Here is a 56,431-nt window from a genome sequence, read left to right on the forward strand (position 1 = left end):
CCGCCAGCATCCAACTCACCCTGCCGCCCCTGGCGACGGTGTGGCTGCGACCCGCCTGACAACGGCTAGGACAGAGCTTGTTCAGCGCCACCTTCGAGCATCTGGGCCATTTCGGCCGAGCGCTGGAGCATCGACTTCTCGTAGGTGTGTACAGCTTCGTCGATGGTGGCGGAGTGGACGAGTGCGAGCGCGAGTTCGACGGCATCAAGCATGGCGAGGTTGACACCGACGCCGAGCGGCGGCATGAGGTGGGCGGCGTCTCCCAGGAGTGTCACGCAGGGCGAGTGCTCCCATGCGTGCGGCACCGGCCAGAGCCGCCGGACGACGAGCGGCAGCGCGGTGCTCAACGCCAGCAGCCAGACGGTGGTGTTGTTCACCTCGCCGCTGATGTACGGCCGTAGCGGCGCCAACTGCGGGAGCAGTGCGAGTCCGAGTGCGGCCGGCACATCGAGCATGATCAAACGCCGACGTGGGATATCGACCATGCCTGGAAAGTATTCGTTCCCTTCGCCGTACGTCCAACGTGTTCGTGGGTCGGCGGTGGCTGGGCGGGCGGCCACGGCGGCGGTACGAGCACGCGACGCCGGTTTTGGCGGCCAGAACGACAGTTCTGGAGTCGGAGTACACGTGAACGCGACGGCGAAGCACCGGCGGCCCCGGAATTCGGTCGGCAAAGGGACCGCGTCCTCGTACTTGTACGCACCCTCGTATTTGTAGAGGAAGCGCGCGGAGTTTCGGTGAAACGCCGGGCGTCCGGCTCCTTGCCGGGCCACGGGCCGGCCGCGGTCCACCCACCGACACCCTCCTGGTCGAAGCCGCAGCCAACGTGATGAAGTTGGTGCGCCCACACCGCAAAGGAGACTTCTCGTGACCGGCGCCTCGCTTCCCTGGACTCATCCACCCGTCAAGGTCGGGCTCGTCGGCGCCGGGCCGTGGGCGCGTGCCGTGCATGCACGGGTGCTTGCCGCCGGGCCCGAGACACAGCTGACCGCGGTGTGGGCTCGCCGCAGCGAGGCGGCCCGTGAGACCGCCGCACCCTACGGAGCCGAGGTCGCCGAGCGCTTCGAGGATCTGCTCGACACCTGTGAGGCGGTCGCCTTCGCGGTTCCGCCCTCCGTTCAGGCGGAGCTCGCCTGCCGTGCCGCGGAGGCGGGCAAGGCGCTGCTTCTGGAGAAGCCGCTCGCGCTGGACCTTCCGTCGGCGCAGCGACTCGTCGATGCCGTCGACGCGGCAGGTGTCGTCTCCCAGCTCGTCCTGACGAGCCGTTACAACCCGGCCACCCGGCGGTTCCTGGCTGCCGCCCAGAGCGTCGACGCCGTGGGAGCCCGCGCCTGCATGGTGACCGGCGCCTTCCTGGGCGGCGAGTTCGCCACCCCTTGGCGTCTGGAACACGGCGCGCTGCTGGACCTCGGACCACACGTTCTCGATCTGCTGGACGCGGCCATGGGGCCCATCGTGCGGGTGCGCGGCACCGGAGACCCACGCCGTTGGATCGAGCTCACCTGCGAGCACGCGAGCGGAGCGGTGAGCCAGGCGTCGCTGTCGGGGTCGGTCAACGTCGAGCAGGGCATCACACGGATCGAGTTGTTCGGGCCACAGCCGGAGCTCGTGTACGACGGCGCCACGCTCGACCACGAGGAGAGCTGGCCCGTGCTGCGCCGGGAGTTCGCCACCAACGTGCGTACGGGAAAGCCCGGTGAGCTCGATGTCCACCGCGGGCTGCATCTCCAGACCCTGATGGCCCGGGCGCTGGGCACATGAGTTCCAACCGGTGGTGAAACTCGTCGTGCAGTATCTCGTCCGGAAGATCGTCACCAACTGAATCGCGAGGTCCCAGATGATCTCTGGTCGTGCGCGGCGTGTGCTGAGGTTCGGCGAGCCGAAGGAAGCGGGCGAGCTCCAAGAGATGACCTGGGGTGAGCCGGCGTCCGGGCAGGTACTGATCCGGGTACGGACCGCGGGTGCCGGGTTCCCCGACGTGTTGATGACGGCAGGCCATTTCCCGCTGCTCGGCGCCTCCCTTCGGCCTGGGGGGAGGAAGCGGCGGGGGAGGTCGTCGCTGTGCCGCCGGGCGCTCGGTTCGCCGTCGGCGACCAGGTGGCGGCCATCACCCCATTCCTGAAGGGGTGGGGCGGGTACGCGGACTACGCGTATGTACGTGAGGGGTCGGCCACCCGCATTCCGGCCGACATGACGGATGAAGAGGCCGGCGGCTTTCCCATCGGGTTCCGCACGGCGTACGCGGGGCTCGTTGAGCGCGCCCCGCTGGAGGCCGGACAGACCCTGCTTGTTCTGGGCGCCGCGGGCAGCAGCGGTGCCACCGCCCTGCAGCTCGGCAGGGCGGACGGAGCCACGGTGATCGCGTTCGCGGGAAGTCAGGAGAAGCTGGAGTTCCCGCACTCGGTACGGGGCGGATCACGTCGTGCACTACCGCACGGACGATTTGACGACGCGGATCGATGAGATCACGGGCGGGCGTGGCGTGGACCTGATCTACGAACCGGTGGGCGGAGACACAGCGGCCACGGCGTTGAAAAGCATCGCGCGCAACGGTCGTATCGCCATGATCGGCATTGCGAGCGGCGCGTACGTTCCTCTCGACTCGATGGGCATACTGCTGCGGAACTACACGGCGGTCGCTGTGCTCGCCACGCCCCATGCCGACCCGGCCACGGAGATCGCCGTGTGGGACCGCCTGGCGAACCTCGCGAAACAGGGTGCGATCACCACGCCGGTGGGCACGGGGTACGGATTCAACGAAGTACCCCGGATGATCACCGAGCTGGCGGCCCCGGGAGCGGGCACGTCAGTCGTCCGGGTGGCGCCCGAGTAGCAGGGCGAGCGGGGCCTGTTCGTTCCTCCTCCGCCCAGGCCACAACCTCCCTTGCGCGGCGGCGGCTGTGGGGCCGAGGACGGTCAGGTGTCCGTGTCCCGGGTTCAAGGGGGCGACGCCGTTCAGGCGAAAGGGCGGGCCAGGGTGCGTGGGCGACGGGGAGCCTGTCGACAACACACCTGTGAGACTGCCGCGAATCGCTCCCATGCTCGCCACACCCGGCGGCCTGCCGCCCGCCGGGCAGGACGCCCGATGGGCGTACGAGACCAAGCACGACGGCCAGCGTGCGGTGATCTACCTGCCCGGGGACGGCGGCGTGATCCTGCGCGCGCGGTCGGGGGAGGACATCACGGCCGCGTACCCGGAATTCGGTGCGCTGGGCGGCGTCCTCGGCCCTGTCCCCGCGATTCTGGACGGTGAGGTCCTGGTCCTGGACGAGCAGGGGCGTGGTGACTTCCAGCTCCTGCAGTCCCGCATGGGGCTGGCCCGGTCGCCGGCCAAGGCCGCCCGTCGTGCGGCGCGGACGCCCGCGCAGCTCGTCCTGTTCGACGTCATGTATCTACGGGGCGACGTGACCTCACTCCCCTACGTCCGGCGGCGGCAGGAACTGGAGGGGCTCGCCCTCGGCGGGCCGTTCTGGTCGACGCCTTCCGCGCTCGTCGGCCATGGGGAGCTGGCGTTGCGGGCGACGCGCGAGGGTGGCCTGGAGGGGCTGGTGTGCAAGCGGTTGGACTCCGTGTACGAGCCCGGGGTGCGCTCGCGCGCCTGGATCAAGATCCGCAACGCACGGGCCGTGGACGTCATCGTCGGCGGCTGGATCCCGGGGAGGGGACGGCTCTCGGGGCTGCCGGGCGCCGTGCTCGTGGGCCAGCGTGATGCGGGGCGGCTGCGCTACGCCGGGAGTGTGGGCACCGGCTGGAGCGAGGCCGAGCGGTCGGAACTCGCCGAGCTGTTCCGGGCCGCCGAGACCGACAGCTGCCCCTTCGACGAAGTCCCGCCGGTGGCCGCGGCGCACTGGGTCACGCCGCGGCTCGTCGGCGAGGTCCGCTACAGCACTCGTACGAGAGCCGGGCTGTTGCGGCAGCCGTCGTGGCTCCGGCTTCGCCCCGACCTGACTCCCGAGGACTCAGCAGCCGACTTCCTCTAGGACACGCGAAAAGCGGCGCCGAGGCGATCTCGCGCCGCGTGGGGGAATGCGCCGGGCGCCGGTTACGTCGTACCCGAGCCGCTCCCGCCACTGTCGCTGCCGGAGCCGCTGCCCCAGCGCCGTCGGCTCTGGTCGTCGGCGTGCCTGCTTCCCGAAGCGTGCATCTGGGTCGGCTTCAGCCGCTCGCTCTCGTCCGCGGCGCGCGGTACCTCGTCCGGTTCCCGCCTCTCCCGGAGTTCGTGGATCGCCCCGGAAGCGGGAAGGGTGGGCTGTTCTTCAGCGGTGGGCGGCCGCGACTCCTGGCCCCGCACCCTGATGCCCATCCGGACAGCCCAGATGAGGCCGGCCACGATGATGAGACCCCCGATGAACGCAGCGCCCGCTTTCAGTGCCCCGCTCGCTGCGATTACTTCATAGCTCGCCGTGTTCATTTTGCTCGAGTACCCGCAATACCGGGGAAAAACCCGCTGAGTACTCCGTTCGGCGACGGCCGAATAGTTATATTCCGTCGAACGCTCTTATTCGCCCAATGCACTGTCTCGTCCGCGGGTTCTCCTACGGGCGGTGCGCGACCGCTCCGAACATCGTCACCGACATGTGCAGCGCCCCCTGCTCGGCGGCCTCGGTGATGTCGGCGTACAGGCGGTCGCGCTGTTCCTCTGTGATCAGTTCACGGCGTACGGCGGACTCGCCCAGCATGCGGATCAGCGGCCAGGCCACCGTGGTGTGGTCCTGGAGAAGCGCCTGCGATCCGCGGTCGTCGATCACCAGACCGGCGGCCGTCAGCCGGCCCACCACTTTGCGCCCGGAGTAGGGGTCGGCCGCCGCGGACAGCGCGCCGGAGGTGATCGCCGCCACGGTCTCGGGGTCGCCGGGGTGCAGGATCGTGGTCGCCCAGTCGGTGTCGAGGAGGGCGACGCGGCCGCCGGGGCGCAGCACCCGGGCGATCTCGGCGACGGCCTTCTCCGGCTCCAGGAGGTGCTGGAGCACCCGCTCGCACCACACGATGTCGACCGAGGCGTCGGGCAGGTGCAGAACGAGCGCGTCGCCGTCCACGAAGCGGGCCTGGCTGCCGGCGGCCACCGCGCGCTGCTCGGCCACCATGCGCAGACCGTTGTTCGGCTCGATGCCGAGGACCTCACCGTGCGGCGCGACGGCGGCCGCCAGCGCCTGGGTCTGTGATCCGGTGCCCGAGCCGATGTCGATCGCCCGTTCTCCGGGGCGAGCGGCGACCGCCGTGTGCGCCCATGCGCGCAGCCGTCGTACGCCGTCGTTGGTGTCCTGGGCGTCCAGAGCAGCCACCAGCCGGGCAACGCTCTCGGCGGTGATGTTCCCCGCGTGGAATTCCGAGGTAGGTCGTGTTTCCCCCATGCGGGTCACTCTATGACCGACAGGGGCGGCTCCGCCCGTCAGATCGTGTAACGCCTCAGAGCCGGTGTGGCGGTGGCCAGGACCAGCGTGGCGGCAATCACCAGCACGCCGCCGCCCACGACCGCGCCGCGGGCCCCGAAAACCGAGCCGGCGGTTCCGTGCAGGACGTCCGCGAGACGCGGGCCGCCCGCGACCACGACCGTGAACACGCCCTGCATGCGGCCGCGCATCTCGTCCGTGGCGGCGGAGAGCAGGATCGCGCCGCGGAAGACCATGGAGACCATGTCGGCGACTCCGGCCGCGGCGAGGAAGGCCACCGCCACCCACAGGCTGGTGCTCAGCCCGAATCCGGTGATGGCGGCTCCCCAGGCCACCACCGCGACGATGACCATGAGGCCGTGCCTGCGGAGCCGGGAGAACGTGCCCGACGCCAGGCCGCCGAGTACCGCGCCGATGGGGATCGCCGCGAAGAGGAGACCGAGCGCGAGCCCTTCGCCGTAGGGCGCGTACGTCTGGGCGGCCAGTTGCGGGAACAGGGCGCGGGGCATGCCGAAGACCATGGCGATGATGTCGGCGAGGAAGGACAGCAGCAGCACCTTGTGCAGGGCGATGTAGCGGAATCCGGCGGCGACCTCGTGCCATCCGGCCCGCTTGGACGCCGCCTCCGTCAGCGGCGGCAGCGCGGGAAGCCGCAGGACCGCCCACACGGTGACGCACAGGGCCACGGCGTCGATCAGATAGAGCTCCCCCAGGCCGATGACGGGGATGAGTGCGCCGGCGAGCAGCGGTCCGGCGACCAGGCCGGTCTGCATGACGGTCGAGCCGAGCGCGTTCGCCGCGGGCAGTTCGTCCTTGGGGACAAGGCGGGCGATGGAGGCTTGGCGGGCCGGGGAGTTCAGGCCGAAGAACGCCTGCTGGAGGGCGAGCAGCACCATCAGGACGAGAACCGAGTCGAGTCCGGCGGCGGCCTGTATCCAGAAGAGCACCGCCGTGACGGCCATGCCGGTGTTGGTGATCAGGAGCAGCTTGCGCCGGTCCATGCTGTCGGCGATCGCGCCGCCCCACAGGGCGAAGACCACGAGGGGCAGCAGGCCGGCGATGCTGGCGTAGCCGACCCATGCCGAGGAGCCGGTGATGTCGTAGATCTGCTTGGGCACGGCGACCGCGGTGAGCTGACTGCCGACGGACGTGACGATGGTCGAGGACCACAGCCGGCGGAACGCCGGGCGCCGCAACGGCGTCGTGTCCATCGCCCAGCGACGCCATCCGGGCCTGCTCGCCGGCACCGGTACCAGTGGCTCGTCGTCCGTCGCGGGATCGCTGTCCGTGCCGCTCTTGCTCGTGTCCACACTCGTCCTGGTTGCTCGCTACATCTTTTGTCTTCAGGGATCACTATGACCGAGTGGGATCCATGTGCGTCGGCGGGGTTCATACACGTGTGCCCCTTCCAGGCGTACGACGGTCAGGCTCCCGCGATCAGCAGCGCGCCGGACCGGGGTCGACGTTCCGCTGTTCCGGCAGCAGTGGGAAGTTCGGCTTTCCCACGCTCGCCGCAGTGGCCGAGGCCGTGGCGGCCGTCACCGCCGAGACACTCACCCCGAGACGCTCTCCGCCGGGCCGGATTCATGAATCACTCACTGCCGAGCAGCTCCTCAATTCCTGTGAACCGGGTATCTTCGCGCTGGGCACAGCAGATCGCGACGGCCGGAGGCGACCGGCGCGACCGTGCTCCGGTGGGCGTCGAGGTGCGGTCAGGGGCCTGGCAGGCGCATTCTTGCTGTGATACTCCCTGGCGGCGGGCGGACGAGGGCAGACCGATGACTGGGAGCGCCGAGCAAGAGGTCCGGGCGCTGGAAAGCCTGCCCACCTTGCTCACCGGTGCCGTGGCGGACGCCGTCCGGGCGGCCCGCGGCTTCGCGGGCGGCATCTACCTGCGCTCGAGCACCCCGGGACTGCTGCGGATGGCCGTCCTCGCGGGTCTGCCGGGTCAGCTGTTCCGCCCCTGGTGGCGGATGCACGTGGATCTGCCGTTCCCGGTCGCCGACGTCCATCGGCTCGGTGAGGAGGTACTGCTCAACGATGCCACGGAGACCATGCGGCGCTACCCCCAGCTGGCGGCCGGGCTGCCGTTCTCGTTCGGTTCCCTGTACGTCCCCGTCGTGGGCGCGTCGACGTCCTTCGGGGTTCTGACGGTCCTGCGTCCGTCGGCCTCGGACGCCACCGAGGTGCTGCCCGACCGTGACCGGATGACGGCGGTGGCGGAGGAGCTGGGTGCCGCTCTGGCTGCACTGGACAAGGACGGCCCCGAGCTCGTCCTCTGGGACGACGAGCCGCTGTGTGTGCAGGCGCCCTCCGACGGTCCTTCCGCACGCTGTGTCGGAGGGTTCACCTGGGATCCGCAGGACGGCACGGTCACCGCGGACGACGCACTGCTCGGCACCACACCCGACGGCTTCGACGGCACGACGGAGTCGCTGGCCGACGCCCTGTCCCACGAGGATCCGCGCCTGCTGCTGACCGCCCTGCGGGAGACGGCCGCCGGCCGCCCGCCCGCTCAGCCGGTGCCGGTGCGCACCGCGGACGCCGAACTGCGTCTGCTGGCTCTGGGCACCTCGGCCACGGCGCCCGGACCGCCGTACCGGGTGAGCGGCGCGGTCATCGATCCGGGCCCGGGCCTGGCCGCGGACGGGGCGGCGGATCTCCTGCCGGAGGGCGTCTTCGCACTCGACCGGCTCGGGCTGATCACCTACAGCAACCCGCGCGCCGCCGAACTGCTCGGCCGGCCTCGCACGGAGCTGCTGGGGAGGCCGCTCTGGGAGGCCGTGCCCTGGCTGAACCGGCCCTCGTACGAGGATCATGTGCGCGGCGCCCTGCTGTCACCGGATCCCGTGCACTTCCAGGTCAGACGCCCGCACGGAAACGGTCATGGGCAGACACCCGGACGGCACGGCGGTGAGTGGCTCACGATGTCCATCTACGCCGGGCCGGACAGCCTGACGTGCAAGCTCGTGCCCATGGGGCGGGTGGCGGACGCCGCCGGGGGCGACCCGTTCGAGGCGACGGGCCGATGGGGGGCCGAGGTCGACGAACCGACGGACGGCGCCGCCACGACTGCGTCGCTGTACCGGCCCATCGTCCTCGCCATCGCGCTGACCGAGGCGGTGACGGCACGCCAGGTGTCCGAGGTGGTGATGCGGGAGCTGCTGCCCGCGTTCGGCGGCCGCCGGCTCGCCATCTATCTGCTCCAGGACCGGCGCCTGTACCTGGCCTGGGAGACCGGCTTCCCCGAGGGGTTCCTCGCCCCCTTCGACGGCGTGGGTCTGGACACCCGGCTGCCGGGGGTCGAAACGCTCACCAGTGGTCGGCCACTCTTCTACGAGTCGATGCACCAGCTCGCCGCGGCCTATCCCGGCATCGCGCTGGACGCCGAGGAGGGATCCCGGGCCTTCCTGCCGCTGATCGCCTCAGGGCGGCCGGTCGGCTCCTGCATCCTCGGCTTCGACCGTTCCCGCGCCTTCAGCACCGAGGAGCGTACGGTTCTGACGGCGCTCGCCGGGCTGATCGCCCAGGCCATGGAGCGAGCCCGGCGCTACGACAACGAGGCCGCTCTCGCCCGCGGTCTCCAGGAGGCCCTGCTCCCGCACCGCCTCTCCGCGCACCCCCTGGTGACCACCGCCGGGCGGTATCTGCCCGGCACCCTGGGCATGGACGTGGGCGGCGACTGGTATGACGTCGTGGAGGCGGGCGACGGGCTGGCCCTGGTCATCGGCGACGTCCAGGGGCACGGTGTCCAGGCCGCGGCCACCATGGGCCAACTGCGCAGTGCGGTGAGGGCGTTCGCGCTCAGCGACCGCTCTCCGGACGAGGTGATGAGCGGCACCAACCGGCTGCTCATCGACCTCGACCCCGGCCAGTTCGCCAGCTGCTGCTACGTACGCCTGGATCCGGTCACCGGTATCGCGCGGGCCGCCCGGGCCGGGCATCCGCAGCCCCTGCTGCGCCACCCCGACGGCCGTACGGAGATCCTCGACCTGCCCGGCGGGGTGGTGCTCGGGGTGGACCCGCAGGCCCAGTACCCGGTGACCGAGCTGCTGCTGGAGCCCGGTGCCATCCTGGCCCTCTACACGGACGGTCTGGTCGAGCGGCCCGGCACCGACATAGACGAGGGCGTCGAGACCCTCCGCGCGAACCTGGCCCGAGCGGCCGTGCGGCGCGGACGGGCGGGCGGCCCCTCCGTTTCCGCCGCGGCCGACCTGCTCACCGCGGAGGCCCGGCAGGCCACCGAGCGCCCCGACGACATCGCCCTTCTCCTCACCACACGCCGGTCCCCGAGCGAAGAGGGCACATAGGCCAGGTACCGCCGGTCAGTGGCGAGTCGAGTCCCGCCCGTCAGTGGGCGGCGTCCAACCCCTCCCGTTCGGGCCCGAAGTACGCGGGCCCGAACGGGAGTCCGGGACTTGAAGGTCACTTCACGTCAAGGCATCCAACATCCGGAATCCCAGGTCGGGTCGGGTCGGGGAGCACCTGTCACCGCGCGGAACCCTTGAACGGGCCCTCCAGGGCCGCCCACTGCAACAGCATGATCGTCTTCGCGTCGGCGATCTCGCCGGTGCGGATCATCTCCAGGGCCCGACGGAAGGTCAGTTCGACGATCTCGATGTCCTCGCCCTCCTCGTCCAGCCCGCCGCCTTCGTGGGTACGGGTCGAGGGGCCGTAGGAGGCGGCGTAGAAACTGACCCGTTCGGTGACCGACCCCGGGCTCATATAGACGTCGAAGACGTGGTGGACGTCGCCGACGGTGTGCCCGGTCTCCTCGATGACCTCGCGGCGTACGGCGACCTCGGGGTGCTCGTCGTCCTCGTCGAGCAGGCCGCCCGGTGTCTCGACCAGCATCCCGTCGGGGTGTCCGTTGACGTACACGGGGTAGCGGAACTGCCTTGTCAGCAGCACGGTTTCGCGCTCGGTGTCGTACAGCAGGAGGGTGGCTCCGTTGCCGCGGTCGTGCGTCTCGCGCTCCTGGGTGCTCCAGGTGCCGTCCGCGTGCTGGAAGTCGAAGGTCGTGGTGCGCTGCACGTACCAGTGGCTGGACAGGAGTGTCACCTCCCGGATCTTGATCCGGGGGTTGCCGGTGAGGTCGCGGCCGACCTGGTCGAGCCCGGTGCGGCCTCGGCGGTCCGGGGTGTCGATGCCGGCGGTCATCGGGCGGAGGCCTGGCGGGAGCGCGAAAGGTTGTTCACTCCCACTGTCTACCATCACGACCCGAACACCGAACCCACAGCCGGGTATCGCCCGTCTAGGCTCACCGCATGGAACAGACGGAGATCATCCTGCGAGCCATCGGCGTCCTCACCGAGACCAACGCCATGGTCCGCAGGATTGCCCAGTCCGATGACGACGACGCCGACGACACCGAGGTCGAGTCGGCCGAGACGCAGCTCGGCGCGCTCGTGACGGAGGTTTTCCCCCGGGTCGAAGTGCCCTCCGACGCCGGACCCGCCGAGGCGGGCCAGGCCGTCGCGGACGCCTACCTGCCCGCCACCATCTCTCTGGTGGGCGCCTTCGCCTTCCTCTTCTCCGAACTCGCCGACCTCCATGACTCCGGACGTACCGACGTCAAGACGGCCGACCTGCTCCAGGATCTCGCCCTGCGTATGTCGAGGGCCGACAGCGCGTAGGAGTCACTCGCCGGTGGTCAGGTGGATCACGTTCGACACTTCGCCGTAGATGAAGGCCCGGACTCGGTAGGAAGCCTGCTTCTCCGTGGGCAGGGTGATCAGTCCGGTGGAGTTGATGTCGGGATCGAGGACCACGAGAGGCTCGTACTCGGTGCTTTCCGGCGTACGAGCCTCCAGGAGGAAGCCTGCTTCGTCGGATGCGTGGTCCGTCCACGTGAACTGGATGCCGTTCGCATGCTTGACCACGGCCTTGAATCCGGTGGGTGCGCCCGCACCGGAGACCTTGAGGGGCAGCCCCGGGACGACGCGTGCCGGGTCCTTGCGGGCGGGGAGCCAGTCGTGGCCCGAGTCCTCGTCCGCTTGTGTCAGTTCCCCGGGCGGGAGGGAGACGCTCAGCGGGGCCGAGGCCGGGCCGTGAAAGGCGCGAAGCCGGTAGAAGAAGGTCGTGTTCGGCATCAGATCGGGATGCCGGTAGGCCGTCACGCCCGGCGGGAGGTACTGGAGGACGGTGTAGGGGCCCGACTCCTCGGTCGCAAACTCCAGTGCGTGGCCGGATGCTCCTGAGCTGTCCTTCTGCCAGCTCAGATCGATGTCCGTGGGAGAGGTGAGGGAGGCGCGCAGCGCGGAGCCCGCTGCGGCGGCGACGGCGGCGTCGCGACCGGCCTCGTCGGTCGTCTGCGGCGCGGAGCAGGCCGACAGTGCCAGCAGGAGCACTGTCGGCGCTGCGATGCGCAGGGATGTCCGCATGCGGTGCTTGCTACTTCTGCCAGAACTTGATGTTGCTCCAGACGACGGTCGCCGGTCCGGTGCCGCTGTCGGTGCGGTAGGCACCGAACTTGTCGTAGAAGCTTCCGGACGGACTGGCGTAGGTGTGCTGGAGCGAGCCGTTGATGTAGGTGCGGTGCGAAGTGCCCACCTGGTGGACCGTGTTGACACGGACCGTGGCGCCGACGGTGCCCGCGTTGGAGAGCGTGGCGCCGCCGTGGACCGCGTAGAGCCTTCCACCGCGTTCGACCGCGAGCATGAAGTAAGGGCCCGCCGCCGACTCGTTGAACGTCTGCTTGAGGCTGATCCGGGTACCGCTGAGGCTGGAGATCCTGAAATAGCCCTCGAATTGCCGCGTACCGCCGGTGTACGTGGCGTACCGCCGCTCGGCCCGCTGGTCCCCGCTCGCGGTGGAGCAGGTGAGCGTGAACGTCAGGCCGGAGACCGTTCCGCAGCCCCGCTCCTGCACCGTGTACGTGGGCGAGACAGATGTCCAGCCGCCGGGTTCCACTTCGGCGAAGGCCGACGGCGCGGCCAGTAACGACGAGGCGCACACCGCGCCGGCCACACCGAGTGTTCGAAGACGTGTGAGCATCCGAGCTCCCTTGAGTGGGGGGTACTGACGTTCACGTGGGTGAACTTCAGCCCAGTCTTTGAACGGTTGACTGGAAGGTAGGACTGGACCAAGTTTTCGTCAAGAGCCCCTGCGCACACCCGTCTTCAGGGCCTCGCGGCGGTCCGGTCACCTCTTCTGCTCGACGCGCACCCAGTCGATCTCGGCCTGCACTCCCCCGGCCGCGACCTTGTCCACGCTCGACTGCGGCAGACCCCAGTAGGGCGTGGTGACCTGGTTCCAGCCCGCCGGGTAGGCGCCGCCCAGGGCGAGGTTGAGGATGACGTACTGGTTGTGGTTGAAGACCCACTGGCCTCGCGTCGACTCCAGCTTGTTGCGCGTCGTCTCCTGGACGAGCACGTCGTCGACGTAGAAGCGCATGCCCGTCGGTGTCCACTCCACCGCGTAGTTGTGCCACGCGTCGACGCGGCCTGCGGCCGGGAAGATCTGGCGGGCGCCGATGTTCCCGTCGGCCGAGTAGCCCGGGCCGTGCAGGGCGGTGCTGGTCCAGTCCGCGTAGCCGACGTTCTCCATGATGTCGGTCTCGCCGGACGCGGGCCACGAGACGTTCGGATCGTCGACGTTGCTGCCGAGCAGCCAGAAGGCGGGCCAGAAGCCGTCGCCCACCGGCAGTTTGATACGGGCGCTGACCTTCCCGTAGGTGAAGTCGAACTTGGTGTTGGTGTCGATGCGGCCTGAGGTGAAGTCGTAGGTTCCGGCCGGTGTCGAGGTGCAGTCGTTGCAGTACCTGGACTTCAGCAGGAGGCTGCCGTTCTGGGTGACGATGTTGTTGGTGGAGTCGACGTACGCCTGGGACTCCCCGTTGACCGGTCCCATCTCGTAACCGGTGCGCACGACCCGCCACTTGGAGCGATCCAGGCTCGCCCCCGTGAAGTCGTCGAAGAACGTCGTCTGGTACGTCCCCGACTGCTCACCGGGCAGGGCGGGGTACGCGGCCGCGGCGCTGCCACCGGTGCCCCAGACCTGGAACTCGTAGAGCGAGTAGCCGAACTGGGCGGTCGCGGGCGCCGGGTTGTAGAAGGAGCGGCGCTCCTTGCCGAGCATCCGCACATACCGTCCCGTCGTGGGCGTCGCCAGCGTGACCGTGTCGCGGCGGCCCACCGCGTCCGCCGGGGCCTTCACGTCGGCGCGGCGGGCGGCGACCTCCGCGGCGGACGGCTGGTAGACGGTGCGCCAGTTCAGGTTGTCGTCGGAGACCTGGAGTTGGTAGTCGACCGCGAAGGCCGCCTCCCAGTACAGGTCGACGGAGTTGATGGTCGAGGTGGCGCCCAGGTCGACGGAGACCCAGCGGTTGGCGTTCCAGTCGCTGGACCAGCGGGTCTGGTCGGCCTTGAGGTCGGCGGGCCAGCCGCCGTCGGTGACGAAGGCGGGTGAATTGCCCGCGTGCTGGTAGAGGTTGGAGTAGGCGGGGTGGTTGAGGGCGAGGTTCGTACGGGTCGTCGAGGCAGGGGCCGGTTCGCCACCGTAGATCTTGAACGCGAACAGTGAGTAGCCGTACGGCGTGGCGCGTTCGACTCCGCGCAGCCGCACATAGCGGCCCGTGACCTCCTGCGGGTACGTGTGCGCGGTGACCGATCCTCCGGTGCCGGCGGTCTCGGTGTAGAAGGGCGTCCAGTCGGTGCCGTTCTTGGACACCTCCAGGACGTATCTCTTGCCGTAGGCCGCCTCCCAGTCCAGGACGACCCGGTCGATGCGGAGGCTGGAGCCGAGGTCGACGCGGATCCACGCGTCGTTCGCGAACTGGCTGGACCAGCGGGTGGCGGCGTTGTTGTCGAAGGCAAGGCCCGGGGCGGTGCCGGCGTTCTCGCTTCCCGAGGCGGTGACCGCGGCGGGGTTCACGGCGTAGGCGGCAGCGGCCTGGTCGGCGTCCCAGGCCGCGACGGATTCGGCCGCCGGGCCGGCGAAGGCCTGTCCTGCCGCCAGCAGCGACAGGGCGGAGAGGGTGGCCAGCGCGGTCATGAACGTGCGTGGAGGTGGAGTACGGGATGGCATGCGGCTCTCCTAAGGAGTTGGGGGTGCCAGTGCTCCGTGCGGGTGTGCGGCGGTTCGCTCCGAGGCCGACGTCCTGCGGGCCGGGGAGCTCGGATGTCGGCGTGCTCTGGTACTGCCAGGTCGTCGTCACCGCCCGGCAGTGTGTGGGGTATGTGGAGTGTTCGGCGGCACTCAGGCCGTCGGCGCCGACCGGCGCGTGATCATTTCCGTCGGCAGGACGACGGGATCGGTCGGCAGTTCCGCACCCGCCAGGCGGGTGAGGAGCATGCGTGCGGCCGTCTCCCCCATCTCCCGCATGGGCTGGCGGACCGTGCTCAGTGAGGGCTCGGTGTGCGGGGCCATCGGGATGTCGTCGAAGCCGATCACCGAGACGTCGTCCGGCACCCTCATCCCGGCGTCCCGCAGGGCGCCCAGGACGCCCACCGCCGCGAGGTCGTTGTGTGCGAAGACGGCGTCGAACTCCCGTCCCTCGGCGAGCAGTCGGCGCACGACCTCGCGGCCGTCGGTCTCGGTGAAGTCGCCCTCGACGACCAGATCGAGCCCGACGCCGTGCTCGGCGAAGGTGGCACGGAACCCGGCGAGCCGGTCTCGTACGCAACCGAACCGTGCGGGCCCGGTGAGCACCAGTGGCTTGCGCCGGCCACCGGCCAGGAGGTGGCGGGCCGCCGAGGCCCCGCCCTCGAAGTTGGTGGCCGTGACGGACGGGAACTCGGGGTGGTGTCCGCGGTCGTCGATGAGGACAACAGGCAGGCCCTCGCGGTGCAGTGCCGTCAGCATGTCGAGGGTGTTCTCCGGCTCCACCACGAGCAGCCCGTCGAAGGCCCGCGCCGACACCTGACTGGTGAAGCGACGGACGGATTCCGTGCCCCGGTTGCAGGTGAACAGCAGCAGACCGAAGTCGGCGGCTTCCACGGTGTCGACGACGCCCTGCAGCACCTCGCCCATCCACGGCCAGGTCAGCGAGGGCACCAGCATGCCCACGGTCCGGCTGCTGCCCCGGGCCAGGCCGACCGCACCCGAACTGGGCACATAGCCCATGCGGTTGATGACCTCACGGACCCGGGCGGCCGTCGACGCGTCGACCTCGCCCCGGGTGTTGAGCACCCGGGAAACGGTCGTCTTGCTCACGCCCGCCGCGTGGGCCACGTCGGCGATGGTCACAGCCATGACTGCCTCCCGGAACACGGGGGTCGCGTCTTCGCGCCCAGGGCCGGTACCGGTACCGGAACCGGTTCCGGCGCTGGGCGGGGAGTCAACCGGACTGTCATGTTGTCGTCAATAGTTCACGCCAAAACTGCTTTTCCCCGGCCCCCACATGTCTGCCGTGTACGGGACTTGAACACTGTCGGACAGAGTGGTGCCCAGCGCCGAATAGTCATGTGTATGAGCAGCCCGCAGCGAAGAGCCGACTTGTTCACCGCGCCGGACCAGGGGCGCCGCCGTCTCAACGCCCGTACGACCGGGGACGAGCGCGGCATGCTGGTCTCCGTGCCGGCGGCCCAGCGCGCGACGCTGGAGCTCAAGTGCGCGAGCCTGGGTACGGAGTTGTCCCGGCAGTCCGTGGAACCCTCGACGCTTTCGCTCCTCGGACTGGTCAGGCACCTCGCCGATGTAGAGCGCCGCTGGTTCCGGAGCGTGCTGGCCGGGCAGGACGCGCCGTCTCGGTTCGCCACCGAAGCCGCTCCCGACGAGGACTCGACGGAGCGGTGGCCGACCCCGCGGTCGCCGCCACGGCCTGGGAGGCCTGGCGCGCCGAGGTGGCGTTCGCCGAACGCTTCGTCACCGAGGCGCCCGATCTGGACGTCGAGGGCCAGGACTCCTGGCTCGGGGCGGTGTCGGTGCGCTGGGTGCTGATCCATATGATCGAGGAGTACGCCCGCCACAACGGCCACGCCGACCTGCTCCGCGAACGCATCGACGGAGCGGTCGGGCTGTGAGCGGGCCTCGGCGTATGACACACCCTCGGCGCGTGAGCCGGCCTCGACGCGTGAGCGGCCTTCAACGTGCGAGGCACCCTCGGCGCATGAGGCACCCCAAGGCCGGCGGCCTGTGAGCCACCCCCCGAATCCGGCTCCGCGCCGGTCCTCAGGCGTGCGGGACGACCGCCACGGGGCACGGCGCGTGGTGCATCACCGCGTGCGCCACCGACCCGATCCGTGATCCCACCGCCGAGCGTTCGGCGCGGCGCTGGACGACCATCAGCTGGGCCCGCGCGGCCAACGAGAGCAACACCTGCCCGGCGCTGCCCATCTCGACGTACTCGGTGACAGGCACCTCGGGAAACCGTTCGCTCCACGGCTTCACCGCCTCGGCGAGAGCCTTCTTCTCGAACGGCTCCAGGCCGCCGGCCTCGTCGAGTAGCTTCAGGGAGCCGGGGCTGTAGGCGAACAGGAGCGGCAGGCTCCACGCACGGACCACGCGCACGGCGGCGCGGCGGGCCGCCGCCGTCTCGAACGCGAATTGGAGGCCGGCGGCGCTGTCGTCCGGGCCGCCCTGCTGTCCCACGACGATCTCGCGGCCGGCCGCCTCGGACGTGGCACGGTCATCAGCACGCACCAGCACGACGGGACGGGCGGCCTCGGCGATCACCTGCTGTCCGACGGAGCCGATCAGGAAGCCGACGATCGCTCCGTGCCCGCGCGAACCCAGGACCAGCGTCTCGGCGCCCGAGGCCGCGGAGACCAATGAGTCGACCACGTTGCCGACCAGGACCTCGGCCGAAACGGCGAGGTCGGCATGGCGTTCGGCTACCGTGCGCGCGGCCTCCTCCGCCAGTTCCTGCGCCCACTGCGCCTGTTCCTCAGGGTCAGGTCCGCCGACCAGTTCGTGCGGTTGCCCGTGCCAGGCATACACCACCCGCAGGGGTAGTCGGCGCCGGACGGCTTCCCTGGCGGCCCACGTCACGGCGGCCCGGCTCTCGTCCGATCCGTCCACGCCCACGGTGATCGGGTGCGTCATACATCCGCCTCTCTTTCGGCTACGAACATCGCCTGCCGGCCCCTCCACAGCCGCCGACAGCCGGGCGGCGAACTCCAGCGTGGGAGTTTGTCCGCCCGTCCCCGCACCTTAGGGGCCCGCTTGTCGTGGCTGTCGTAGAGCGCTCTCAGGGAAGGGGGTCCAGGATGCAGGCAGGCGAGCACTCCACGCGGCAGAGGCCGCCGTTCGCGCACCTCTTGAACGCGATCGACGCTCCTGCGCGAGAGACCGTTCGGCCGCATAAGTGCACGAACTCCAGCATAACGCCGACCACTTGACCGTTCACTCGGCAACAACCTTCGGGATCCCGGTCACAACACTTGACGCCTGGTTCACACGGATGAAGCATGCATCCGCAAGAGAGCGCTCCCCGCACCTTCCCCCGTTCACTTCCTGAACCAGGAGAGTCGCCCCCCATGCCCTCTGACTTCACAGATTCCTCGGACTCCGTCCCCGCCACGCCTGCTCGCCGGTCCGTTCTCGGAGCGATGGCCGCCGCGGCGGCCGCGCCCGCACTTCTCGGCCTGTCCACGCCGGCATCCGCCGCGCCCGTCAAGCCGCTGGCCCTGCCAGGCGGCGGCGACCTCGGCCCCAACGTCATCGTCTTCGACCCCTCCACCTCGGGTATCCAGGCCAGACTGGACCAGGTGTTCGCGCAGCAGGAGACGGCCCAGTTCGGCACGGGTCGCTACCAGTTCCTGTTCAAGCCGGGCACCTACAACGGGCTCAACGCCCAACTCGGCTTCTACACCTCGATCTCAGGCCTCGGCCTGTCCCCGGACGACACCTCGATCAACGGCGACATCACCGTCGACGCGGGCTGGTTCGGCGGCAACGCCACGCAGAACTTCTGGCGTTCGGCGGAGAACCTCGCGATCACGCCCGTCAACGGCACCAACCGGTGGGCCGTCGCGCAGGCCGCGCCCTTCCGGCGGATGCACGTCAGGGGCGGCCTCAACCTCTCCCCCAACGGCTACGGCTGGGCCAGCGGCGGCTACATCGCCGACAGCCGCATCGACGGCACGGTCGGGCCGTACTCGCAGCAGCAGTGGTACACCCGCGACAGCTTTGTGGGCGGCTGGCTCAACGCCGTCTGGAACATGGTGTTCTCGGGCGTCGACGGAGCCCCGGCGCAGACCTTCCCGAACCCGCCGTACACCACACTCACCTACACGCCGATCTCCCGCGAGAAGCCGTTCCTCTACCTCAACGGCGCCGAGTACCGCGTCTTCCTGCCGGAGAAGCGCGTCAACGCGCGCGGCACCACCTGGGGGGCCGGCACGCCTCGCGGTACGTCACTGGCGCTGACGCAGTTCTACGTGGCCAAGCCCGGTGTCACCGCCGCCACCCTCAACCAGGCACTCACGCAAGGCCTCCACCTGCTGCTGACGCCGGGTATCTACCACCTCGACCAGCCGATCCAGGTCAACAACGCCAACACCGTGGTCCTCGGCCTCGGTTACGCCACCCTGATCCCGGACAACGGCGTCACGGCGCTCAAGGTGGCCGACGTCGACGGCGTCCGCCTGGCGGGCTTCCTCATCGACGCGGGCACCGTCAACTCCGCCACTCTGCTGGAGGTCGGGCCCACCGGGGCTTCGGCGGACCACTCCGTCAACCCGACCACCGTGCAGGACGTCTTCGTCCGCATCGGCGGCGCGGGCGCCGGCAAGGCCACCACCAGCATCGTCGTCAACAGCCGCAACACGATCATCGACCACACCTGGATCTGGCGCGCCGACCATGGCACGGGAGTCGGCTGGGAGACCAACCGGGCCGACTACGGCCTCCGCGTCAACGGCAACAACGTGCTGGCCACCGGGCTGTTCGTCGAGCACTTCAACAAGTACGACGTCCAGTGGTACGGCCAGGGCGGTCGCACGATCTTCTTCCAGAACGAGAAGGCGTACGACGCGCCGAACCAGGCCGCCATCCAGAACGGCTCCATCAAGGGGTACGCGGCCTACAAGGTCGGCGACTCCGTGACCACGCACGAGGCATGGGGCCTGGGCAGCTACTGCTACTACAACGTCAATCCGGCGATCCTCCAGCACCACGGATTCGCGACGCCGGTCAATGCGAACGTGAAGTTCCACAACATCATGGTCGTCTCGCTGGGCGGTCAGGGTCAGTACGAGCGCGTCATCAACGACACGGGCTCGCCGACCTCGGGCACCACCACCGTTCCCTCGGTGGTGGTCAACTTCCCCTGACCGCACCCCTGTCGGGAGCCTGGCCTCAGCAGGAGGTCAGGCTCCCGATGTCGACCGCGTCGGCCATCGCGCCCATCCCCACGTCATTGGGGTGCAGGTGATCGCCGTTGTCGAAGAACGGCGAGATCCTTTCGTGGTCGTAAGGGCTGCGCAGGATCTGGTCGAAGTCGGTGACAGCGTCCAACTCGCCGCTGTTCCTCACGAATTCGTTGATCTCCAGGCGTACGGACTCCGCCGCCGCGTCCCACTCGGACCAGCCCTTGAAGGGAGCGATGGTGGAGCCGACGACGCACTTGCCGGCCGCGTGGGCCTGCTCGATGATCTTCCGGTAGCCCTCGATCATGTCCTGGGCCGTGACTCCCGAGTGCGCCTTGATGTCATTGACGCCCTCGAACAGGAAGACCGTGCGCACGCCGGGCTGGGAGAGCACATCGCGCTGCAGACGGTTCAGCGCGCTCTGCCCGGCCCCGTCCGCCAGCACCTTGTTCCCGGAGATCCCTTCGTTGGCGACGCCCTTGACAGGGGTGTTCGCCTCCTGGAGACGACGGGAGAGGTAGTCAGGCCAGCGCCGGTTCAGGTCGGTGCTGGACTGCCAGCCGTCGGTGATGGAGTCACCGAGGGCCACCAGGGAGCCGATGGACGTGGAGGTCTCCACGTTGACGGCGTCCAGCCAGTACCAGGACCCCATCGGATCGGTCCAACTGGCAGCGCCCTCCTCCGCGGCGTGGTTGCCCGCGGTCGCGTAGTTGGTCTGCATGGCCATGCCGTGGCCGGTCGTCGGTCCCTTGGCGCCCGTCACGTACAGGCTGATGACCAGATTGCTCTGGGCGGCCAGTTTCCCGGGCAGCGGATCGCTGAGCACGGTCTCACCGGCCGGGACGGTGACGGACGCGGCCCCGCCGAAGGAGAGCTTCCGGTTGGAGCCGCTGACCAGCTCCGCGCCCTGCTTCTGCAGTCCCGCGTAAGCGGTCGTGAAGGTCACCGGGTTCTCGCCGAAGGCGTTGGACAGCCGGATCCGCATGTTCGAGCCGCCGACGCTGGTGCGCACGATCAGCCGGTAGCTGCGGTCGGCGGGTCCCTCGCTCTGCCGGTCGGCGCTGGCGCCCCAGGTGACGACGGAGTGCTTGCCCTTCGCGGCGACCGGGGCCGCCGTGGCGACCGTCGGGGCCTGCGGCGAAGACTGCTGCTGTGTCGCCGATGAGGACGTCAGGGGTCCGCAGACCGCTATGACCAGGGCTGATACGGCGCCCGCCACCAGGCGCCGGTAGGAGGCGGGCCTCATCCCAGGTTCCGCAGTGTGACGGACTCACCGGGCTTCAGGCTGATCTTCCGCGAGGCGCCGCCCGCGACGAGCGTCGTGGCACGGCCGCCCACGCTCTTCAGCTTCACCTGCGTGACCTTGCCCTTCTTCCAGCTCAGGTCGGCCACGAAGCCGCCGCGGACGCCCACGCCGGACACCGAGCCCGCTTCCGCCCAGGCGGCGGGCAGCGCGGGCAGCAGCTCGACGTGTCCCGGGCGCGAGTAGAGCAGCATCTCGATGATCGCGGCTCCGGTACCGAAGTTCGACTCGATCTGGAAGATGCCACGACCCTGCTCGACCTCGTAGATGTCGAAGAGGTTCATGGCGCTGCCGTTGCTGCCGTTGACCGACGGCTTCAGGTTGTTGCCGACGAGCTGGTACGCCTTGTCGGCGTCCTTCAGCCTCGCCCAGCACAGGGCACGCCAGGCCTGGGCCCAGCCGAAGCTGACCATGCCGCGCGCGGTGAGGAGCGCCGTCGCGCCGTCCAGGATGTCCTTGGGCGTCGACTCGTCGGGGCGGATCCGGTCGCCGGGGAACAGGTTGATGAGCGGGGACAGGTGCCGGTGCGTGGTCTCGCCGAGGTTGTCGGGCGACATCCACTCCTCCAGCCAGCCGCTCGTGGGGCTGACCACGGGCAGGTACAGGCGCTCACGCAGACCGTCGATGGTCTTCCGGTAGGAGGCGTCCTTGCCGAGCAGTTCGGAAGCGGTGTGGAAGTTCCCGAAGAGGCCCCACACCAGTTCCTGGGCGTAGGTGAGGCCCTTGGCGTCCTGCGGGCCGTGCTCGGGCGACCAGTCGCTGTCGTCGATCAGGACCTCGCGCTTGGCCCCCGACGCGTCGGTGACGGTCGTGGTGATGAGGCGGGCCTCCCAGAACTCCACCGCTCCCTTGATCAGGGGGTAGATCTTCTTGAGGTAGGCGCTGTCCTGGGTGTACTCGTAGTGCTCGAACAGGCTCTGGACGAGCCAGGCGTTGCCTGCCGGGTGCCACCACCAGCCGCTTCCGCCGTAGGGGTTCGTGGAAAACGCCACGGCCCAGCCGGCGACCTTGCCACTGGAGTTGCGGAACCTGTTGGTCGAGACGTTGAACAGCCGCTGCGTGACCTCTGTCCAGTCGGGCAGCTGCGCGAGGCAGTAGTCCGTGTAGGCGTCGAAACAGTCGGAGAGGCCCGCCCGGTCGGCCATCCAGTAGTTCATCTGGATGTTGATGTCGGTGTGGTAGTCGCCCATCCAGTCCGGGTCGTTGCCGTCCAGCCACGGGCCCTGGAGGCCCATCGGCAGGCTGCCCCGTGATCCGGAGATCATCAGATAGCGGCTGAACTGCAGGTAGGCGGCCTCCAGTTCCGGGTCGGGAACACCGTCGCGGTGGCGCGCCTGCACCCGCTCCCAGGTGTCGAGCTCGCGCTGTGCGGCGGACGAGGTGCCCAGGCTGATGTCAAGCTGGGCGAACAGGGGGCGGAAGTCGGCGACATGGGTGTGCAGCAGGCTGCTCACCGAGTGGCCGGCCGCGTTCAGGACCTTGGTCCTGGCCAGACTCTGAGGATTCACGGACGGGTCGCGGTACTTCGCGGCGGCGTCGGGCGCGTAGTTGGTGCCGCCGCTGAACACGACGGTGAGGTCCTTGCAGCCGCTGAAGGTGAGCGACGTACCGTCGACGCGGACCCGGCCGGTGCCGCTGTAGGCGGTGACGGCGGCGCCGTACTTCAGGCCGTTGGCGAAGGTGGCGCCGAACGAGGCGTACCGTCCCGCACTGTTGGCGGTGGTGGACTCGCCGTGGGTGCCGGCGAGGTCGACGGTACCGGTGTAGGAGCCGCCGCCCTTCTGGGAGAAGTAGAGGACGATGACATCGTCCGGGCGGCTGGCGAAGACCTGCCGCTCGTAGGTCACGCCGGAGATCTCGTACGAGGTGCTGAGCAGGCCCTGCGCCAGGTCGAGGGTGCGCCGGTAGTTGTTGACGTTGCCCAGGTCGTGGTCCGGGATGGCGACGGTGAGCTCGGCCAGCAGGGTCAGGGAGCCGAAGTCGGCGCGGCCGTAGGGGAACTGGCCGTCGCTCTCCAGCTTGTCGTTGAGACCACCGGTCCACAGGGTGGCGTCACTGATCATCAGAAGTTCGCTGGAGGGATCGTTGCTCGCGAGCGCCCCAAGGCGCCCGTTTCCGACCGGCAGCCCCTGCTCGATCATCGAGTTGGAGGAGCCGGGAGCCTGCCACCAGAGCTGGTTCTTCGCGGCGTCGGCCGCGGAGAGCATGGGCGACTCGGTGGGGCGCAGGGGGGCCGCCGAAGCGGTGAAGGTGGGCAGAATCCCGAGTGCGGTACCCGCGCCGGCAGCGGCGGCGAGAGCGAGGAAGCCTCTGCGGCTGGGCGTGTTGTCACTGGGTTTCGTGTGCTGGATGTCCACGGTTGTGCACTCCATATCCGGGGGAACGGCTCGTGCGGGAACGGCTCATACGGGCATGGCCGGTGGGGGAACGACCGCTGCGGAAAAGGGAGATGGGGGGCACCGCAGGCGACGTCGGCGTTGGGACGGTTCCCCGCGGGGCCCGGGTTCAGGTCACCGGGCCCCGCGGGGAAGCAGATCGGACAGCTGAACTCAGACCGACTGCGGAACGACGATCCTGTCGATGTCCGGCGCGTATCCGCTGCCGCTGTCGAGGGTGATCGTGTTGGTGCCAGCCTTCAGCGCCAGCTGGACGCTGATGGTCTCGGCCGTGCTCCAGTCGCCCGTGGAGGGGAACTTCTGGCTGGTGCCGTTGCCGCTGTTGGAGAAGACGTTCACCGAGCGGGCGTCGCCGCTGACGTAGGCGATCTTGACGGTGTAGATCCCGTCCTTCTTCACCGTGACGTCGTTGAACTGCAGCTTGCCACCGCTGTAGAGGTTCCCGACCTTCTTGCCGCCGGAGCAGGCGTCGCAGCCGCCGACGGAGGCGTTGCCCGAGAGGGTGTTGGCCGGAGCCTCGGCCTCGTAGCTCGTCGTCGCCAGCGTGGTGCCGCCGGGCTTGACGGTGAACAGCCGCGAACCGTGCGCGGGCAGCGTCGCGGTGATCTTGTTCTGGTAGGTACCGAGGTTCGACTTGTTCCACAGGTCGCGCACGGAGGCGTTGCCGGTGAACCCGAAGGACGCCCAGTTGGCGGTGACGGCGGCCGGCGATTCGCCGAGGTTGAAGAGGGCGACGGTGTAGCTGCCGTCGGCGTTCTTGCTGCCCCAGACCTGCTGGTCGTTGACCGAGGTGACCGGACGCGCGACGGGCGAGGCGCTCTGGTCGACGGCGATGACTTCCTTGTTGGTCAGCAGGGAGACGCCGTAGCTGTCCAGCTTGGTGAGGTCGTCACCGGTGTAGAGGGGCGACTTGTTGATGGCCCACAGGGTCATGTAGCTCTGCCGCTCGGCCTTGGTGAGGCCGTCCATCTCGCCGTTGCCGACGTCGATGGCGTCGAGGTCGTTCCAGCCGCCGGGGCCTGCCTTGTTGCTCCACGCGGGGGAGTCGTCCCACCGGTCCTCGACCGAGTTCTCCCAGGTGACCAGCGTGTTGCAGTAGCACTCGACGTCGGTGTCGATGCGCCAGCCGTTGGAGTACTGCTTCCAGTCGGCGGCGTGCGCGATGTCGAGCGACCAGGAGACCTCGAAATGGATCGGTCGCCCGGCGGTGGCTATGGCCTTCTGCCACGCGGCCACGTCGGCGACGTTGTTGTACTGGTCACCGCTCTTGAAGGAGCCGGGGCCCACGCCGTCCAGCTTCAGGAAGTCGTAACCCCAATCGGCGAACTGCTGCGCCTGGGAGTCGACGTACTTCTGCGCGCACGGGTTGGAGAAGTCGATCTTGTACGCGCTGTCCCAGCCGTTGGTGGTGCGCAGGTCGCTGTAGACGATGTCGGCCGTGGTGCAGCCCTCGGCGTTCCAGATCGGCGTCTTGCCGTCGTTGTACGCCCCCTTCTCCAGGCCGACCGGCAGGTAGATGCCGGCCTTGAGGCCCTTGGAGTGGATGTGGTCGGCGACCGACTTCATGCCACTGGGGAAACGGACCGGGTCGGGCGTCTGGCGGCCGTACTGGTCGAACCCGGACTTCCAGGTCTTGTCCATCCACCAGCCGGCGTCGATGTTGACGTACTCGTAGCCGTAGGGCTTCAGCTTGGCCGCGAGGGCGTCCGCCTGCTTGAGGATGTTCGCCTCGGTGAGGTAGCTGTAGTCGCCGTCCGGGTTGAGACCCGGGTACTTGGACGACTGCATGCTCCAGCTCGACCAGCCCATGAACGGCTTGGCGGCCAGCGCGGTGGTGGCCGGCGCGGCGGCGGGCGTGGGTGTTTCCGCCTGAGCCGCCGGGACGGCGGTCGCCACGCCCGCGGTGAGGGCGATGACGAGCACGGCTCTTATGGCACGACGGCCGGAGCGTGGCGTGGCTCCGGGCATGGTGAAGAACGAGGATGACCGCATGGGTCCGACCTCCAGGACGACGTTGTCAACGGGACGGTTGGGGCACAGGGCGGCTCAAGCCCCTGCGTTCCGGCGGCTCAGCCCTTGCCGGAGCCGATCGTGAGCCCGCTGATGAACTGGCGCTGAAGCGCGAAGTACACCAGCAGCGTGGGGATCGCGGTCATGAGCGCACCGGCCGCGATCAGGTTGGGGTTGGTGAAGTATGCACCCTGGAGGTTGGCCAGGGCGGAGGTGACGGGGCGCTTGTCGCCGGTCTCGATGAGGGCGAGCGGCCAGAAGAAGTCGTTGTAGATCCAGATCGACTCGAGGGTCGCGAGAGCGGCGAAGGCCGGCCGGCACAGCGGCAGGATGATCTGGAAGAACTGCCGCCAGATGGGAGCGCCGTCGACGAGTGCCGCCTCGGAGATCTCCTTGGGGATCGTCTTCATGTAGTTACTGAGGACAAAGGTGCAGAACCCGCACTGGTAGGCGATGTGGATGAAGATGATGCCCCAGATCGAGTTGTACAGAAGCAGCGAATCAGTCATCCAGTACGGCAGCGGGATGAGGAGATACAGCTTGTACAGCGGGGTGATGAGGACCTGGGCCGGCAGCAGGTTACCCGCGGTGAACAGCATCAGCAGGACGATGTTCCAGCGGAAGTCGAAGCGGGAGACGAAGAAGGCGACCGCCGCCGAGAACAGCAGGGTGCCCAGGACCGCCGGAACCGTGATGAGGACCGAGTTCCAGAAGAAGTGCGGCATCCCGGACTGTTCCCAGGCGTCCGTGAAGTTGCCGAAGCTCAGGCTGTGCGGCCAGGAGAGGTAGCCGTTCTTCGCGGTGTCCGAGTAGGGGCGCAGCGAAGTGTAGATGGCCCACAGCAGCGGGATCAGCCAGAGCAGGGCGATGCTGGCCAGCATCACATGACGGCCGACCTGGCTACGGGGCTTGGACGGGCCGTCATGGGACTGGGGATCGCGCCTGGCCCGCAGACGGGAGGCCGGACGCGGCACGGTCGTGGTCACTGGTCCTCCTTGCGGACGGTCTGGAAGAGGAAGGTGCCGATGGCGGCAAGGGAGACCAGGAGCAGGATGACCGCGAGGGCGGACCCGTAACCGATGTGGCTGGACTCGCCGATGATGTTGTCGGTGATGAGGAGGGAGAGCAGTTCCATGCCGGGTTTGCTGCCGACGCCGCCGCCGAGGACGTACACGATGTCGAAGGCCCGCAGGGACTCCATGACCGTGACGACCAGGATGATGATGTTGACCGGCTTGAGGGCCGGGAAGACCACGCGCAGGAAGGTCTGGCGGCCGTTGGCGCCGTCGAGCGCGGCGGCCTCCTTGAGCGCCGGGTCGAAGCCCTTCAGACCGGCCAAGTAAAGGATCATGATGTAGCCGGTGTGCCGCCAGGCCGAAGCGACAAGCACGGCCCACAGGTTGAGGTCGGGGTTGCCGAGCCAGTCGATGTGCTGGCTGGAACCGAGGGAACTCAGAAGGCCGTTGAGGAGCCCCGTGTCCGGGTTGTAGATGATCTCCCAGATGAAGCCCACGACGGCCAGGGAGAGCACCATCGGCAGGAAGATCGCGGTCTGGTAGATCCTCGTGAAGCGGATCTTCCGGTCGAGCTGGTAGGCGAGGAAGATGCCGAACGGCGTGGGCAGCAGGGCCGTGAACAGCAACCAGATCACGTTGTGCTGCACCGCAGGCCAGAACGGCGGGTAGTTGGTGAAGATCTCCTTGTAGTTCTCCAGGCCGATCCACTGGATGTCGGTCAGTTCAATGCCGTCCCAGGTGGTGAAGGACAGCGCGACCGAGGCCAGTGCGGGGAGCCACACGAAGAAGAGAAGCGCGGCAAGCGGGATGCCGATGATGACGGTCAGGAAGATCCGGTCGCCGCGACCGAGACTGCGGGCGCGTTTACGGACGGTGCGGAGTGAGGGTACGGAGGACACGGTGCGTGCGACCTTTCCGGTCCTGATCAGGCCGTGAAGTAGCGCGAGCGCTGGGACTCGATCTTCTTCAGCGTCTCGGTGCCGTCGTCGGGGTGGCTGAGCCACTCGGTCAGACCGGGGAGTACGACGGTGGAGATGAAGCCCGGGTCACTGTCGCGGTCCGCGAACTGGCTGATGTTCTTGGCGGCGCCGATGAGATCGGCCGACTTCTTCTGCAGGGCGTTGTACGAGGCGGTGGAGGTCGTGTCGTTGACACCGAGGTTGCTCGGGTCGACGCCCGCGTACAGTTCCTCGGCCTTCGCGCCGCCGAGGAACTCCAGGAACTTCGTGGCGCCGTCCTCGTTCTTGGGGCTGCGGCTGAGCATGAACCCGTCGGTGGGGGCCTCGACGGCGTCCTGCCCGTACGCGGAGTCGATCTCGGGGAAGGGGAAGAAGTCGAGGTCGCCGCGGACCGCCTCGTCGGTGATCTGCTGCCCGATGAAGAGGCCGGTGACCGACATGCCGGACTTCTTGTCGATCAGGCTCTGCGCGGCGTCCTGCCAGGAACGGCCGCCGCCGCTCGCCTGGTAGTAGGGAGTCAGTTCACGCCAGGTGTCGAGGATCGCGACGGCGCGCTTGTCGGTCCAGGAGGTCTCGCCGCGCAGCAGCGACATGTGGAAGTCGTAGCCGTTGGCCCGCAGGTCGATGTAGTCGAAGGCGCCGAGGATGCTCCAGGTGTCGCCGCCGCCGTACCCGGAGGTGATCGGGTCGAGGCCGTCCGCCTTCATCTTCTTGGCGAGCGCGACGAACTCGCTCCACTTCTGCGGGACTTCGTAGCCGCGGTCCGCGAACACGCTCTTCAGGTAGAAGACGCCCCACGGGTAGTTGTACAGCGGCACGAAGTAGTACTTGCCGTCCTCGCCCTTGGAGAGCTGCTTGGCGGCATCGCTGAAGCCGCCGCCTATCTTGTCCCACACCTCGTCGATCGGGCTGGCGAGCTTCTTCTTGGCGAAGTACTGCATGCGGTAGCCCGCGAACCAGGTGAAGACGTCGTCCGGGGTGCCCTGGAGGTAGGTGGTGATGCTCTTCTGGAAGGTGTCGTGGTCGACGGTGTTCGTCTTGACCGTCAGCCCGCTGTCCTTGGTGAAGGCGTCGGTGACGGTGGTGTAGGCCTTCTTCGGGGTGGCGTCGGCGCCGTTGGACCCGAAGGTGACCGTCTTCGGGTCGGCTCCCGGTCCCCCACCGCACGCGGTCAGAACGGGCGCGGCCAGGGCGGCGGCCCCGAGCCCCATCAGACCACCGGTCACTCTGCGGCGGCTGGGTCCGCGCGCAGCCAAGGGATTGCGGCTCTGCTGCGTCATCGTTGCTCCTCGTGCGTATCAGTGCTTGTCACTGCTGGTGGGTTGGGGTGTTGACGAGTCTGAAGGTCAGTACGTGTCGGCTCGTATGAAGGACTGGATCGCGGTGGCCGCGGCCCCTCGCGCCCATTCCTCGAAGGGCAGGGGACGGGTCTGTACGTCGCACCGCCCGGCCGACCCGAAGGCGGCGGCGGCGAACGTGTCCCGGATCTGCTCGGCGAACAGGTCGTACGCCGCCAGCCCCTCACCGGAGATGATCACACGCTCGGGGCCGAACAGATTGGCGACGGTCGCGATACCGCGGCCGATCGCCTCCCCCGCGCGTGCGTACACCTCCCGCGCTCCGGGGTCCCCGTCATGGGCGAGGTCCAGGGCCTGGGCGGCGTCGGCGACCTGAACGCCGGTCACCTCCCGGATCCTGCTGACGATCGCCGAATCCGCCGCGATCGCCTCCACACAGCCGCGGTTGCCGCAGTGGCAGAGGGGGCCGGCCGGGTCGATGGCGACGTGCCCGATCTCGCCCGCCACGCCGTACGCGCCGTTCACGACCTGCCCGTGCACCACGAGACCGCAGCCGATGCCGGCGCCGACGGTCACCACGGCAAAGTCGGAGAGACCGACCCCGGCGCCGAACCACTGCTCGGCGACGGTCAGCGCCCGGACGTCGTTGTCGACGGTGACCGGCAGTCCCGTCGTCATCCGGGCCAGATCGGCGAGCGGCACGTCGCGCCACTCCAGGAAGGGTGAGTACCGCACCACCCCCGCCGCGCGGTCCACATCGCCGGAGACCGCGATGCCCAGGCCCTGTACCTGGACCCCGAACCCGTCGGCCTCCGTCAGCAGCTCCTGCACAAGACCCGCGGTCGACGCCAGCACCGCCTTGGGGTCGCGCGCGGTGAGCGGCACATGCCGGGCGACCCGGATGCGGCAGCACAGGTCCGTGAGTACGGCGATGAGTTCGTCGCCCGTCATCTTGATCCCGATGAACAGCGCCCGGCCTCCGTCGACCAGCACCGGGTTGGCCGGCCTGCCGAGGGACGCCTGCCGTGCGTCCTCGTCGACGTCTTCCTGGAGGTACCCGGCCTCGATCAGCGGCCGGACCGCCTTGGTCACCGCCGCCGCGGACAGCTGGGTCCGCCCCGCTATCTCCGACCGCGTGAGCGGACCGTGGGAGAGCACGGTGGTGAAAATCTGAGAGACGGCCGGTGTGTGACCGGGGAACGTCTCTGTTCGACTGGTCGAGCGCATGGCCGGAACCTAAGTCCCTTATTTTCTGCTGTCAATAAAAGAAGCAGGATTATCTTGGGCGCCTTCCCTGACGTACCCCTCGCCTGCAAAAGACAGATGCGGACAAGGTGTTGACACATGATCGAAGGTCGCGGTTGGCTTTCGACCATCTCGTGGCACCACCTGGAACGTGAGGACCCCTGTAGATGATCTCCTTCGCCCCGGACACCGGGGTCTGGCTGCTGGCCACACCGAACACGTCGTACGCGCTGAGAGTCGACGAGACCGGGGCGCCCTGCCATCTCGCGTGGGGGCCACGGCTGACACTCGCGGAGGCGGAGGCCCTCGTCGTACCCCCGGCTCCGGCGGCCAGCAGCTTCGAGGGCATCTCCCCCGTCGGGGAGGAACTTCCCGTCGACGGCGGCACGCGCTACGGACCCCCGTCGCTCCAGGTCCGGTTCGCGGACGGATCACGCGCCTTCGAGTGGCAGTCCACCGGTCTGCGGGTCACCGACGACGAGCTGGCGCTGGCCTTCCGCGACCGCCAGTACCCCCTGCATGTGACGCTCCACTACCGCGTCCAGGGCGATACTGACGTCATCGAACGCTGGACCGTCGTCCGCAACGCCGGTGACGAGCCCGTCACCCTGCTGCGCACCGACTCGGCCGCCTGGAGCCTGCCTCCGCTGCGGGACTACCGCCTCAGTCACGTCACCGGTCAGTGGTCCGCCGAGAGCCAGCTGCGCCGGGACCAACTGCCGTACGGCGAGACGGTGTTGACCAGCCGTCGCGGTATCACCAGCCACCACGCGAACCCGTGGGTGATGCTCGACGCGGGCGAGGCCACCGAGGAGCACGGCCGGGTATGGAGCGCGGCCCTCGTCTGGAGCGGGAGCTGGCGGATCACCGCGCAGCGGACCCCCGACGGACGGGCCGGATTCACCGGAGGCGTCGGCCACGACGGTACGAACGTGCCGCTCACGCCGGGCGAGGAGTTCACCACTCCCCCGTTCGCCGGCCTGTTCACCGAAGGCGGCTTCGGTGCGGCCAGCCGTGCCTGGCACGCGTACACCCTGGCCCATGTCCTGCCGCATCCGGACGAGGTCGCGCCGGTGCTCTACAACTCCTGGGAGGCGACGGGCTTCGATGTCGACGAGGTCAGCCAGAAGGCGCTCGCCGAGCGGGCGGCGGAGCTCGGGGTCGAGCTGTACGTCGTCGACGACGGCTGGTTCGGAGCGCGCCGCAGCGACCACGCGGGCCTCGGCGACTGGACACCCACCCCCGAGCGCTTCCCGGACGGACTGACCCCGCTGGTCGACGCGGTGCACCGGCTGGGGATGAGTTTCGGCCTGTGGGTGGAGCCGGAGATGGTCAATCCTGACAGCGACCTCTACCGCCAACACCCGGACTGGGTCCTGCACTTCACCGACCGCCCGCGCTCCGAGCTGCGCAACCAGCTGGTCCTGAACTTCGCCCGCCGCGATGTCGCGGACTGGGCGTACGACTGGCTGACCCGGCTGGTCGGGGACCACGGCATCGACTTCCTCAAGTGGGACATGAACCGGGCGTTCAGCGAGGCCGGCTGGCCCGGCCGGCCCGACGGCACCGATCGCCTGGGACCCCAGTACGTCCGCAATCTGTACGACGTGCTCGACCGCCTCCGCGCGGATCATCCGGAGCTGCGGATCGAGGCGTGCAGCGGTGGTGGCGGCCGCGTCGACCTGGGCATCCTGTCCCGTACGGACCAGGCGTGGGCGTCGGACAACACCGACGCCGCCGACCGGATGGGGATCCAGCACGGCTACGGCCAGATCTACCCCGCGCGCACGATGGGCGCGTGGGTGACGGACGTGCCGAACCAGCTCACCGGCCGCACGGTTCCGCTGCGCTTCCGTTTCCATGTGGCGATGGCCGGCGCGCTGGGCATCGGAGGCGATCTCACCCACTGGTCCGAGGAGGAACTGCGGGAGGGCGCGGCCCTGGTGGCCGAGTACAAGCAGGTACGCCATCTCGTGCAGCACGGCAGGCTCGACCGTCTGGCGCCACCGGCCGAGGACGCCGTCTCCGCGGTGCAGTACACCGCCGCGGATGCCTCGGAGAGCCTGCTCCTGGTGTATCGGCGTGTCTCCCGCCACGGCGCCCCGCACCTGCCGGTGCGGCTGCGCGGCCTGACCCCCGGGGCCCGCTACCGCGACGCCCGCACGGGTGCCGTGCACCACGCCGCCGTGCTCGCCGAGTACGGCCTGCACGTCGCCCTGCCGCCGGGCGACTGGTCCAGCGCGGCCCTGCACCTGGTGCGGGAACCGGCAGCCTGAGGTTTCTCAACAGTCGTGGACGCGCTCGGTGTTGAGCGCGTCCACGATGTCTTCCAAGTCCCCCGTCTCCATGCTCCGCCACCGGGGACGGGCGGCGCGTCAGTACCTCTGGGCCTTCGCCAGCCGCGGGGTCAGCCTGGGCTCGACGGGCTCCCTGCTGATGGCGACGGGTTCGGCCCGCTCGCCCGGTTCGAGGTCCTGCGCTCCCACGAACCGGCTCTCCACGACCTTGCCGTCGGAGTCCTCGAAGTCGATCTGCACGGCGTAGGAGGCCTGCTGGTCGGTCTTGTTGGTGATGGCGACGAGCACGGCGAGCAGCCCACCGGTCTGCGCCCTCGGCAACCCGGTGACGGCGACCTCGGACCTCGCGTTGCCGCTGCCCCGTACGTTCTTCAGCTCGGCCTGCGCCGCCGCAGCGGCCCGCGCTGTGTCGGCCGAGACCGAGGCCTCGAACGCGGAGGCCTCGGCGGACGCGGAGGAGGCCATCGCCGACGCCGAGGCCTGGGCGGAGTCGATGGCCGACGCGGCCTCGGAAGCCAGCGCGGACGGCGCCTCCCCCGTGAAGGAGGACTCGTCGGGCGCGGTGGGGCGCGGGCTCACGGACGTACCACTGTCGTTGTCACTGTCCGAACCGCACGAGACGAGCGCGGCGCCGCAGGTGAGCGTGGCCAGGAACGCGGCGGCGATCCTGCGGGATCGGTCCGATCGGCCGGTACCGGAGGGGATGCGTCTGGTCATGGGGCTCGTCCTCTTCCTTCCGTACGGGACTCCCTCATGCTCCGTGCGGATGCCGGGGTCCGCGAACGGCACGGATCCATTGGAGTACCCCCCGGCCCCGATTCGAGCCGCCCCAACCGGACCAGACCAACTCTGCGCGAAGCGTTGACATGTACGCAGCTCGGCGCAATCGTGAGAGCGCTCTCAGGAAAAGCGGAGGCATCCCGTCCGAAGGAGGACCAGAGCGTGCTCAAAAGACTCAGGTGGCGGTCCCTGGCGATGGCCGCGGCCACCCTCGCCGCAGCCCTGTTGACGTTCGGGGCCCCGGCCGGGGCCGAGGCCGCCGTCCCGGCGACCATCCCGCTGAAGTTCACGAACAGCTCGGGCCGCGCCGACCCGATCTACATCTACAACCTCGGCACACTGCTGACGACCGGGCAGCAGGGCTGGGCCGACGCGAACGGCACGTTCCACGTTTGGCCCGCCGGCGGCAATCCGCCGACGCCCGCACCGGACGCCTCGATCGCCGGGCCCGCCAACGGGCAGTCGGTGACGATCCGGATCCCCAAGTTCTCGGGCCGGATCTACTTCTCCTACGGACAGAAGCTCGACTTCCGGCTGACGACCGGCGGTCTGGTGCAGCCGGCCGTACAGAATCCGAGCGACCCGAATCGCAACATCCTCTTCAACTGGTCCGAGTACACACTCAACGACGCCGGTCTGTGGCTCAACAGCACACAGGTGGACATGTTCTCGGCCCCGTACGCCGTCGGCGTCCAGCTCGCCGACGGTTCGACGAAGTCGACCGGTCACCTCAAGGCGGGTGGGTACAACACGGTCCTCAACGCCCTGCGCGGCCAGTCCGGCGGCTGGGCGAATCTGATCCAGACCCGGTCCGACGGCACCGTGCTGCGGGCCCTCGCCCCCGGCCACGCGGTCGGGTCTGGCGTACTGCCCACCACCGTCATGGACGACTACGTCAACCGCGTGTGGGCGAAGTACAGTTCGTCGACGCTGACGGTGACGCCCTTCGTCGACCAGCCGAACACGAAGTACTACGGCCGGGTCTCGGGGAACGTCATGAACTTCACGAACAGCGCCGGAGCGGTCGTCACCAGCTTCCAGAAGCCGGACGCCGACAGCATCTTCGGCTGCCACAAGCTCCTCGACGCGCCCAACGACCTGGTGCGCGGCCCCATTTCCCGCACCCTGTGCGCGGGCTTCAACCGCTCCACCCTCCTGGTCAACCCCAACCAGCCGGACACCGGCTCGGCGAGCTTCTACCTGGACGGGGTGACCAACCACTACGCCCGTCAGATCCATGCGCAGATGACCGACGGCAAGGCCTACGCGTTCGCCTTCGACGACGTCGGCGCCCACGAGTCGCTCGTGCACGACGGCAATCCGCAACAGGCCTACATCACACTGGATCCGTTCAGCTGACAGTTCTTCACGTCAGGGCGGCCGGAGTCGGTGTCCGCCTCCGGCCGCCCACACGGGGATTCAGTCAGGTTCCACGCAGAGCACGGGAACCCGCTGGACAAGGTTGTTCGCGAAGCCGCCCCGGTTCCACAGTTGATCCAGCGGCTGTGTGTGCCCCTCCGCATCGGTGGCCCGCACGCTGAGCACATGGCTTCCCGGCGCGGCCGTCCAGGCGAAGCGCCAGGTCCGCCAGGACCACCGGTGCTTGTGCCCCGGGTCCAGCTCCGCCTCGTACCAGGTACGTCCGTCGTCCGTGCTCACCTCGACCCGGGCGACCGGCGCGCGCCCGGACCAGGCCCGTCCCTCCAACGGCACGGGGCCCGGCCGGACCACCCGCGCCCTGGACATGAAGTCCGGGAAGCCGGGCGGGACCAGCAGGGCACGCGGGGCGATCCGGGTGACCGGTTCGCCCTCGTCGCCGACGTCCTGCCGGAGTTGGTAGGCCACGGCCTGCTGGAAGCCCGTGAACGGCGTGTCGGACACTGTGATGTCGCGCAGCCACTTCACATGGGCCATGCCGTACCAGCCGGGCACCACCAGTCGCAGCGGACGCCCGTGCTGCGGAGGCAGCGGGGCACCGTTCATCTCGTATGCCACCAGAACCTCGGGCTCGCCGCCGGTGGCCACGTCCAGTGGAAGCGCACGCCGGTAGTCCTGCTCGACGCCTCGCTCGACTCCATGGTCGGCGCCGGTGAACACCACGTCCACCGCCCCGGCCCGGACTCCGGCCTCGGCGAGCAGCACCCGCAGCGGCACACCGGTCCACTCCGCCGTACCGACCGCCTCGACCAGCCACGGCTGACTCACCGGCCGTGGTGTCAGCAGGGCCCGGCCATTGCCCGCGCACTCCATGGTCACCCGCTCGGTAACCGGGGTATACGACTTCAGCTCGTCCATTCCGAGTGCCCGCGGCTGCCGCACCCGGCCCCCCAGGTCCAGGCGCCAGGAGGAACCCTCGATGTACGGGATGTCGTAGTGCGTGAGTACGTAGTGCAGCCCCGGAGGGGTCACGTCGTACCGTAGGGCCTCCAGTGGCAGCCCATGGTTCCGGGCGGCGAGGGCCAGCTCCTGCCGGCTGATCCCCTCACCCGCCGCGGCCACCTGGGCAGGCCCGCTCACGTCACCAAGGCGATGCGCCATGGCCGTATTGTCCTCCCGCGCCGCGGGGTACCGCCATCAGACCGAGCAGGTGCTCCGGTTCACGAGGTCGTGCCAGCCCGACTCCAGCCGCTCCAGGGGCATACCGCACTGGCGGGTCAGGTGGTTGATCAGGGCGGGTTCCAGATACCCCATCAGGGTCTGCGCGATGAGGTCGGTGTCCGCGGCCGGGACAGCCTGGCGGAGCAGCATGGTGACGTGCATGAGACGGACGCGGTACGGGGCCGAGCTGAAGCGGCGGGAGGCGTCCGGTTCAGCGGCGAGGTAGAGGTCGAGCCGCTCGGAAGCCTGCCGCAGGGTGGCGCAGCCGAAGGCGTGCAGGCGCTCCACCGGTGAGGCACCGGGGCCCAGCGGGGGCGGCCCGCTGAAGAAGCCGGTCTGGAACCGCTGTTCGGTGTGGTCGAGGAGCGCCATCAGGAGGCCGGTACGGTCGCCGAACCGCCGGAAGACGGTCCCCTTGCCCACCGATGCAGCGCAGGCGACGGCCTCCATCGTCACATTGGCCACCCCCCGCTCCTCCACCAGGCGGGCGGCGGCCTCCAGCAGACGCGCACGGTTGCGCGCGGCGTCGGCGCGCAGTTGCGGTGCGTCGCCCCGGGGTGCGAGTTCCATCAGGACCGGCTCGTCGGTCGGTTCCTGTCGCTTCGGAAAGGGCGGCAGTGGGGTGGACATGAAGCCAGCGTAACGGCACTCCAGGACAACTGGACTGCGGTCCACTTCGGTGATACAACTTTAAACGGACCTTGGTCCGCTTTATTGCAGCAATGTTTCAGCTTCGGGAGTTATCCATGTCCGTAAACATCGTCGCCCTCGTCGGCAGCCTTCGTGCCGGCTCCCACAACCGCCAGCTCGCCGAGGCCGCCGTCAAGCTCGCGCCCGAGGGCGCGGAGGTGGAGCTTTTCGAGGGCCTGGCCGAGATCCCCTTCTACAACGAGGACATCGACGTCGAGGGCAGCGTGCCCGCCGCCGCCGTCCGTCTGCGGGAGGCCGCCGCCCGCGCCGACGCGTTCCTCCTCTTCTCGCCGGAGTACAACGGCACCATTCCGGCCGTGCTGAAGAACGCCATCGACTGGCTGTCGCGCCCCTACGGCGCCAGTGCCCTCGCCGGCAAGCCGACCGCTGTGGTCGGCACCGCTTACGGCCAGTTCGGCGGCGTGTGGGCGCAGGACGAGGCCCGCAAGGCCGTGGGCATCGCCGGCGGCACCGTCCTGGAGGACGTCAAGCTGTCCATCCCGGGCTCCGTGACCCGCTTCGCCGAGACCCACCCGGTCGACGACGCCGAGGTCGCCGCTCAGCTCACCGAGGTCATCGGCACCCTCTTCGGTCACGCCGGTACGCCGAGCGCCGCCTGACAACTCCCGTGCGGGGCCGGTCCGGTTCACCCGGGCCGGCCCCGCACGTCTTTCCCGCTCACCCGGATCCTGGCGGAACGGCACCCTCTGGGCGAAGATGCCCGCATGAAGGGTGATCTCTTTTCCAGTGACCACATGGTGCAGCCCGCCGTCGCGCCGGGCATGACCATCCAGAACGCCAAGTCGATCAAGTACGCCGTCAGCGGAGACATGCTCGCGCGCCAGGGGGCGATGATCGCCTACCGGGGGAATCTGCAGTTCGAGCGCAAGGGCCAGGGCGTCGGCGGCATGCTCAAGCGAGCTGTCACCGGCGAGGGGCTGCCGCTGATGACGGTCCGCGGCCAGGGCGAGGCCTGGTTCGCGCACGAGGCGCAGAACTGTTTCCTCGTCGACATCGAGCCCGGCGACGTGTTCACCGTCAACGGACGCAATGTGCTGTGCTTCGACGCCACGGTGTCGTACGAGATAAAGACCGTGAAGGGCGCGGGAATCTCCGGGGGCGGTCTCTTCAACAGCGTCTTCACCGGCCACGGCAGGCTCGGCCTGGTCTGCGAGGGAAATCCGCTGGTCATCCCCGTCTCGCCGCAGCAGCCGGTGTTCGTCGACACGGACGCGATCGTCGGCTGGACCGCCCATCTGCACACCTCGCTGCACCGTTCGCAGTCGATCGGCTCGATGATCCGCGGCGGCTCCGGTGAAGCCGTGCAGCTCAAGCTGGAGGGCGAGGGGTACGTCGTCGTGCGGCCCAGTGAGGTGACACCGCAGAAGGCTCAGCAGCACTGAGGCAAGGACCGGCGACGGGTGCCCCGCCCCTGCTCAAGTTCCAACGAACGTGGCGGGGCACCCTCATGTCATCCGCTGGTGGCAGTCACATTGACGGCGGTCCAGGCCTTCGCCACCGTGTTGTACTCGGTACTGCTTGCGCCGTACAGGTCGGCGGCGGCCTTGAGGGTGGCCTCGCGCGCGTCGTGGAAGTCGGTCGTGGAGACCATGTACCGGGTCAGCGCGCGGTAGAAGACCGCCGTGGCCTTGGCGCGTCCGATGCCGGTCACCCGCGAACCGTCGTACGTGGGCGAGTCGTAGGTGACCCCGCCGATCGTCTTCCTGCCGCTGCCCTCGGCGAGCAGGTAGTACGCGTGCGAGGAGACGCCGGAGCCCGCGTGGACCTCGGCGTCGTAGGCCTCGGGCGACCAGTAGTCGACCGCGCCCTCCAGCTTGTCCAGCGAGGGACGGTCGAGGCGGCGCAGGAATTTCTGGGCCAGACCGAGCTTCTCGCCCACGAGGTAATTGGGCGGGTTCTTCGGGTTGTTGGCGGAGAACTCCACCGCGGAGCCGAAGATGTCGGCGAGAGACTCGTTCAGCGAACCCGGCTCGCCGTACTGGTTGCCGTCCCGGTCCACCCGGGTCGGTTCGAGGGCGGCGGTGGCGTCGACGACCCCGTGGGTCAGCTCGTGGCCGGTGACGTCGAGGACGACCAGCGGCTTCTTGAGCATGTCGCCGTCTCCGTCGCCGTACAGCATGCAGCCGCAGGTCGAGTCCCAGAAGGCGTTGCCGACCTTGTTGCCGAAGTGGACCATCGCGCGGGCTCCGGCGCTGTTGTTCTTGATGCCCTTGCGGCCGAAGGTCTTCTTGTAGAAGTCCAGGGTCTTGGTGATGCCGTACTGGGCGTCGACCGCGGCGGTGACCCTGCTGGACGTGGCGCCGTTTCCCCACTTGTTGTCGGCGTCGGTGAGCTTCTTGCCGCGCGAGAAGGCTTCCAGTTCCTGGCCCCTGGCGTCCCGGGTCTCGGTGTTCCAGCGGGTGGGGTCCTTGAGGAGGTAGCTGGTGCGGGCCGTCCGGGTGGTGGTCAGCGTCACCTTGCCGGCGAAGAGGGAAGCGCCGCTGCCGGTGGCCTTGACCGGGTAGGTGGTGGCAGCCGCTGCACTCAGGAGGCTTACCGGCTGGGCCGAGGTGCCCGTCTCGGGGTTCAGCTGTTCGCCGCGCTCGCGCAGTGTCTCGTCCAGGGACGGCGAGATGAACTCGTCGCTGTCGGGAACGTCGCTGCGGATCCGGCCGGACCCGGCGTCCACGACCACCGTGCGGGAGCCGCCTGCCTCGGTCGTGTCGCTGTCCGTCACGCGCACCTGGTAGGCGAGCGCGCTTGCGCCGTCACGGGCGTCGACGACGAGGTGGGCCTCGCCCGCGTCGCCCTTCGCGACCGAGGCGGCCTTCCGCTCGGCCTGCTGGGGCGTCAGTTTCGCCTCGGTCGTGGACGGTTCGACGGCGTGGTCGGCCGCTCTGGTCACACCGAGGTAGGCGGATTGCCCGTTGAGGTGGACGACGAGGTCACCGCCGAGGACGGGCATACCGAGGTGGTCGCGCACGAAGCGGACGTGCTGCTTGCCGTCCGGATCCGTCATGACGTCCTTGACCCGCAGGGTGTCGCCGTGGCCGACACCGGTGGCCGACGCGTGCGCGAACGCGGCCACCCGGGCGGCGTCCACCGGCGAGGAGGCCGTGGCCGGGGCGCCGACGGGCGCGGCAGCGAAGGCGGGGCCCGTCGGGAGCGTGACGGTCGTCGTCACCGCGACGGCGATCGCCACGCGACGTATGTGGGGTATACGCACTGAGTTCCTTCGAACAGGGGCGGCCGGGATCGCCAACCGCCCTCACGCACGGCACCATTGAACGCCGTGGGGGCTGTCCTGCCCCGCGGCGACAGATGTGCCGGGAGATGAAGAGGTTGCCTGGTGGGACGCGTTGACACGTGAATGTGATCGACGTCGCAGCCCGCCTCCGGTCCGGTTCGCCCCGGACCGGAGGGTCGGAGTGTCAGATCACCCGGTGGGCCAGGGAGGACAACAGGGTGCGCAGGTCACGGGCGGGCCACGGGGCCAGGGGTGCGCCTGCCAGGAGGGCCTGCGCGGCGGTGAGATGACGCCGGGCTTCGCGCAGGGCCGCGGCACGACCGCCCGCCTGTTCGACGAGGGTGGCCGCCCGGTGTACGGCGGAGTCGTCCAGGGCGGCCCGGGAGGTGAGGAGTTCGGCCAGCGCGGAGTGGCCGGGGGCGTTCAGGGCGACGAGGACCGGGAGTGTCTTCTTCCCTTGGCGCAGGTCGCTGTGGACCGGTTTGCCGGTGAACGCCGGATCGCCCCAGATGCCCAGCAGGTCGTCGGCGATCTGGAAGGCCACACCCAGGTGACGACCGGCGCGGTCCAGGGCGTACGCGGTCTCCCGTTGTGCGCCCGCCAGTTGAGCCCCCAGGGCCAGCGCGCAGCCGAGCAGGGCGCCGGTCTTGTGCTCGGCCATCGCCTCGTACTCTCCCACGCCCACCGCGTCGGGACCGGTCCAGGGACGGTGGGCGAACAGCAGGTCGTCCGCCTGGCCGCGGACCAGATCGCCGAGGGCCGTCGTCAGCTGCCGTACGGCCGTGGCACCGTGGGCGGTCGCGGGCACCGCCGTGAGGGTCTCCACCGCCAGGGCGAAGAGCGCGTCCCCGGCGAGGACGGCGGGGCCGGTGCCGTACGCCTTCCACACCGCGGGGCGGCCCCGACGCAGTGCGTCGCCGTCCATGACGTCGTCGTGCAGCAGCGAGAAGGTGTGCACCAGCTCCACGGCGACCGCACCCGGCACACCCACGTCGGCACAACCTCCGGCCGCCTCCGCACCGAGGACGGCCAGCGTCTGCCGTACGCCCTTGCCCTGGCTGTACGTCGCGGGGGCGCCGCCCACCTCGCAGCGGCCCAGGGCGTATCCGGCCATCTCCGCGACCCAGGGGTGCAGTCCGCCGATCGCCTTCGTCAGTGCGGGGGCGACGAGTTCGCGGCAGCGGTGCAGGATCTGCGGGGCGGCGGGGGCGTTCGGCGGGCACTGGGGGGATGTGGACAGGAGCGTCATCGCGTCACCTCCGTGTCAGAGCTGCCGGCCGGTGCCACAAGCCCCAGTTCCACCCGCGCCCCTTCGACCATCCGTCCCGCGTGGCGCAGTCCGATGCTCTCCAGGACCCCGGCCAGGTCGGTCAGGTCCGCGTCGGTCGCGGCGCGGTCGCGGCCCAGCCGGGCCAGGGACTTGACCAGACCGAGGCGGGCCAGAGCCCGTCCGCGGGGCTCGCTCATGGCCTCGAACTCCGCCAGCGACTGTGTATAGACGTCGCGTGCCTGCTCGTAACGCCCCGCCCGGTAGAGGACGTTGGCGCGCATCTTGTGGTTGTAGGCGAGCGCGCCGGACAGGTTCATCGCACGGCACGACACCTCCGCCTCGGCCAGCAGTTCCAGCGCGCGGTCGGGGTCCTGGTCGCGTACGGAGACGAGGTCCGCCAGTCCGCGAAGGGCCCAGGCGTGGCCGCGCCGGTCCTCGGCGCGAGCGGCGATGCCGGCCGCTTCCTCGAACATCGCGTAGGCGGTGTCGTAGGCGCCTGTGTTGCGGTGTATCTGCGCGATGCCCTCCAGGGCCCACACGGTGTGCCGGGCCTCTCCCCGCTTTCGTGCCTCGGCCAGGAGTTGCTCGTGCAGTGCGGTCACGGCCGCGTAGTCGCCCTGGATGCGGCCCGTCTCCGCCATCCCCGCCAGGGAGTAGCCGCGGACCACGATGTCACCGGCGTGCTCGCCGAGTTCGGCTGCCAGCCGCAGCAGCCGCCACGCCAACGGGAAGGCGCCGCGCTGCCGGGCCAGCGTGCCGCCGCTCCACAGCGCCCACGCCATGGCTGCCGCATCCCCGGCCTCGCGGGCGGTGCGGTAGCTCGCCTTCCACGCCCGGTCGGCTTCCGCCACCTGTCCAAGACGGCGGTGCGCCTCGGCGACCGCGAGACCCGAACGGGCCGCCTCCGCCCGCGCGCCGGCCCGCTCGGCCGCGCGGAGTTGCTCGGTGCCTGCCGCGAGGACATCGGTGAGCGAGGAGTTCACGGACAGGGTGGTCAGTGCGCCCTGGTACTCCGGGGCGAAGGCCTTGCCGTACATGAATGCCTTTCTGTCTGCCATCGGTCGGCCACGTCGGAACGCCCGCCGGTGGTACTTGCTGTCACCGGGCAGCGCGCGACCATCCCGCTATACACGTCACGTATACATGTCATGTATACACGGAGCGTATAGTGCGCCGGATTTCCCTCCGGGATTCCTTCGCTCGGTACGGTCGACGTGCTGCCCAGCCGTTGCAGATCAAGACGAAGACGGTGACCGCAGGGTTGCCTGGCATTGCGAACGAGCTCGAAACAGCCCGAGGATGACGGAAGTTGACCTTCGACACCGAGAGCAGGCGCTGATGTCCGCAGGCCCGATGCATGCCCACGAAGCGCCGATCGACGACTCGCTCGTACGGGAGTTGCTCATCGCACAGTTCCCCCGCTGGGCCGACCTGCCGCTCAAGCGCGTCACGTCGTCCGGAACCGTCAACGCCCTCTACCGGCTCGGCGACGACATGGCCGTACGCCTCCCCCGCATCCCGGAGGGCGCCGGTGACGTGGAGAAGGAACGGCGCTGGCTGCCGCTCCTCGGCCCGCTGCTTCCGTTCCGCATTCCCGAGATCCGCGCCACCGGTGTTCCCGGGGCGGGGTATCCGTGGTCCTGGAGCGTGGGCCGCTGGCTCGACGGCGAACTCCCGGTCGCGGACGACCTCGCCGACCCGGACGGGCTCGCCGCCGACCTCGGCCTGTTCGTCGCCGCGTTGCGGCAGGTCGACCTGGCGGGCGGGCCAACCGCCTACCGGGGCGGACCACTGGCATCCGTGGACGTCGCGACGCGCGACGCGCTCGGCGAACTGGACGGCATGATCGACACCCGTGCCGCCACGGCCGCCTGGGAAACGGCGCTGGCGGCACCCCCGTGGAGCGGTCCGCCCCTGTGGCTCCACTCCGACCTGATGCCCATGAACCTCCTCACCCACCAGGGCCGCCTCAGCGCCGTCCTGGACTTCGGCACCCTCGGCGTCGGCGACCCCGCCTGCGACCTCATCCCCGCCTGGAACCTCCTCCCCGCGGAGGCGAGACCCGTCTTCCGGCACGCCACGGGCGCCGACCACGCCACCTGGGCACGCGGCCGCGGCTGGGCCCTGTCCATGGCTCTGAACCAGCTCCCGTACTACCGCACCACGAACCCCGTGATGGCGGCCAACGCCGAACACGTGATCCGCGAGGTCCTCGCCGATGCGGAGGCGGTCTCCGGGGACGAGCCCTGAGGCCGCCGCGACCTCTCGGCTCACAACACCACGCCCACCAATGGAACACGCATTCGATTCTGGAGTACGCTGGGCTCATGTCCACGCACCTCCAGGCCTCGCTCTTCGACCAGACCGACGAACTGCGCCTCACCCCGCTGAGCAGGATGCGCCGGACCGTGCTGGGCGACGGCGCCTGGATCGACCTGCTGCCCGGGTGGCTGGCCGGGGCCGACGCCCTCTTCGCGCGGCTCGTCGCCGATGTGCCGTGGCAGGCCGAGCGGCGGCAGATGTACGAGCACGTGGTGGACGTACCGAGACTGCTCTCGTACTACGGTGCCGGCGATCCGCTGCCGCATCCGGTCCTCGACGAGGCGCGGGACGCGCTGTCCGCGCACTACGCCGCCGAGCTGGGTGAGCCGTTCAGCACGGCCGGGCTCTGCTACTACCGCGACGGCCGCGACAGCGTGGCCTGGCACGGGGACCGGATCGGGCGGGGAGCACGTGAGGACACCATGGTCGCGATCCTCTCCGTGGGCGCACCGCGCGATCTGGTGCTGCGCCCGCGCCGCGGAGGGCACAGCGTGCGGCGGCCGCTCGGACACGGAGACCTGATCGTGATGGGCGGCTCCTGCCAGCGCACCTGGGAGCACGCCGTCCCCAAGTCGGCGCGGGCGGCGGGGCCACGGATCAGCGTCCAGTTCCGCCCGCGCGGGGTGAACTGAACCGCCGGTTCCTCACACCGGGCGGGTGATGTGCGCCTGCACCGTCGGGCCGTACCGGTCGACGATGTCCTCCACCGGGGTCGCGCGCAGGCTGGTGCCGCGGGCGATGCCGTACATGACACCGAGGCCGAGCAGTGCACTGACGGCGAGTTCGGCGCGCAGGCCCGCGTCGGGGCCGCCGAGGCGTTCGGCGAGCCGGCCGCTGACCTGGGTGCGGAAGTTGGCGCGGAGTATGTCGCCCTGCTCGCCCTGGAGCGGGGCGAACACGATGCGCAGGACGGGATCCGCGCCGCGCTCGGTCTGGCCGATGAGCAGATGCCGGACCATGTGCCGGCCGAGGTCCTCCAGCGGCGCGTCCAGCAGGTCGTCGGCGTCGGACTCGAAGGAGATGACGCGTGCGAAGAGGGCGTCCTTGTTGCCGAAGTACTTCAGGATCAGCGGCGCGCTCACTCCCGCCCGCTCGGCGACCGCCTTGAGTGTGATGTCCGCGTGGGTGCGGCGAGCCAGCAGATAGCGGGCCGCGCGGAGGATGGCCGCCTTCGTCTCCTCGGCGTCGCGGCGCGGCGGAGCGGTGGCGGGTGCCACGAGACCGGGGGGCGGGGTGGTCACGGTGGTCAGGCTCCTTCGAGTGCCTCGTCGTGGGTCGCTTCCGTACGGTCGCGGGTCGGTACGGCGTCACGGGAGGCGGGTTCGGCGGGTATGGCGAGCGCGGCGGCACACGCCACCAGGGCGACCGTACCCGCGATGGCGAAGGCCAGCAGATAGCCGTGCAGCGTGGGTATGGAGACGCCGCCGACGAGGCTGGTGTGGTGGACGAGTACGGCGGCGACGGCGGCGCTGCACACGGCCTGGCCGACGGTCCGCATCAGGACGTTGACGCCGTTCGCGGACGCGGTCTGCCCGGCGGGTACGGCGCGGATGATGAGGGTGGGCAGGGCCGAGTAGGCGAAGGTCGTTCCGATCGACACGACCGTGGCGCCCAGGATGATCACCCACAGGTCGCGGCTGTCCGCGATGCGCACGACATAGCCGCAGGCGATGATCGCGGCGCCGATGGCCAGCGTCACGCGCGGGCCCCGGGACGTCGAGATGCGTGCCGAGACGGGTGAGAGGAGCAGCATGGTCACGCCGCTGGGCAGCAGGCACAGACCGGTCGCCACGATCGACAGGCCGAGCCCGTAGCCGGTGGCCACGGGCGCCTGCACGAGCTGGGCCGTGACCAGCGTGTTGGCGTAGAAGGAGAAGCCGGTCAGGAGCGCCGTCACGTGCGGCAGGGCGACACGCGGGCGGGTGGCCAACTTCAGGTCGACCAGGGGCCGTTCGGCGCGCCGCTGCTGTATCGACCACAGGGTCAGGACGACCGCGCACGCGGCGAACAGGCCCAGGATCCGAGGGCTGGTCCAGCCCCACTGGCCGCCCTGCGACACGCCAAGGAGCAGACAGACCAGGCCCACGGCAAGGCCAAGGGCGCCGAGCGTGTCGAAGCGGCCGGGCTCGCGGACGGGTGACTCCCGCACCGCCCACCGGGCGAGCGCGAGGCCGGTGGCGCTGAGCGCGGTGGTCACCCAGAACATGACGTGCCAGTTGGCGTACTGGACGATCAGGGCGGCGAGCGGCAGGCCGAGGGCGGCGCCGATACCCAGGGTGGAGCTCATCATCGCCACGGCCGAGCCCGTACGCTCCGGCGGCAGTTCGTCCCGCAGGATGCTGATCGACAGGGGGATGACGGCGGCGGCCGCGCCCTGGAGGGCCCGTGCCGCGATCAGTACGGCGATGTCGGAGGTGAGGGCGCACACGAGCGAGCCGAGGGTCATCAGCGCGAGGGCGATCAGCAGCACGCGCCTCTTGCCGTACATGTCGCCCGCGCGGCCCAGCACGGGGGTGAGTACCGCTCCGGACAGCAGGGTCGCCGTGACCATCCAAGAGACCGCGGCTGCCGAGGAGCCCGTCAGCCGGGGCAGGTCGGGCAGCAGCGGCACGACGACCGTCTGCGTGACCGCCATGAGGATCCCGCCGAACGCCAGCACCGGGACCGTCAATCGCTCACGCAGGGCCGCCACAGATACTCCAGAAGTCCACAAAAAATGGGTGAATAGCGATTCACCATAGCCGGTGAATCGCTATTCACCCAAACAGTCTTGGCAAACGGCTACCCGCGGACGCGGGCGGCCTGCACCGTGCGCGCCAGCCGCGGCCCCAGCCAGCGCTTGAACCGGCGCAGCACCTCCAGTTGTCCGGCCGCGCGGTCGATCCGGTAGTACATCTGCGGCGGGATGTACGGCAGCAGCGGCGAGTGGCGCTGGCCGAGCAGGGCGAACATCTGCGCCGGCGGGAGGTGGATGTAGCGCGGAAGGTTCTCGTACCACTGGGCGCTGTGGCGGGCCGCGCTCTGGATCGACAGGAGCTCGGCCTTGCGCTCCCGCTCGTAGTGGGCGAGGGCAGCGCCGAGGTCCGGGATCTCGCGCAGCGCCCCGGCCAACGAGAGGGCGTCCTCCAGCGCGAGGGTGGTGCCCGCGCCGATCGAGTAGTGCGTGGTGTGGGCCGCGTCGCCGATCAGGACCAGATTGCCGCGGTGCCAGGTCCGGTTGGTCAGAGTGCGGAAGTTCAACCACTGCGCGCTGCCGTCGCTCTGCGCCCGCCCGATCAGTGCGTGCCCGTCCAGGAGGTCGGCGAAGAGTTTCTCAAGGAGGGGCAGGCCCTCACCCTCGTTCGCCGTGTCGAGCCCGAGGCCGGTCCAGGTCTCGGGGGAGCACTCGACGACGCAGGTGCTGTGCTCCCCGCTGAACGGGTAGGCGTAGCACCAGATCCAGCCGTGCTCCGTCTCCACGAAGGAGAAGGTGAAGGAGTCGAAGACCTTGGTGGTGCCGAGCCAGACGTAGGTGTTCCGTCCCAGCGTGACATCACTGCCGAAGTGGTCGGCGTGGGGCTCGCGCAGTGCGCTGTTGACTCCGTCGCCCGCGACGACAAGATCGGCGTCGGGCAGCTGGTCGGCGGCCACGTCGTGCTCGAACTCGACGTGCACGCCGAGGGATTCGGCCCGTTCGGCGAGCAGGTCGAGCAGGCGACGGCGGCCGATGCCGAAGCCTTCGTCGCCGGGGTGCACCGTCCTGGATCCGCCGACCTGGGCGACCCCTTCGCTCCAGCGGACCGAGTTCTCGCTGACAGCGAGCGCGGACTCGGGGTCGCCCTCGCGGAGTTTGTCGAGCAGGCCCGCCCAGTACGTCACTCCCCAGCCGTAGGTCGACCCGGCCGGATTCCTTTCGTAGACAGTGATGTCGTGTGACGGGTCCTGACGCTTCATCAGGATCGAGAAGTACAGGCCGGCCGGTCCGCCGCCGACGCACGCGATCTTCACGCGCACTCCCTCTGTTACACATTGCGGTCAAGTGACTGCGAAGCGTAACAGCGAGGAGCTGTGCGCCAGGTTGCACGCGACATTTACTTAATTGTCCGGATCGCAGCCAACCGGCATGCGCCGATTTCTCCCACTCTCCGACGAACCGATAGGCATACCGAGTCGTTCAACAGAGCCCGATACAGGAGGACTTCGTATGCCAGAGCTCACCCGTCGCCGCGCTCTCCGCGCCGCGGCAACGCTGGCCGCCGTGGCCGCTTCCCAGTCCGTCACCGCACCCACGGCTTCCGCCATCGGGCACGACCATGGAGGTCCTGAAGCCTTCGACGAGGTCTACCGGGGCCGCCGCATCGCGGGCGGCCCGCTCAGCGGGAGCGGGCACCATCACGGCGCCGGGTACGCCGTGTTCGTCGACGGCCTGGAGCTGCACGTGATGCGGAACGCCGACGGCAGCTGGATCAGCGTCGTCAGCCACTACGACCCGGTGGCCACCCCGCGCGCCGCCGCCCGCGCCGCGGTCGTGGAACTGCAAGGGGCCCCGCTCGTCCCGTTCCAGGCCAACTGACCCGCCCGCAAGCAGACTGTGGAGTCCCGCACATGACCGTACGCAAGAACCAGGCGAGCCTGACCGCCGACGAGAAGCGGCGTTTCACCGACGCGCTGGTGCAGCTCAAGCGCAGTGGCCGGTACGACGACTTCGTCACCACGCACAACGCCTTCATACTCGGCGACACGGACGACGGTGAGCGGACGGGCCACCGTTCGCCTTCCTTCCTGCCCTGGCACCGCAGATTCCTCATCGAGTTCGAGCAGGCGCTGCAGTCGGTCGACTCCTCCGTCGCGCTCCCCTACTGGAACTGGAGCACCGACCGCTCCACGCGCGCATCCCTGTGGGCGCCCGACTTCCTGGGCGGCACCGGCCGCAGCCGTGACGGCCAGGTGATGGACGGCCCCTTCGCCGCCTCGGCCGGCAACTGGCCGATCAACGTACGCGTCGACAGCCGTACCTATCTCCGCAGGTCGCTCGCCGGAAGTGCCCGGGACCTGCCCACCCGGGCCGAGGTGGAGTCGGTGCTCGCGATGGCGACGTACGACATGGCGCCGTGGAACAGCGCCTCGGACGGCTTCCGCAACCACCTCGAAGGCTGGCGGGGCGTCAACCTCCACAACCGCGTGCACGTCTGGGTGGGCGGCCAGATGGCCACCGGTGTCTCCCCCAACGACCCGGTGTTCTGGCTTCACCACGCCTACATGGACAAGTTGTGGGCCGACTGGCAGCGCCTCCACCCCGGCTCGGGCTACCTGCCCGTGGCCGGGACCCCGGATGTCGTCGACCTGAACGAGACGATGAAGCCGTGGGGCGACGTCCGGCCGGCCGACTTGCTGGATCACACCGCGCACTACACGTTCGACACGGTCTGACAGTAGGAGGCGCCCTACGGTCGGCCGTCTCCGTCGTACGGACAGGCCTTATGCGTCGGCCCTCTCCGTCGTACGGACAGGCCCCACCCCTTGGCCGTCTCCGTCCTGCGGTCGAGCCCTACGCGTCGGCGGTCTCCGTCGTACGGCACTCCGGGTGCCCCCAGCCCGAGCCGTTCTTGGCGATGGGCTCGCCCGCCGCGTAGGAGCGGCCGCACAGGCAGCGGCCGGGGAACTTCGCCTTGATCGTGCGGGCCGGGCCGCCGCCGTCCTGTCGCGCGGTCTTCGCGGGTGCGCGGCGGCGCGCGGTAGCGGCCGGGGCCGTGTCGGGGGCGGCCGGCGGCTGCGGGGAGCCGAGGTCGCTGCCCGCGGGCTCCTGGACGATCGCTGCCTGGCTCGCCGCGCGGTCCGCGAAGTCGTTGAGGCGGTCGCCGTCGACCTGGTGCGCGGGGACGTAACGGAACTCCACGGAGCGGCCGGCGAGGAGTTCGTCGATGCGGGCGACCAGTTCCTGGTTGGCGACGGGCTTTCCGGAGGCCGTCTTCCAGCCCTTGCGCTTCCAGCCGGGCAGCCAGGTGGTGACAGCCTTCATCGCGTACTGGGAGTCCATCCGGATCTCCAGCGGAACGTCCGGCGCGATCGCCGTCAACAGGCGCTCCAGCGCGGTGAGTTCGGCGACGTTGTTCGTCGCCGTGCCCAGCGCGCCGGCCTCCCATCGAGTGGGGATCTCGTCCCCGTCGGCCACGACCCAGGCCCAGCCGGCGGGTCCCGGGTTCCCCTTCGAGGCTCCGTCGCAGGCGGCCACAACGCGTTCAGGCATGGCCCCGATGATGTCACGGCCCGACGGCTGCTCCCGTACCGGGTCGAAGGCCGCCGCGCTCCCCGATCAGCCGCTGCCCCAGCGGGGTGGCCGTGTGAAGGACGTATTTGCCGTCTCGGCGGCTGACCACAAGTCCTCCGTCGCGCAGGACGCCGATCTGGTAGCTGGCGCTGGGCAGCGCGATCCCCACGGCCGCGGCGACCTCGGAGGTGGTCCGCGCGTGCCGGCCCGCCACCTCGGCCAGTACAGCGCTGCGGGTGCGGCCCAGCAGACGTTCGACGCCGTCGTCCGTGGCGCGCGCGACGGTGAGCGGTGCCTTCCCCACCGGGTAGACGAGCACCGGGTCGAGGCCGGGGTCCGCGAGTGCGGTCGGCCGGCGCCAGCAGAAGAAGGAGGGGACGAGGAGCAGGCCGCGCCCCTCCAGATGGAGATCGCGCTCGATGGGGTAGTCCACTTCCAGTACAGGTGACTTCCAGCGCGCCAATGGACCCAGCCCGTCCAGGAGCGCCTGGGTGCCGCCGTCGAGGAGGTGCCGGGAGCGCAGGTCGACGTCGTCCGCGACCGCCCTGCGGATGTGCGGCCAGTACGGCTCCAGCAGGGCACGGAAGTAGATCCCGAGAGCGTTGGCCAGGGACCTCAGTGAATCGCCGCCCGGTCTGCCGAGCGAGGTCGCCCAGTCCGGAACGGGGCGGGAGTCGGCCAGCCGGGTCAGGTCGCGCACCAGCTGGGTGCGCGGGGTGCGCCGCAGCTGGTCGAGACCGGTCGGCAGATCGCCGCCTGGCACCGACGGCGTGAGGAAGTCCGGGATGTAGCCCGCTGCGGGAATCAGCGTCCGAAGCGGGCGCAGTGCACGGCTCGCGACCGGGTCGGTGGAGAGCCGGTCGCGGGCGGCGCGGCGCCAGTGACCGAAGTCGAGCGGTCCTTGCCCGGTCTCCAACCGGCAGACGCTGCAGACCAGTTCCCACAGCGGATCCGGTTGCCGGGCCACCCGGACGTTTTGCAGATCGTGCGACGTGAAGTGAATGCGGAGCATGCGGTCTCCCGCGATTCTTGTGGGGGTTCGGTCACCCGGAGGTGCAGCGGCCACAAGAAGGGACGATCAACCACGTCCGCACGGTTGCCCCGGCGGCCGACGGGTTCAGGGCACGTCGGTCAACTTGGGCATGTCGCCTTCGGTCGTGTTGAGGTCGATGACGGAGAACGACGCGCCCTGCGGGTCGCTCAGCGCCGCGAACCGGCCGAACGGGCTGCCCATGGGCCCGAAACGCAGGACGGCGCCGCGCTCGGTCGCCTTCGCCACCGCCGCGTCGCAGTCCTCGACGCCGAAGTAGATATTGACGTACGACGGGACCTCGGGCGGGAAGTCGTCCGTCATCTTCATGCGGCCCAGGACGGTGTCCTCGCCGACGTTGAAGATTCTGAAGTCGAACTCGGAGTCGTCCATCTGCTTCGCCGTGAACGGGAAGACGGCGGGCAGGAACCCGTCGGTCTTCTCCGGCTCACGGGTGAAGACCTCGGCCCAGGCGTACGCGCCGGGCACGGATGTGGCTTCGAAGCCCTCGTGGACGCCTGCCTGCCAGACACCGAAGACGGCGCCGCTGGGCTCACTGGCCAGGGCCATGGTGCCGAAGTCGCCGACCTGCATCGGCTCCATCAGGATCGCGCCGCCGTTGTCCCGGATCTTCTGCGTGGTGGCGGCGGCGTCGGGCGAGGCGAAGTACAGGCACCAGGCGGACTGGCCCTCCGCCCCCGGCATCGGCGGGACGACGGCGGCCACCGCTTTGCCGTCCTTGTACGCCTGCGTGTAGTTGCCGTACTCGCTGGACGACTCGCCGAACGTCCAGCCGAGCACGTCGCCGTAGAAACTCTTGGCTCCCTCGACATCGCTGAACATCGCGTCCGCCCAACAGGGCGTTCCCTCATGTTGTACGGCCATGACGTCCGACCTTCTCCGGTTGGGTGACTGGTTCCACGCTTCACGCTAGTCAGCCGCGGCTCCGGCCGCGCGCCGAACGGGACGTTCCGCATGAAAATGGAGAGCGGGCACCGGCAGTCGGCGACGGGACGGGGCACGGGATGATGCGAGCGTGGGAGGTGGCCCGGCCCGGGCCGATCGAACAAGGGCCGCTGCGCCTCGTCGAGAAACCGGTGCCGGTGCCGCGGGCCGGCGAACTCCTCGTCCATGTCCGCGCCTGCGGGGTCTGCCGCACCGACCTGCACGTCGCCGAGGGCGACCTGCCCGTGCACCGGCCCGGTGTGACGCCGGGGCACGAGGTCGTCGGCGTGGTCGCGGCACTCGGGGAGGGCGTACGCGACCACGCCCTCGGCGACCGGGTGGGCGTCGCCTGGCTGCGCGGCACGGACGGCACCTGCGGGTACTGCACGCGCGGCGCCGAGAACCTCTGCCCGGCGTCCGCGTACACGGGCTGGGACGCCGACGGCGGCTACGCGGAGTACACGACCGTCCCGGCCGATTTCGCGTACCGGCTGCCCGGCGACGTGGACGACGTCGCGCTGGCCCCGCTGCTGTGCGCGGGCATCATCGGCTATCGGGCGCTGCAGCGGGCCGCGCTGCCGCCGGGCGGGCGGCTCGGACTTTACGGGTTCGGCGGCAGCGCCCACCTGTGCGCACAGCTCGCGCTCGCGCAGGGTGCCACCGTGCACGTACTGACGCGGGACCCGGCGGCCAGGCGGCTGGCGCTCGGCCTCGGGGCGGCGTCCGCGCGCGGGGCCTACGAGGAGCCTCCCGAGCCGCTGGACAGCGCGATCCTGTTCGCGCCGGTCGGCGACCTGGTCCCGGTGGCCCTGCGGGCGCTGGACCGGGGCGGGGTCCTTTCCGTCGCCGGGATCCATCTGAGCGACACCCCGCCCCTCGACTACGAGCGGGAGCTGTTCTACGAGAGGGAACTGCGCAGCGTCACCTCGAACACCCGCGAGGACGGGCGGGCGTTTCTGGCGCTCGCGGCACGCCACGGCGTACGGGCGACCACGCACACGTACCCGCTGTCGCGCGCCCAGGGGGCCCTCCAGGACCTCAAGGCCGGCCGCTTCGACGGTGCTGCCGTGCTGGTGAACGACGTGCCGCCCCGGCCCTGACCGGGGTGCGGGCCCCTCTCCGCCGTGCGTGGATGGACCCAGGTGTGCAGGGCGGTGGAGGTGGCATGACGGACCCAGTCGGTGAGGACGCTCCGGGTGCTCGGTCGCCGTTCGCTGCCATGGCGGATGCCTTCGATTCGATCGGGACCACGCTGGACGAGCGGATCACCTGCGAGGAACTCGCCGCGTTCGTGTGCCGGCACTTCTGCGAGGCCTCGACGGTGGACCTGCTGCCCGCGGACGCCCCCGCGGCCACGCAGCACCCGCACGCACCGGGCCTGTCGCGCCTGGCGACGGCGGAAGACCCCGAGCTGCTAGGTCCTGTCGTCACCTTCCCGTCTGCCTCGCGACACCACGCACGCCCTCCCGCCGCACCGGGCGCAGACCCAAGTACATCCAGTACGAGAGTCCACGCCCGGCACACCGAGAACACGCACCTACTGCGACACAGGCTGCTGCCGCAGCGGGCGCGAGGCCGCCCTCCGGGCGACGACGGGAATGTGAGGACAGGACCTAGCCCCGTGGCCCGCGCACGGGGCACGGCCCCTGTCCGCGCAGGCACTGGACGAGGGGTATCCGATCAGCGCTTCGATCGACCTGACCGGGCGGGTCCCACGACAGGTCATGACCGTTCCGCTGCTCGAACTGCACGGCGGCCGGATCACCGCCCGGAGCGAGGGTCCCGGAACCGGCGCCTCGTTCGCCGCCCTGCTCCCCCTCGCCCCCTCCGGCACCCCGCAACCACGCCCCGTGGCGCAGGCCCGCCCCGCGCCACGCCAGCTGGCCATCCTGATCGTCGAGGACAACACGGACCTGGCCACGACCTACCGAGCCCTGCTGGAAAGACAGGGGCACCACGTCACGGCCGTGCACACGAGAACGGACGCACTGCTCGCCACCGAGTCCAGCCTCTTCGACGTCGTCCTGTGCGACCTCGGTCTGCCCGACATCGACGGATACACGGTCGCCCGCGAGGTGCGCTCACGCCCGCACGGCGACAAGCTGCGGCTCATCGCGGTCTCCGGGTTCAGCCGGGGCTCCGACCGCGGCGAGTCCCGGGCCGCCGGATTCGACGCCCACATGGCGAAATCACTGCCGCTCGCGGCCCTGGTGGAGCTTCTCTCGGGAACCGTCCAGGGCTGACAGCGGCACCTGGTCCTCCTTCAACTCGATTGAACCCGGGGAGAGTTGTGACCGCGGTGTCTTCCCCCCTGGGCCCGGCTGTGCTTGCCTGGGGACCCTTTCAGTGGGCGGGGCGGGAGTTGCCGTATGCGCGGACGGTGGATCGTGGGGGCGCTGCTGGCCGGGTTGCTGCTCGGCGCGTGCGGCGACCCGGCGTCGGGCCCCGAGGCGGCACCGCCCGCCCGCGCGACGCCCGACGCCTCTTCGGCACCGACCTCGACGACACGTCAGCGGCCCGCCGCCTCCGCCTCCCCCGACACATCCGGCGCCCCCTCGGGGGCTCCTACGGTGCTCTACCTCGGGGACTCGCTCGCCATGGAGAACCAGAAGGTTCTCGGCGATCTGCTGCGGGACCAACTGGACGCGCAGTACACGAGTGCCCCGTACTCGGGCACCACCCTGTGCGACTACCTCGAAGGCACCGCGGACAGATCTCTCGTACCGCCCGCCGACAAGGCGGCCGCCCTGGTGCGCTCGCTGCGGCCGGACTTCGTCGTGCTGCAGTTCTGGGGCAACTCCTGGGGCTACACCCCGTGCATGGACGGCATCACCTACGACAAGTCGAGGAAGACGTACTTCGAGCGGTACGAAGCCGACATGAAGCGGCTGGCCGGGCAGATCACCGACGCGGGCGGCACGCGGCCACCCATGATCGTGTGGGTGCTCCAGGGCCCCGACCCGATCACCCCCGACCGGGTCCGGGACGTCAACGCGCTGTACGAGGAGCGGGCCCGCGCCACCGGCGAACTGCTCGCCGACGCCGGGAAGACCGTGAGCCCCGCATCGGCACGCAACACCTGGGTCCAGTACCTGCCGTGCACCTCGTACGAGCACGAGCACCCCGAGTACTGCACCCAGCCGGTCAGCGACCGCACCGCCCTGCACCGAGAGGACGACTACCTGCACTTCTGCCTGGCGCCGACCACGTCCACACCGAAGCCGTGCCCGGTCCGCTCGCCGGGGATCATGCGCCTCACGCGGGAGATCACCCGGGTGATCGCCGCCCACGCCGACTGAAGGACTGGCCCGGGTCCTGGTCTCCGGCGTTCCGGTAGTCGAACCGCAGACGCCGGTGGCGGTCGGTGTCCTCCGTGAACAGCGCGCGTCGACGAGGCGCCCGAGCTGGAGGACAACGAGGGCAAGGCGGAGGTGACCTCGCTGCGCGGCGCCATCGCCATCGCCTTCGCCTTCGCCTTCGCCTTCGCCTTCCAGGGAATGGGGCACGCGTACGACGAGAACCGGCCGACCCCGTACGGGACTTCGGTCTGTCCGTCTCCCCCGGCGAGACCATCGCCCTCGTCGGTGCCTCGGGGGCCGGGAAGTCCACGGTGCTCAATCTCGTGAGCGGCTCCGTCCGACCTCGGGTCGGCCGCTGCTCGCCGGAACCGACATGAACACCCTGGACCTGCGCACCAGCCGCCGGTGCGGGAGGCGTTGCGCGACTCCGACGCGCTGGAGCGCGTTGACCGACTGCCGCACGGGCTCGACACTGTGGTGAGCGAGCACGGGGCCCGGCTCTCCCGGAGACAACGGCAGCGGCTCGCCATCGCGCGGGCGCTGATCCGCGATGACCCCGGGTGCTCATCGAGGTCGCCTCGGCGCTGCACAGCGGTCAGCCCGCCCGGGCCTCAGGGGGATGCCGGCCGGCCGCTGTGCGCCAGGGTCGGCGGACCGTGCGCCGGTCCGCTACTCGCCCGCGTACGCCCTCTCCAGGGCCGCGAGGTCCAGCTTGCCCATCTTGAGCATGGCCGCGGTCGCGCGGGCCGCCTTCGCCTGGTCCGGGTCCATGACCATGTCGATGAGCTTCACCGGGACGATCTGCCAGGACAGGCCGAACCTGTCCTTGAGCCAGCCGCAGGGGCCGCCCTCGCCGCCGCCCTCGGTGAGCTTGTTCCAGTAGAAGTCCACCTCGTCCTGGTCCTGGCAGTCGACCTGGAAGGAGATGGCCTCGTTGAACGTGAACTGCGGGCCGCCGTTCAGGCCGATGAACTTCTGCCCGTTGGCCACGAACTCGACGGTCAGCACGGAACCGGCGGGGCCCGGACCGGCCTCCGTCACCCGGGCGATCCGGCCGAGCTCGGAGTTCTTGAAGACCGAGACATAGAAGTGCGCGGCCTCCTCGGCCTGACCGTCGAACCACAGACAGGTGGTGAATCCATTGGCGGACATGAGTACCTCCTCGGGCGGGGAAACGTCGTCACTTCTGTCGACTGATCCTCGCCCGAGAACTCATCGGCGGCGCGGGCCCGGGTTCAGCTCATCGTGCCGAACAGTCCCGGGTTCGGGCTCTCCGGGCCGACGCGGGTCACCCGGCCGGGAGTCTCAGCGGGCCCCGTACCCACTCACCTACACACCCGCTCGCCTCCGAACCCCTCTGCCCGTAGCGAATCTGCTGCCAGCCGAGAAACCCCAATCCCGAGCGCAATCGGTCCGAGAGTGGAGATCGCGGCGACGAGAACCGCGCCGCGCCGACACATCACGGAGGACCGATGACTCCACTCATCACCGGCTGGGACCCGGCTCGCGCACCGCGGGCCGACGAGGGCGACACGCCCGCGACGCGCTTCGACGACCATCTGGCCGCGCAACTGCTCGCGCAGCGCATCGTCCTGCTCGGTACGCAGGTCGACGAGGTCTCCGCGAACCGGGTCTGCGCCCAACTGCTCCTGCTGTCCGCGGAGGACTCGCGGACCGACATCAGCCTGTACATCAACAGCCCGGGCGGATCGGTGACCGCGGGCCTGGCGATCTACGACACGATGACGCTGATCCCGAACGACGTCTCGACACTCGCCATGGGATTCGCGGCGAGCATGGGTCAGTTCCTGCTCAGCGTCGGCGCGCACGGCAAACG

Annotated in this window: 47 protein-coding genes and 4 pseudogenes (1 of these 51 cut by a window edge); 21 read left to right on the forward strand and 30 right to left on the reverse strand. The window is 69.8% G+C overall.

From position 1 onward, the window contains the following. Positions 1-65 precede the first annotated feature (65 nt). Positions 66-308: pseudogene (locus tag ACFWP7_RS27055) on the reverse strand (FAD-dependent oxidoreductase); the annotation flags it as partial. 559 nt (positions 309-867) lie between these two features. Between ACFWP7_RS27055 and ACFWP7_RS27060 the strand changes: the two are divergent. From ACFWP7_RS27060 to ACFWP7_RS27075, 4 genes and pseudogenes are all read left to right on the forward strand, one after another. Next, positions 868-1,761, forward strand: coding sequence for a Gfo/Idh/MocA family protein (locus ACFWP7_RS27060; protein WP_384385994.1), 894 nt, complete (start codon positions 868-870; stop codon positions 1,759-1,761). Positions 1,762-2,016: 255 nt separating this feature from the next. After that, a pseudogene (locus ACFWP7_RS27065) lies at positions 2,017-2,463 on the forward strand (alcohol dehydrogenase catalytic domain-containing protein); the annotation flags it as partial. Further along, entirely contained in the window at positions 2,423-2,833 is a 411-nt protein-coding gene (locus ACFWP7_RS27070) for a zinc-binding dehydrogenase (RefSeq protein WP_384385997.1), read from the forward strand. The pseudogene ACFWP7_RS27065 and the gene ACFWP7_RS27070, both read left to right, overlap by 41 nt. Before the next feature lie 205 nt (positions 2,834-3,038). Continuing rightward, positions 3,039-3,980, forward strand: coding sequence for an ATP-dependent DNA ligase (locus ACFWP7_RS27075; protein ID WP_384386000.1), 942 nt, complete (start codon positions 3,039-3,041; stop codon positions 3,978-3,980). Between the two features lie 62 nt (positions 3,981-4,042). Here ACFWP7_RS27075 and ACFWP7_RS27080 read toward each other — a convergent pair whose 3' ends face one another. The 3 genes from ACFWP7_RS27080 to ACFWP7_RS27090 form a co-directional block, all read right to left on the reverse strand. Continuing rightward, positions 4,043-4,411, reverse strand: a complete 369-nt coding sequence (locus ACFWP7_RS27080; RefSeq protein ID WP_384386003.1) for a DUF6479 family protein — start codon at positions 4,409-4,411, stop codon at positions 4,043-4,045. 124 nt (positions 4,412-4,535) lie between these two features. Next, positions 4,536-5,351, reverse strand: coding sequence for a methyltransferase domain-containing protein (locus ACFWP7_RS27085; protein ID WP_384386005.1), 816 nt, complete (start codon positions 5,349-5,351; stop codon positions 4,536-4,538). A 38-nt stretch (positions 5,352-5,389) separates the two neighbouring features. Further along, a complete protein-coding gene (locus ACFWP7_RS27090; RefSeq protein WP_384386007.1) occupies positions 5,390-6,700 on the reverse strand; it encodes an MFS transporter in 1,311 nt (436 codons plus the stop codon). Positions 6,701-7,168: 468 nt separating this feature from the next. Between ACFWP7_RS27090 and ACFWP7_RS27095 the strand changes: the two genes are divergently transcribed. Then, entirely contained in the window at positions 7,169-9,700 is a 2,532-nt protein-coding gene (locus ACFWP7_RS27095) for a SpoIIE family protein phosphatase (protein WP_384386010.1), read from the forward strand. 178 nt (positions 9,701-9,878) lie between these two features. On the opposite strand, the gene ACFWP7_RS27100 is transcribed toward ACFWP7_RS27095, so the two are convergent. Then, the gene (locus ACFWP7_RS27100) at positions 9,879-10,550 is read right to left on the reverse strand and encodes an NUDIX domain-containing protein (protein WP_384386013.1); all 672 of its coding nucleotides are present in this window, start codon (positions 10,548-10,550) and stop codon (positions 9,879-9,881) included. Positions 10,551-10,657: 107 nt separating this feature from the next. Between ACFWP7_RS27100 and ACFWP7_RS27105 the strand changes: the two genes are divergently transcribed. Continuing rightward, positions 10,658-11,026: a hypothetical protein gene (locus ACFWP7_RS27105; protein ID WP_384386016.1), complete on the forward strand. Its 369-nt coding sequence runs from the start codon at positions 10,658-10,660 to the stop codon at positions 11,024-11,026. Between the two features lie 3 nt (positions 11,027-11,029). On the opposite strand, the gene ACFWP7_RS27110 is transcribed toward ACFWP7_RS27105, so the two are convergent. The 4 genes from ACFWP7_RS27110 to ACFWP7_RS27125 form a co-directional block, all read right to left on the reverse strand. Next, positions 11,030-11,773, reverse strand: a complete 744-nt coding sequence (locus ACFWP7_RS27110; protein ID WP_384386019.1) for a fibronectin type III domain-containing protein — start codon at positions 11,771-11,773, stop codon at positions 11,030-11,032. Positions 11,774-11,783: 10 nt separating this feature from the next. Then, positions 11,784-12,386, reverse strand: coding sequence for a hypothetical protein (locus ACFWP7_RS27115; protein WP_384386021.1), 603 nt, complete (start codon positions 12,384-12,386; stop codon positions 11,784-11,786). Positions 12,387-12,533: 147 nt separating this feature from the next. After that, a complete protein-coding gene (locus tag ACFWP7_RS27120; RefSeq protein ID WP_384386024.1) occupies positions 12,534-14,417 on the reverse strand; it encodes a discoidin domain-containing protein in 1,884 nt (627 codons plus the stop codon). Between the two features lie 171 nt (positions 14,418-14,588). Further along, positions 14,589-15,584, reverse strand: a complete 996-nt coding sequence (locus ACFWP7_RS27125; protein ID WP_384386027.1) for a LacI family DNA-binding transcriptional regulator — start codon at positions 15,582-15,584, stop codon at positions 14,589-14,591. A 216-nt stretch (positions 15,585-15,800) separates the two neighbouring features. Between ACFWP7_RS27125 and ACFWP7_RS27130 the strand changes: the two are divergent. Then, positions 15,801-16,354: pseudogene (locus ACFWP7_RS27130) on the forward strand (DinB family protein). A 148-nt stretch (positions 16,355-16,502) separates the two neighbouring features. On the opposite strand, the gene ACFWP7_RS27135 reads toward ACFWP7_RS27130, so the two are convergent. Then, the gene (locus ACFWP7_RS27135) at positions 16,503-17,375 is read right to left on the reverse strand and encodes a universal stress protein (protein ID WP_384386030.1); all 873 of its coding nucleotides are present in this window, start codon (positions 17,373-17,375) and stop codon (positions 16,503-16,505) included. Between the two features lie 434 nt (positions 17,376-17,809). Here ACFWP7_RS27135 and ACFWP7_RS27140 point away from each other — a divergent pair, with 434 nt between their 5' ends. Next, a complete protein-coding gene (locus tag ACFWP7_RS27140; protein WP_384386033.1) occupies positions 17,810-19,606 on the forward strand; it encodes a coagulation factor 5/8 type domain-containing protein in 1,797 nt (598 codons plus the stop codon). Between the two features lie 25 nt (positions 19,607-19,631). Here ACFWP7_RS27140 and ACFWP7_RS27145 read toward each other — a convergent pair whose 3' ends face one another. The 7 genes from ACFWP7_RS27145 to ACFWP7_RS27175 all read right to left on the reverse strand — a co-directional run bounded on the left by ACFWP7_RS27145 (position 19,632) and on the right by ACFWP7_RS27175 (position 29,851). Next, a complete protein-coding gene (locus tag ACFWP7_RS27145; RefSeq protein WP_384386036.1) occupies positions 19,632-20,888 on the reverse strand; it encodes an SGNH/GDSL hydrolase family protein in 1,257 nt (418 codons plus the stop codon). After that, a complete protein-coding gene (locus tag ACFWP7_RS27150) occupies positions 20,885-23,317 on the reverse strand; it encodes a glycoside hydrolase N-terminal domain-containing protein (protein ID WP_384386039.1) in 2,433 nt (810 codons plus the stop codon). The genes ACFWP7_RS27145 and ACFWP7_RS27150 overlap by 4 nt, the downstream gene beginning before the upstream one ends. A 177-nt stretch (positions 23,318-23,494) precedes the next feature. After that, a complete protein-coding gene (locus tag ACFWP7_RS27155) occupies positions 23,495-25,333 on the reverse strand; it encodes an alpha-galactosidase D (protein WP_384386042.1) in 1,839 nt (612 codons plus the stop codon). Positions 25,334-25,410: 77 nt separating this feature from the next. Then, positions 25,411-26,337 (reverse strand): carbohydrate ABC transporter permease, encoded by a 927-nt coding sequence (locus ACFWP7_RS27160; RefSeq protein WP_384386045.1) that lies wholly within the window; start codon positions 26,335-26,337, stop codon positions 25,411-25,413. Further along, positions 26,334-27,266 (reverse strand): carbohydrate ABC transporter permease, encoded by a 933-nt coding sequence (locus ACFWP7_RS27165; protein WP_384386047.1) that lies wholly within the window; start codon positions 27,264-27,266, stop codon positions 26,334-26,336. Before ACFWP7_RS27165 ends, ACFWP7_RS27160 begins: the two co-directional genes overlap by 4 nt. A 26-nt stretch (positions 27,267-27,292) precedes the next feature. After that, positions 27,293-28,606 carry an ABC transporter substrate-binding protein gene (locus ACFWP7_RS27170; RefSeq protein WP_384386050.1) on the reverse strand — a complete coding sequence of 438 codons (1,314 nt, stop codon included), beginning with the start codon at positions 28,604-28,606 and terminating at the stop codon, positions 27,293-27,295. 66 nt (positions 28,607-28,672) lie between these two features. Further along, complete coding sequence (locus ACFWP7_RS27175; protein ID WP_384386053.1) at positions 28,673-29,851, reverse strand: ROK family protein; 1,179 nt, start codon at positions 29,849-29,851, stop codon at positions 28,673-28,675. A 185-nt stretch (positions 29,852-30,036) separates the two neighbouring features. On the opposite strand from ACFWP7_RS27175, the gene ACFWP7_RS27180 reads away from it, so the two are divergent. Then, positions 30,037-32,145 carry an alpha-galactosidase gene (locus tag ACFWP7_RS27180; RefSeq protein ID WP_384386055.1) on the forward strand — a complete coding sequence of 703 codons (2,109 nt, stop codon included), beginning with the start codon at positions 30,037-30,039 and terminating at the stop codon, positions 32,143-32,145. Between the two features lie 99 nt (positions 32,146-32,244). Here ACFWP7_RS27180 and ACFWP7_RS27185 read toward each other — a convergent pair whose 3' ends face one another. Beyond that, a complete protein-coding gene (locus tag ACFWP7_RS27185; RefSeq protein ID WP_384386058.1) occupies positions 32,245-32,883 on the reverse strand; it encodes a hypothetical protein in 639 nt (212 codons plus the stop codon). A gap of 258 nt (positions 32,884-33,141) precedes the next feature. Here ACFWP7_RS27185 and ACFWP7_RS27190 point away from each other — a divergent pair, with 258 nt between their 5' ends. Continuing rightward, complete coding sequence (locus ACFWP7_RS27190) at positions 33,142-34,305, forward strand: glycoside hydrolase family 64 protein (RefSeq protein WP_384386184.1); 1,164 nt, start codon at positions 33,142-33,144, stop codon at positions 34,303-34,305. Between the two features lie 60 nt (positions 34,306-34,365). On the opposite strand, the gene ACFWP7_RS27195 is transcribed toward ACFWP7_RS27190, so the two are convergent. Beyond that, positions 34,366-35,484 (reverse strand): sulfite oxidase, encoded by a 1,119-nt coding sequence (locus ACFWP7_RS27195; RefSeq protein ID WP_384386061.1) that lies wholly within the window; start codon positions 35,482-35,484, stop codon positions 34,366-34,368. A 36-nt stretch (positions 35,485-35,520) separates the two neighbouring features. Then, positions 35,521-36,174: a helix-turn-helix domain-containing protein gene (locus ACFWP7_RS27200; protein ID WP_365442491.1), complete on the reverse strand. Its 654-nt coding sequence runs from the start codon at positions 36,172-36,174 to the stop codon at positions 35,521-35,523. A 116-nt stretch (positions 36,175-36,290) separates the two neighbouring features. On the opposite strand from ACFWP7_RS27200, the gene ACFWP7_RS27205 reads away from it, so the two are divergent. Continuing rightward, on the forward strand, positions 36,291-36,854 hold the full coding sequence (locus tag ACFWP7_RS27205; RefSeq protein WP_384386064.1) for an NADPH-dependent FMN reductase: 564 nt from the start codon (positions 36,291-36,293) through the stop codon (positions 36,852-36,854). 105 nt (positions 36,855-36,959) lie between these two features. After that, positions 36,960-37,637, forward strand: a complete 678-nt coding sequence (locus ACFWP7_RS27210) for an AIM24 family protein (protein ID WP_384386067.1) — start codon at positions 36,960-36,962, stop codon at positions 37,635-37,637. A gap of 68 nt (positions 37,638-37,705) precedes the next feature. On the opposite strand, the gene ACFWP7_RS27215 is transcribed toward ACFWP7_RS27210, so the two are convergent. The 3 genes from ACFWP7_RS27215 to ACFWP7_RS27225 form a co-directional block, all read right to left on the reverse strand. After that, positions 37,706-39,460: a M4 family metallopeptidase gene (locus tag ACFWP7_RS27215; protein ID WP_384386069.1), complete on the reverse strand. Its 1,755-nt coding sequence runs from the start codon at positions 39,458-39,460 to the stop codon at positions 37,706-37,708. A gap of 205 nt (positions 39,461-39,665) precedes the next feature. Beyond that, positions 39,666-40,730, reverse strand: coding sequence for a polyprenyl synthetase family protein (locus ACFWP7_RS27220; RefSeq protein ID WP_384386072.1), 1,065 nt, complete (start codon positions 40,728-40,730; stop codon positions 39,666-39,668). Continuing rightward, on the reverse strand, positions 40,727-41,788 hold the full coding sequence (locus tag ACFWP7_RS27225) for a tetratricopeptide repeat protein (RefSeq protein WP_384386186.1): 1,062 nt from the start codon (positions 41,786-41,788) through the stop codon (positions 40,727-40,729). Before ACFWP7_RS27225 ends, ACFWP7_RS27220 begins: the two co-directional genes overlap by 4 nt. A gap of 316 nt (positions 41,789-42,104) precedes the next feature. Between ACFWP7_RS27225 and ACFWP7_RS27230 the strand changes: the two genes are divergently transcribed. Continuing rightward, on the forward strand, positions 42,105-43,001 hold the full coding sequence (locus tag ACFWP7_RS27230; RefSeq protein ID WP_384386075.1) for an aminoglycoside phosphotransferase family protein: 897 nt from the start codon (positions 42,105-42,107) through the stop codon (positions 42,999-43,001). Between the two features lie 77 nt (positions 43,002-43,078). Beyond that, a complete protein-coding gene (locus ACFWP7_RS27235) occupies positions 43,079-43,705 on the forward strand; it encodes an alpha-ketoglutarate-dependent dioxygenase AlkB (RefSeq protein WP_384386078.1) in 627 nt (208 codons plus the stop codon). A gap of 12 nt (positions 43,706-43,717) precedes the next feature. On the opposite strand, the gene ACFWP7_RS27240 is transcribed toward ACFWP7_RS27235, so the two are convergent. The 3 genes from ACFWP7_RS27240 to ACFWP7_RS27250 all read right to left on the reverse strand — a co-directional run bounded on the left by ACFWP7_RS27240 (position 43,718) and on the right by ACFWP7_RS27250 (position 47,060). Further along, positions 43,718-44,323: a TetR family transcriptional regulator gene (locus ACFWP7_RS27240; protein ID WP_384386189.1), complete on the reverse strand. Its 606-nt coding sequence runs from the start codon at positions 44,321-44,323 to the stop codon at positions 43,718-43,720. Beyond that, positions 44,320-45,765: an MFS transporter gene (locus ACFWP7_RS27245; RefSeq protein ID WP_384386081.1), complete on the reverse strand. Its 1,446-nt coding sequence runs from the start codon at positions 45,763-45,765 to the stop codon at positions 44,320-44,322. The genes ACFWP7_RS27240 and ACFWP7_RS27245 overlap by 4 nt, the downstream gene beginning before the upstream one ends. An 89-nt stretch (positions 45,766-45,854) precedes the next feature. Then, positions 45,855-47,060 carry an FAD-dependent monooxygenase gene (locus tag ACFWP7_RS27250; RefSeq protein WP_384386084.1) on the reverse strand — a complete coding sequence of 402 codons (1,206 nt, stop codon included), beginning with the start codon at positions 47,058-47,060 and terminating at the stop codon, positions 45,855-45,857. Between the two features lie 196 nt (positions 47,061-47,256). On the opposite strand from ACFWP7_RS27250, the gene ACFWP7_RS27255 reads away from it, so the two are divergent. Beyond that, complete coding sequence (locus ACFWP7_RS27255) at positions 47,257-47,625, forward strand: tyrosinase cofactor (RefSeq protein ID WP_384386086.1); 369 nt, start codon at positions 47,257-47,259, stop codon at positions 47,623-47,625. A 32-nt stretch (positions 47,626-47,657) separates the two neighbouring features. Continuing rightward, the gene (locus tag ACFWP7_RS27260; RefSeq protein ID WP_384386089.1) at positions 47,658-48,482 is read left to right on the forward strand and encodes a tyrosinase family protein; all 825 of its coding nucleotides are present in this window, start codon (positions 47,658-47,660) and stop codon (positions 48,480-48,482) included. A 118-nt stretch (positions 48,483-48,600) separates the two neighbouring features. On the opposite strand, the gene ACFWP7_RS27265 is transcribed toward ACFWP7_RS27260, so the two are convergent. The 3 genes from ACFWP7_RS27265 to ACFWP7_RS27275 form a co-directional block, all read right to left on the reverse strand. After that, the gene (locus ACFWP7_RS27265; protein ID WP_384386192.1) at positions 48,601-49,311 is read right to left on the reverse strand and encodes a ribonuclease H; all 711 of its coding nucleotides are present in this window, start codon (positions 49,309-49,311) and stop codon (positions 48,601-48,603) included. Position 49,312: 1 nt separating this feature from the next. After that, entirely contained in the window at positions 49,313-50,332 is a 1,020-nt protein-coding gene (locus ACFWP7_RS27270; RefSeq protein ID WP_384386092.1) for an ArsR/SmtB family transcription factor, read from the reverse strand. A gap of 105 nt (positions 50,333-50,437) precedes the next feature. Beyond that, a complete protein-coding gene (locus ACFWP7_RS27275) occupies positions 50,438-51,235 on the reverse strand; it encodes a VOC family protein (protein WP_384386095.1) in 798 nt (265 codons plus the stop codon). A gap of 143 nt (positions 51,236-51,378) precedes the next feature. On the opposite strand from ACFWP7_RS27275, the gene ACFWP7_RS27280 reads away from it, so the two are divergent. The 4 genes and pseudogenes from ACFWP7_RS27280 to ACFWP7_RS27295 form a co-directional block, all read left to right on the forward strand. Beyond that, the gene (locus tag ACFWP7_RS27280) at positions 51,379-52,395 is read left to right on the forward strand and encodes a zinc-binding alcohol dehydrogenase family protein (RefSeq protein ID WP_384386195.1); all 1,017 of its coding nucleotides are present in this window, start codon (positions 51,379-51,381) and stop codon (positions 52,393-52,395) included. Between the two features lie 624 nt (positions 52,396-53,019). Continuing rightward, entirely contained in the window at positions 53,020-53,538 is a 519-nt protein-coding gene (locus ACFWP7_RS27285; protein WP_384386098.1) for a response regulator, read from the forward strand. Between the two features lie 126 nt (positions 53,539-53,664). Continuing rightward, positions 53,665-54,594: an SGNH/GDSL hydrolase family protein gene (locus tag ACFWP7_RS27290; RefSeq protein WP_384386101.1), complete on the forward strand. Its 930-nt coding sequence runs from the start codon at positions 53,665-53,667 to the stop codon at positions 54,592-54,594. A 93-nt stretch (positions 54,595-54,687) separates the two neighbouring features. Continuing rightward, a pseudogene (locus tag ACFWP7_RS27295) lies at positions 54,688-55,199 on the forward strand (ATP-binding cassette domain-containing protein); the annotation flags it as partial. Positions 55,200-55,263: 64 nt separating this feature from the next. Here the strand turns inward: ACFWP7_RS27295 and ACFWP7_RS27300 are convergent. Next, positions 55,264-55,746, reverse strand: a complete 483-nt coding sequence (locus ACFWP7_RS27300) for a VOC family protein (RefSeq protein ID WP_384386104.1) — start codon at positions 55,744-55,746, stop codon at positions 55,264-55,266. A 320-nt stretch (positions 55,747-56,066) separates the two neighbouring features. Between ACFWP7_RS27300 and ACFWP7_RS27305 the strand changes: the two genes are divergently transcribed. Continuing rightward, positions 56,067-56,431: the 5' portion of an ATP-dependent Clp protease proteolytic subunit gene (locus ACFWP7_RS27305; RefSeq protein WP_365442448.1), read on the forward strand. 289 nt of this gene lie beyond the right edge of the window; 365 of the gene's 654 nt are visible here — the first part of the coding sequence; its start codon is at positions 56,067-56,069; its stop codon lies off the right edge, out of view.

Origin of the sequence: Streptomyces sp. NPDC058470 (genome assembly GCF_042721055.1) — a bacterium.
In the GTDB taxonomy this organism is placed as follows: domain Bacteria; phylum Actinomycetota; class Actinomycetes; order Streptomycetales; family Streptomycetaceae; genus Streptomyces.

Excerpts from the sequence above, each read along its gene's own strand:
- ACFWP7_RS27270 (WP_384386092.1), bottom strand. The coding sequence starts at position 50,332 with ATGCTCCGCATTCACTTCACGTCGCACGATCTGCAAAACGTCCGGGTG.
- ACFWP7_RS27230 (WP_384386075.1), top strand. The coding sequence starts at position 42,105 with ATGCATGCCCACGAAGCGCCGATCGACGACTCGCTCGTACGGGAGTTG.
- ACFWP7_RS27190 (WP_384386184.1), top strand. The coding sequence starts at position 33,142 with ATGGCCGCGGCCACCCTCGCCGCAGCCCTGTTGACGTTCGGGGCCCCG.
- ACFWP7_RS27125 (WP_384386027.1), bottom strand. The coding sequence starts at position 15,584 with ATGGCTGTGACCATCGCCGACGTGGCCCACGCGGCGGGCGTGAGCAAG.
- ACFWP7_RS27095 (WP_384386010.1), top strand. The coding sequence starts at position 7,169 with ATGACTGGGAGCGCCGAGCAAGAGGTCCGGGCGCTGGAAAGCCTGCCC.
- ACFWP7_RS27155 (WP_384386042.1), bottom strand. The coding sequence starts at position 25,333 with ATGCGGTCATCCTCGTTCTTCACCATGCCCGGAGCCACGCCACGCTCC.
- ACFWP7_RS27210 (WP_384386067.1), top strand. The coding sequence starts at position 36,960 with ATGAAGGGTGATCTCTTTTCCAGTGACCACATGGTGCAGCCCGCCGTC.
- ACFWP7_RS27300 (WP_384386104.1), bottom strand. The coding sequence starts at position 55,746 with ATGTCCGCCAATGGATTCACCACCTGTCTGTGGTTCGACGGTCAGGCC.
- ACFWP7_RS27195 (WP_384386061.1), bottom strand. The coding sequence starts at position 35,484 with ATGGCGCATCGCCTTGGTGACGTGAGCGGGCCTGCCCAGGTGGCCGCG.
- ACFWP7_RS27280 (WP_384386195.1), top strand. The coding sequence starts at position 51,379 with ATGCGAGCGTGGGAGGTGGCCCGGCCCGGGCCGATCGAACAAGGGCCG.
- ACFWP7_RS27290 (WP_384386101.1), top strand. The coding sequence starts at position 53,665 with ATGCGCGGACGGTGGATCGTGGGGGCGCTGCTGGCCGGGTTGCTGCTC.
- ACFWP7_RS27145 (WP_384386036.1), bottom strand. The coding sequence starts at position 20,888 with ATGAGGCCCGCCTCCTACCGGCGCCTGGTGGCGGGCGCCGTATCAGCC.
- ACFWP7_RS27120 (WP_384386024.1), bottom strand. The coding sequence starts at position 14,417 with ATGCCATCCCGTACTCCACCTCCACGCACGTTCATGACCGCGCTGGCC.
- ACFWP7_RS27105 (WP_384386016.1), top strand. The coding sequence starts at position 10,658 with ATGGAACAGACGGAGATCATCCTGCGAGCCATCGGCGTCCTCACCGAG.
- ACFWP7_RS27150 (WP_384386039.1), bottom strand. The coding sequence starts at position 23,317 with ATGGAGTGCACAACCGTGGACATCCAGCACACGAAACCCAGTGACAAC.
- ACFWP7_RS27175 (WP_384386053.1), bottom strand. The coding sequence starts at position 29,851 with ATGCGCTCGACCAGTCGAACAGAGACGTTCCCCGGTCACACACCGGCC.
- ACFWP7_RS27225 (WP_384386186.1), bottom strand. The coding sequence starts at position 41,788 with ATGTACGGCAAGGCCTTCGCCCCGGAGTACCAGGGCGCACTGACCACC.
- ACFWP7_RS27180 (WP_384386055.1), top strand. The coding sequence starts at position 30,037 with ATGATCTCCTTCGCCCCGGACACCGGGGTCTGGCTGCTGGCCACACCG.
- ACFWP7_RS27255 (WP_384386086.1), top strand. The coding sequence starts at position 47,257 with ATGCCAGAGCTCACCCGTCGCCGCGCTCTCCGCGCCGCGGCAACGCTG.
- ACFWP7_RS27185 (WP_384386058.1), bottom strand. The coding sequence starts at position 32,883 with ATGACCAGACGCATCCCCTCCGGTACCGGCCGATCGGACCGATCCCGC.
- ACFWP7_RS27080 (WP_384386003.1), bottom strand. The coding sequence starts at position 4,411 with ATGAACACGGCGAGCTATGAAGTAATCGCAGCGAGCGGGGCACTGAAA.
- ACFWP7_RS27170 (WP_384386050.1), bottom strand. The coding sequence starts at position 28,606 with ATGACGCAGCAGAGCCGCAATCCCTTGGCTGCGCGCGGACCCAGCCGC.
- ACFWP7_RS27140 (WP_384386033.1), top strand. The coding sequence starts at position 17,810 with ATGCCCTCTGACTTCACAGATTCCTCGGACTCCGTCCCCGCCACGCCT.
- ACFWP7_RS27135 (WP_384386030.1), bottom strand. The coding sequence starts at position 17,375 with ATGACGCACCCGATCACCGTGGGCGTGGACGGATCGGACGAGAGCCGG.
- ACFWP7_RS27275 (WP_384386095.1), bottom strand. The coding sequence starts at position 51,235 with ATGGCCGTACAACATGAGGGAACGCCCTGTTGGGCGGACGCGATGTTC.
- ACFWP7_RS27235 (WP_384386078.1), top strand. The coding sequence starts at position 43,079 with ATGTCCACGCACCTCCAGGCCTCGCTCTTCGACCAGACCGACGAACTG.
- ACFWP7_RS27100 (WP_384386013.1), bottom strand. The coding sequence starts at position 10,550 with ATGACCGCCGGCATCGACACCCCGGACCGCCGAGGCCGCACCGGGCTC.
- ACFWP7_RS27220 (WP_384386072.1), bottom strand. The coding sequence starts at position 40,730 with ATGACGCTCCTGTCCACATCCCCCCAGTGCCCGCCGAACGCCCCCGCC.
- ACFWP7_RS27285 (WP_384386098.1), top strand. The coding sequence starts at position 53,020 with ATGACCGTTCCGCTGCTCGAACTGCACGGCGGCCGGATCACCGCCCGG.
- ACFWP7_RS27205 (WP_384386064.1), top strand. The coding sequence starts at position 36,291 with ATGTCCGTAAACATCGTCGCCCTCGTCGGCAGCCTTCGTGCCGGCTCC.
- ACFWP7_RS27110 (WP_384386019.1), bottom strand. The coding sequence starts at position 11,773 with ATGCGGACATCCCTGCGCATCGCAGCGCCGACAGTGCTCCTGCTGGCA.
- ACFWP7_RS27200 (WP_365442491.1), bottom strand. The coding sequence starts at position 36,174 with ATGTCCACCCCACTGCCGCCCTTTCCGAAGCGACAGGAACCGACCGAC.
- ACFWP7_RS27085 (WP_384386005.1), bottom strand. The coding sequence starts at position 5,351 with ATGGGGGAAACACGACCTACCTCGGAATTCCACGCGGGGAACATCACC.
- ACFWP7_RS27075 (WP_384386000.1), top strand. The coding sequence starts at position 3,039 with ATGCTCGCCACACCCGGCGGCCTGCCGCCCGCCGGGCAGGACGCCCGA.
- ACFWP7_RS27115 (WP_384386021.1), bottom strand. The coding sequence starts at position 12,386 with ATGCTCACACGTCTTCGAACACTCGGTGTGGCCGGCGCGGTGTGCGCC.
- ACFWP7_RS27260 (WP_384386089.1), top strand. The coding sequence starts at position 47,658 with ATGACCGTACGCAAGAACCAGGCGAGCCTGACCGCCGACGAGAAGCGG.